The 56,718-nt window shown below is 47.3% G+C and carries 58 protein-coding genes and 1 tRNA gene (3 of these 59 only partly in view); 37 read left to right on the forward strand and 22 right to left on the reverse strand.

The window, feature by feature from the left end:
- Positions 1 to 3 carry the final stretch of an ABC transporter permease gene (locus tag FC34_RS00570; protein WP_057893438.1) on the forward strand. Its footprint begins 822 nt before the window's first position, so the window shows 3 of its 825 coding nt (coding positions 823-825); its start codon lies beyond the left edge, outside the window; its stop codon occupies positions 1 to 3.
- Positions 1 to 832: the 3' portion of an ABC transporter permease gene (locus FC34_RS00575; protein ID WP_057893439.1), read on the forward strand. Its footprint begins 8 nt before the window's first position; only the last 832 of its 840 coding nucleotides appear in the window; its start codon lies beyond the left edge, outside the window; it ends in the stop codon at positions 830 to 832. Before FC34_RS00570 ends, FC34_RS00575 begins: the two co-directional genes overlap by 11 nt.
- Positions 816 to 1,889 carry an ABC transporter substrate-binding protein gene (locus FC34_RS00580; RefSeq protein WP_057893440.1) on the forward strand — a complete coding sequence of 358 codons (1,074 nt, stop codon included), beginning with the start codon at positions 816 to 818 and terminating at the stop codon, positions 1,887 to 1,889. Before FC34_RS00575 ends, FC34_RS00580 begins: the two co-directional genes overlap by 17 nt.
- Positions 1,890 to 1,941: 52 nt before the next feature.
- Here the strand turns inward: FC34_RS00580 and FC34_RS00585 are convergent, their stop codons facing one another.
- The gene (locus FC34_RS00585; RefSeq protein ID WP_057893441.1) at positions 1,942 to 2,583 is read right to left on the reverse strand and encodes a DUF1361 domain-containing protein; all 642 of its coding nucleotides are present in this window, start codon (positions 2,581 to 2,583) and stop codon (positions 1,942 to 1,944) included.
- Positions 2,584 to 2,673: 90 nt separating this feature from the next.
- On the opposite strand from FC34_RS00585, the gene cdaA reads away from it, so the two are divergent.
- From cdaA to FC34_RS00610, 5 genes are all read left to right on the forward strand, one after another.
- Positions 2,674 to 3,519 carry a diadenylate cyclase CdaA gene (cdaA, locus tag FC34_RS00590; protein WP_057893442.1) on the forward strand — a complete coding sequence of 282 codons (846 nt, stop codon included), beginning with the start codon at positions 2,674 to 2,676 and terminating at the stop codon, positions 3,517 to 3,519.
- Positions 3,516 to 4,514, forward strand: a complete 999-nt coding sequence (locus tag FC34_RS00595; RefSeq protein WP_057893443.1) for a CdaR family protein — start codon at positions 3,516 to 3,518, stop codon at positions 4,512 to 4,514. Before cdaA ends, FC34_RS00595 begins: the two co-directional genes overlap by 4 nt.
- A 38-nt stretch (positions 4,515 to 4,552) precedes the next feature.
- The gene (gene glmM / locus FC34_RS00600; RefSeq protein WP_057893444.1) at positions 4,553 to 5,908 is read left to right on the forward strand and encodes a phosphoglucosamine mutase; all 1,356 of its coding nucleotides are present in this window, start codon (positions 4,553 to 4,555) and stop codon (positions 5,906 to 5,908) included.
- A gap of 207 nt (positions 5,909 to 6,115) precedes the next feature.
- Positions 6,116 to 7,927: a glutamine--fructose-6-phosphate transaminase (isomerizing) gene (glmS, locus tag FC34_RS00605; protein ID WP_057893445.1), complete on the forward strand. Its 1,812-nt coding sequence runs from the start codon at positions 6,116 to 6,118 to the stop codon at positions 7,925 to 7,927.
- A 91-nt stretch (positions 7,928 to 8,018) separates the two neighbouring features.
- Positions 8,019 to 8,483, forward strand: coding sequence for a hypothetical protein (locus FC34_RS00610; protein WP_157052193.1), 465 nt, complete (start codon positions 8,019 to 8,021; stop codon positions 8,481 to 8,483).
- Positions 8,484 to 8,579: 96 nt separating this feature from the next.
- On the opposite strand, the gene FC34_RS00615 is transcribed toward FC34_RS00610, so the two are convergent.
- Positions 8,580 to 8,653, reverse strand: a tRNA-Arg gene (locus FC34_RS00615).
- Between the two features lie 65 nt (positions 8,654 to 8,718).
- Here FC34_RS00615 and FC34_RS00620 point away from each other — a divergent pair.
- Complete coding sequence (locus tag FC34_RS00620; RefSeq protein WP_057893447.1) at positions 8,719 to 9,147, forward strand: hypothetical protein; 429 nt, start codon at positions 8,719 to 8,721, stop codon at positions 9,145 to 9,147.
- 582 nt (positions 9,148 to 9,729) lie between these two features.
- Here the strand turns inward: FC34_RS00620 and FC34_RS00630 are convergent.
- Both FC34_RS00630 and FC34_RS00635 read right to left on the reverse strand, forming a co-directional pair.
- A complete protein-coding gene (locus FC34_RS00630) occupies positions 9,730 to 11,448 on the reverse strand; it encodes a DUF6792 domain-containing protein (RefSeq protein ID WP_057893449.1) in 1,719 nt (572 codons plus the stop codon).
- Between the two features lie 117 nt (positions 11,449 to 11,565).
- Positions 11,566 to 12,801 (reverse strand): aminopeptidase, encoded by a 1,236-nt coding sequence (locus FC34_RS00635; RefSeq protein ID WP_057893450.1) that lies wholly within the window; start codon positions 12,799 to 12,801, stop codon positions 11,566 to 11,568.
- 256 nt (positions 12,802 to 13,057) lie between these two features.
- On the opposite strand from FC34_RS00635, the gene FC34_RS00640 reads away from it, so the two are divergent.
- From FC34_RS00640 to FC34_RS00650, 3 genes are all read left to right on the forward strand, one after another.
- Positions 13,058 to 13,657, forward strand: coding sequence for a TetR/AcrR family transcriptional regulator (locus FC34_RS00640; protein WP_057893451.1), 600 nt, complete (start codon positions 13,058 to 13,060; stop codon positions 13,655 to 13,657).
- A 208-nt stretch (positions 13,658 to 13,865) separates the two neighbouring features.
- Positions 13,866 to 14,990, forward strand: a complete 1,125-nt coding sequence (wecB, locus tag FC34_RS00645; protein ID WP_057894121.1) for a non-hydrolyzing UDP-N-acetylglucosamine 2-epimerase — start codon at positions 13,866 to 13,868, stop codon at positions 14,988 to 14,990.
- 226 nt (positions 14,991 to 15,216) lie between these two features.
- A complete protein-coding gene (locus FC34_RS00650) occupies positions 15,217 to 16,119 on the forward strand; it encodes a YihY/virulence factor BrkB family protein (protein WP_420805036.1) in 903 nt (300 codons plus the stop codon).
- A gap of 47 nt (positions 16,120 to 16,166) precedes the next feature.
- Here FC34_RS00650 and FC34_RS00655 read toward each other — a convergent pair whose 3' ends face one another.
- A complete protein-coding gene (locus tag FC34_RS00655) occupies positions 16,167 to 16,625 on the reverse strand; it encodes a flavodoxin (protein WP_057893452.1) in 459 nt (152 codons plus the stop codon).
- A gap of 160 nt (positions 16,626 to 16,785) precedes the next feature.
- On the opposite strand from FC34_RS00655, the gene map reads away from it, so the two are divergent.
- A complete protein-coding gene (gene map, locus FC34_RS00660; RefSeq protein WP_057893453.1) occupies positions 16,786 to 17,577 on the forward strand; it encodes a type I methionyl aminopeptidase in 792 nt (263 codons plus the stop codon).
- An 80-nt stretch (positions 17,578 to 17,657) separates the two neighbouring features.
- Here the strand turns inward: map and FC34_RS00665 are convergent, their stop codons facing one another.
- On the reverse strand, positions 17,658 to 17,885 hold the full coding sequence (locus FC34_RS00665; RefSeq protein ID WP_057893454.1) for a DUF2922 domain-containing protein: 228 nt from the start codon (positions 17,883 to 17,885) through the stop codon (positions 17,658 to 17,660).
- An 11-nt stretch (positions 17,886 to 17,896) separates the two neighbouring features.
- Positions 17,897 to 18,106 (reverse strand): DUF1659 domain-containing protein, encoded by a 210-nt coding sequence (locus FC34_RS00670; RefSeq protein ID WP_057893455.1) that lies wholly within the window; start codon positions 18,104 to 18,106, stop codon positions 17,897 to 17,899.
- 199 nt (positions 18,107 to 18,305) lie between these two features.
- Between FC34_RS00670 and FC34_RS00675 the strand changes: the two genes are divergently transcribed.
- A complete protein-coding gene (locus FC34_RS00675; protein ID WP_057893456.1) occupies positions 18,306 to 19,379 on the forward strand; it encodes a phosphomevalonate kinase in 1,074 nt (357 codons plus the stop codon).
- Positions 19,380 to 19,549: 170 nt separating this feature from the next.
- On the opposite strand, the gene FC34_RS00680 is transcribed toward FC34_RS00675, so the two are convergent.
- Positions 19,550 to 20,254 carry an SGNH/GDSL hydrolase family protein gene (locus FC34_RS00680; protein ID WP_057893457.1) on the reverse strand — a complete coding sequence of 235 codons (705 nt, stop codon included), beginning with the start codon at positions 20,252 to 20,254 and terminating at the stop codon, positions 19,550 to 19,552.
- A 161-nt stretch (positions 20,255 to 20,415) separates the two neighbouring features.
- Here FC34_RS00680 and galU point away from each other — a divergent pair, with 161 nt between their 5' ends.
- Positions 20,416 to 21,318, forward strand: coding sequence for a UTP--glucose-1-phosphate uridylyltransferase GalU (gene galU / locus FC34_RS00685; RefSeq protein WP_057893458.1), 903 nt, complete (start codon positions 20,416 to 20,418; stop codon positions 21,316 to 21,318).
- Positions 21,319 to 21,384: 66 nt separating this feature from the next.
- Here the strand turns inward: galU and FC34_RS09585 are convergent, their stop codons facing one another.
- Positions 21,385 to 21,525 carry a hypothetical protein gene (locus tag FC34_RS09585; protein WP_157052195.1) on the reverse strand — a complete coding sequence of 47 codons (141 nt, stop codon included), beginning with the start codon at positions 21,523 to 21,525 and terminating at the stop codon, positions 21,385 to 21,387.
- A gap of 102 nt (positions 21,526 to 21,627) precedes the next feature.
- Here FC34_RS09585 and FC34_RS00690 point away from each other — a divergent pair, with 102 nt between their 5' ends.
- Positions 21,628 to 22,191, forward strand: coding sequence for a restriction endonuclease (locus FC34_RS00690; RefSeq protein WP_057893459.1), 564 nt, complete (start codon positions 21,628 to 21,630; stop codon positions 22,189 to 22,191).
- On the opposite strand, the gene FC34_RS00695 is transcribed toward FC34_RS00690, so the two are convergent.
- Positions 22,188 to 22,487: a hypothetical protein gene (locus tag FC34_RS00695; protein ID WP_057893460.1), complete on the reverse strand. Its 300-nt coding sequence runs from the start codon at positions 22,485 to 22,487 to the stop codon at positions 22,188 to 22,190. The genes FC34_RS00690 and FC34_RS00695 overlap by 4 nt on opposite strands.
- 247 nt (positions 22,488 to 22,734) lie before the next feature.
- Between FC34_RS00695 and FC34_RS00700 the strand changes: the two genes are divergently transcribed.
- From FC34_RS00700 to FC34_RS00720, 5 genes are all read left to right on the forward strand, one after another.
- The gene (locus tag FC34_RS00700; RefSeq protein ID WP_057893461.1) at positions 22,735 to 23,916 is read left to right on the forward strand and encodes a thiolase family protein; all 1,182 of its coding nucleotides are present in this window, start codon (positions 22,735 to 22,737) and stop codon (positions 23,914 to 23,916) included.
- The gene (locus FC34_RS00705; RefSeq protein WP_057893462.1) at positions 23,909 to 25,159 is read left to right on the forward strand and encodes a hydroxymethylglutaryl-CoA reductase, degradative; all 1,251 of its coding nucleotides are present in this window, start codon (positions 23,909 to 23,911) and stop codon (positions 25,157 to 25,159) included. Before FC34_RS00700 ends, FC34_RS00705 begins: the two co-directional genes overlap by 8 nt.
- 5 nt (positions 25,160 to 25,164) lie before the next feature.
- Positions 25,165 to 26,334, forward strand: coding sequence for a hydroxymethylglutaryl-CoA synthase (locus FC34_RS00710; RefSeq protein ID WP_057893463.1), 1,170 nt, complete (start codon positions 25,165 to 25,167; stop codon positions 26,332 to 26,334).
- A gap of 254 nt (positions 26,335 to 26,588) precedes the next feature.
- Positions 26,589 to 28,331 carry a pyruvate oxidase gene (gene spxB, locus FC34_RS00715; RefSeq protein WP_057893464.1) on the forward strand — a complete coding sequence of 581 codons (1,743 nt, stop codon included), beginning with the start codon at positions 26,589 to 26,591 and terminating at the stop codon, positions 28,329 to 28,331.
- Positions 28,332 to 28,489: 158 nt separating this feature from the next.
- Positions 28,490 to 29,344: an SLAP domain-containing protein gene (locus tag FC34_RS00720; RefSeq protein WP_057893465.1), complete on the forward strand. Its 855-nt coding sequence runs from the start codon at positions 28,490 to 28,492 to the stop codon at positions 29,342 to 29,344.
- 73 nt (positions 29,345 to 29,417) lie between these two features.
- Here FC34_RS00720 and FC34_RS00725 read toward each other — a convergent pair whose 3' ends face one another.
- Both FC34_RS00725 and FC34_RS00730 read right to left on the reverse strand, forming a co-directional pair.
- A complete protein-coding gene (locus FC34_RS00725; protein WP_057893466.1) occupies positions 29,418 to 30,215 on the reverse strand; it encodes a 3D domain-containing protein in 798 nt (265 codons plus the stop codon).
- 142 nt (positions 30,216 to 30,357) lie between these two features.
- Entirely contained in the window at positions 30,358 to 30,837 is a 480-nt protein-coding gene (locus FC34_RS00730) for a nucleoside 2-deoxyribosyltransferase (RefSeq protein ID WP_057893467.1), read from the reverse strand.
- 122 nt (positions 30,838 to 30,959) lie between these two features.
- Between FC34_RS00730 and FC34_RS00735 the strand changes: the two genes are divergently transcribed.
- Positions 30,960 to 31,856 carry an ABC transporter ATP-binding protein gene (locus tag FC34_RS00735; protein WP_057893468.1) on the forward strand — a complete coding sequence of 299 codons (897 nt, stop codon included), beginning with the start codon at positions 30,960 to 30,962 and terminating at the stop codon, positions 31,854 to 31,856.
- Positions 31,849 to 33,090, forward strand: coding sequence for an ABC transporter permease (locus FC34_RS00740; RefSeq protein ID WP_057893469.1), 1,242 nt, complete (start codon positions 31,849 to 31,851; stop codon positions 33,088 to 33,090). Before FC34_RS00735 ends, FC34_RS00740 begins: the two co-directional genes overlap by 8 nt.
- A 44-nt stretch (positions 33,091 to 33,134) precedes the next feature.
- Here the strand turns inward: FC34_RS00740 and rlmD are convergent, their stop codons facing one another.
- Positions 33,135 to 34,502, reverse strand: coding sequence for a 23S rRNA (uracil(1939)-C(5))-methyltransferase RlmD (gene rlmD / locus FC34_RS00745; protein ID WP_057893470.1), 1,368 nt, complete (start codon positions 34,500 to 34,502; stop codon positions 33,135 to 33,137).
- Between the two features lie 65 nt (positions 34,503 to 34,567).
- Between rlmD and FC34_RS00750 the strand changes: the two genes are divergently transcribed.
- Together FC34_RS00750 and FC34_RS09590 are read left to right on the forward strand one after the other, a co-directional pair.
- Positions 34,568 to 34,942, forward strand: a complete 375-nt coding sequence (locus tag FC34_RS00750; RefSeq protein ID WP_057893471.1) for a hypothetical protein — start codon at positions 34,568 to 34,570, stop codon at positions 34,940 to 34,942.
- Between the two features lie 9 nt (positions 34,943 to 34,951).
- Entirely contained in the window at positions 34,952 to 35,128 is a 177-nt protein-coding gene (locus FC34_RS09590; RefSeq protein WP_157052196.1) for a hypothetical protein, read from the forward strand.
- A gap of 70 nt (positions 35,129 to 35,198) precedes the next feature.
- Here FC34_RS09590 and FC34_RS00755 read toward each other — a convergent pair whose 3' ends face one another.
- Positions 35,199 to 36,725, reverse strand: coding sequence for a helix-turn-helix domain-containing protein (locus FC34_RS00755; RefSeq protein ID WP_057893472.1), 1,527 nt, complete (start codon positions 36,723 to 36,725; stop codon positions 35,199 to 35,201).
- 70 nt (positions 36,726 to 36,795) lie between these two features.
- Here FC34_RS00755 and recX point away from each other — a divergent pair, with 70 nt between their 5' ends.
- The 3 genes from recX to FC34_RS00770 are packed head-to-tail and all read left to right on the forward strand — an operon-like array spanning position 36,796 to position 38,726.
- On the forward strand, positions 36,796 to 37,593 hold the full coding sequence (recX, locus tag FC34_RS00760; RefSeq protein WP_057893473.1) for a recombination regulator RecX: 798 nt from the start codon (positions 36,796 to 36,798) through the stop codon (positions 37,591 to 37,593).
- A 58-nt stretch (positions 37,594 to 37,651) separates the two neighbouring features.
- Positions 37,652 to 38,191, forward strand: a complete 540-nt coding sequence (gene ntdP / locus FC34_RS00765) for a nucleoside tri-diphosphate phosphatase (protein WP_057893474.1) — start codon at positions 37,652 to 37,654, stop codon at positions 38,189 to 38,191.
- Between the two features lie 19 nt (positions 38,192 to 38,210).
- Entirely contained in the window at positions 38,211 to 38,726 is a 516-nt protein-coding gene (locus FC34_RS00770; RefSeq protein ID WP_057893475.1) for a hypothetical protein, read from the forward strand.
- Positions 38,727 to 38,760: 34 nt separating this feature from the next.
- On the opposite strand, the gene FC34_RS00775 is transcribed toward FC34_RS00770, so the two are convergent.
- Together FC34_RS00775 and FC34_RS00780 are read right to left on the reverse strand one after the other, a co-directional pair.
- Positions 38,761 to 39,255 carry a hypothetical protein gene (locus tag FC34_RS00775; RefSeq protein ID WP_157052197.1) on the reverse strand — a complete coding sequence of 165 codons (495 nt, stop codon included), beginning with the start codon at positions 39,253 to 39,255 and terminating at the stop codon, positions 38,761 to 38,763.
- A gap of 54 nt (positions 39,256 to 39,309) precedes the next feature.
- A complete protein-coding gene (locus FC34_RS00780; protein ID WP_057893477.1) occupies positions 39,310 to 39,741 on the reverse strand; it encodes a GNAT family N-acetyltransferase in 432 nt (143 codons plus the stop codon).
- A 61-nt stretch (positions 39,742 to 39,802) separates the two neighbouring features.
- Between FC34_RS00780 and FC34_RS00785 the strand changes: the two genes are divergently transcribed.
- The 3 genes from FC34_RS00785 (at position 39,803) to FC34_RS00795 (ending at position 44,097) form a co-directional block, all read left to right on the forward strand.
- The gene (locus FC34_RS00785; RefSeq protein WP_083479189.1) at positions 39,803 to 40,969 is read left to right on the forward strand and encodes an AI-2E family transporter; all 1,167 of its coding nucleotides are present in this window, start codon (positions 39,803 to 39,805) and stop codon (positions 40,967 to 40,969) included.
- Between the two features lie 92 nt (positions 40,970 to 41,061).
- Positions 41,062 to 42,396 carry a hemolysin family protein gene (locus tag FC34_RS00790; protein ID WP_057893478.1) on the forward strand — a complete coding sequence of 445 codons (1,335 nt, stop codon included), beginning with the start codon at positions 41,062 to 41,064 and terminating at the stop codon, positions 42,394 to 42,396.
- A 123-nt stretch (positions 42,397 to 42,519) separates the two neighbouring features.
- The gene (locus tag FC34_RS00795; RefSeq protein WP_057893479.1) at positions 42,520 to 44,097 is read left to right on the forward strand and encodes a peptide chain release factor 3; all 1,578 of its coding nucleotides are present in this window, start codon (positions 42,520 to 42,522) and stop codon (positions 44,095 to 44,097) included.
- A gap of 52 nt (positions 44,098 to 44,149) precedes the next feature.
- Here the strand turns inward: FC34_RS00795 and FC34_RS00800 are convergent, their stop codons facing one another.
- From FC34_RS00800 to FC34_RS00810, 3 genes are all read right to left on the reverse strand, one after another.
- Complete coding sequence (locus FC34_RS00800) at positions 44,150 to 45,199, reverse strand: MucBP domain-containing protein (protein ID WP_057893480.1); 1,050 nt, start codon at positions 45,197 to 45,199, stop codon at positions 44,150 to 44,152.
- 24 nt (positions 45,200 to 45,223) lie between these two features.
- Positions 45,224 to 45,511 (reverse strand): DUF1827 family protein, encoded by a 288-nt coding sequence (locus FC34_RS00805; protein WP_057893481.1) that lies wholly within the window; start codon positions 45,509 to 45,511, stop codon positions 45,224 to 45,226.
- A gap of 135 nt (positions 45,512 to 45,646) precedes the next feature.
- Complete coding sequence (locus FC34_RS00810; RefSeq protein ID WP_338034506.1) at positions 45,647 to 47,887, reverse strand: ATP-dependent Clp protease ATP-binding subunit; 2,241 nt, start codon at positions 47,885 to 47,887, stop codon at positions 45,647 to 45,649.
- A gap of 231 nt (positions 47,888 to 48,118) precedes the next feature.
- Between FC34_RS00810 and FC34_RS00815 the strand changes: the two genes are divergently transcribed.
- The 5 genes from FC34_RS00815 to FC34_RS00835 all read left to right on the forward strand — a co-directional run bounded on the left by FC34_RS00815 (position 48,119) and on the right by FC34_RS00835 (position 53,083).
- Complete coding sequence (locus FC34_RS00815; protein WP_057893483.1) at positions 48,119 to 48,310, forward strand: hypothetical protein; 192 nt, start codon at positions 48,119 to 48,121, stop codon at positions 48,308 to 48,310.
- Between the two features lie 106 nt (positions 48,311 to 48,416).
- Entirely contained in the window at positions 48,417 to 48,683 is a 267-nt protein-coding gene (locus FC34_RS00820) for a phosphocarrier protein HPr (RefSeq protein ID WP_057893484.1), read from the forward strand.
- The gene (gene ptsP / locus FC34_RS00825) at positions 48,683 to 50,407 is read left to right on the forward strand and encodes a phosphoenolpyruvate--protein phosphotransferase (RefSeq protein ID WP_057893485.1); all 1,725 of its coding nucleotides are present in this window, start codon (positions 48,683 to 48,685) and stop codon (positions 50,405 to 50,407) included. Before FC34_RS00820 ends, ptsP begins: the two co-directional genes overlap by 1 nt.
- Before the next feature lie 116 nt (positions 50,408 to 50,523).
- Complete coding sequence (locus FC34_RS00830) at positions 50,524 to 50,976, forward strand: CopY/TcrY family copper transport repressor (RefSeq protein ID WP_057893486.1); 453 nt, start codon at positions 50,524 to 50,526, stop codon at positions 50,974 to 50,976.
- Entirely contained in the window at positions 50,966 to 53,083 is a 2,118-nt protein-coding gene (locus tag FC34_RS00835) for a heavy metal translocating P-type ATPase (RefSeq protein ID WP_169790017.1), read from the forward strand. The genes FC34_RS00830 and FC34_RS00835 overlap by 11 nt, the downstream gene beginning before the upstream one ends.
- A gap of 80 nt (positions 53,084 to 53,163) precedes the next feature.
- Here the strand turns inward: FC34_RS00835 and FC34_RS00840 are convergent, their stop codons facing one another.
- The 3 genes from FC34_RS00840 to FC34_RS00850 all read right to left on the reverse strand — a co-directional run bounded on the left by FC34_RS00840 (position 53,164) and on the right by FC34_RS00850 (position 56,438).
- The gene (locus tag FC34_RS00840; protein WP_057893487.1) at positions 53,164 to 54,516 is read right to left on the reverse strand and encodes an FAD-dependent oxidoreductase; all 1,353 of its coding nucleotides are present in this window, start codon (positions 54,514 to 54,516) and stop codon (positions 53,164 to 53,166) included.
- 174 nt (positions 54,517 to 54,690) lie between these two features.
- On the reverse strand, positions 54,691 to 55,752 hold the full coding sequence (locus FC34_RS00845; protein ID WP_057893488.1) for a sensor histidine kinase: 1,062 nt from the start codon (positions 55,750 to 55,752) through the stop codon (positions 54,691 to 54,693).
- 11 nt (positions 55,753 to 55,763) lie between these two features.
- Positions 55,764 to 56,438: a response regulator transcription factor gene (locus tag FC34_RS00850; protein WP_057893489.1), complete on the reverse strand. Its 675-nt coding sequence runs from the start codon at positions 56,436 to 56,438 to the stop codon at positions 55,764 to 55,766.
- Between the two features lie 78 nt (positions 56,439 to 56,516).
- Here FC34_RS00850 and FC34_RS00855 point away from each other — a divergent pair, with 78 nt between their 5' ends.
- Positions 56,517 to 56,718, forward strand: partial view of an ABC transporter ATP-binding protein gene (locus FC34_RS00855; protein ID WP_057893490.1) — the 5' portion only. It continues 572 nt past the right edge of the window; 202 of the gene's 774 nt are visible here — the first part of the coding sequence; it begins with the start codon at positions 56,517 to 56,519; its stop codon lies beyond the right edge, outside the window.

Here is a 56,718-nt window from a genome sequence, read left to right on the forward strand (position 1 = left end):
TAAATTTAAATGGTCTCATCTCTATTTAGTGATTGTTTTTATCCTTTTGTATCTGCCGATCATGTACCTCATCACCTATTCGTTCTCTGATGGCAGTCGGATGACTAATTTTACCGGCTTTACTTTTAAGCATTATGCCGCCTTATTCGCGGACACTCGGATGATTCAAATCGTGATTGATACGTTATTGGTCGCGCTCTTGTCTTCGTTGGTGGCGACTATTATCGGCACATTGGGGGCCATGGCCATTAACACGACATCTCGCAGTGTCGTGCGGAATAGTGTGCTTTCATTGAATAATATTTTGATGGTTAGTCCCGACGTCATCATTGGGGCGAGCTTCTTAATCTTCTATACTGCCCTAAAAATTCCACTTGGATTTGGTTCGGTCCTGATGAGCCATATTGCTTTCTCTATTCCAATTGTGGTCTTAATGGTCTTGCCGAAATTGCAGGAAATGAGCCAGTCAATGTTGGACGCAGCCCGAGACTTGGGCTCAACAAATGGCCAAATTATTTCGCGGGTCATTTTTCCGTTCATCACCCCCGGCATTTTCTCCGGTTTCTTCATGGCTTTCACTTATTCCTTGGATGACTTTGCGGTGACGTTCTTCGTCACCGGGAACGGCTTCCAAACCTTGTCTGTTGAAATCTATGCGCGGGCACGGCAAGGGATTGATCTTGAAATTAACGCGTTGTCAGGAGTGATGTTTATCTTTGCCCTCTTGTTGGTGGTCGGGTATTACTTCATTCAAACCAACAACCAGTCGCGTAAAGCCAAACACCAAGCACTCGAAGAAAGTGAGGCGTTAGCACATGAAACGACTCATTAGTTTGGCTGTCTTGATTCTGGCCATTTCATTAGGACTAGGCTTGTGGAGTCAGAATTTACAGAAGTCTCAAGGCGCCACCGGGGACAACACGTTAAACTTTGCTAACTGGGGCGATTATATTGACCCAGCGTTGATCACCAAGTTTGAGAAGGAGACTGGGTATCATATTAATCTGGAAACCTTTGATTCGAACGAAGCCATGTTTACCAAAATTCAGCAGGGCGGTACCAGTTATGACTTAACGGTGCCTTCTGAATATATGATTGAAAAGATGAAAAAGGCGAACCTCTTGGTGCCGTTGGACCATAAGCGCCTAACCGGGTTGAAAAACTATGGCTCGCAATTTATGAATAAGAGTTTTGATCCCGGGAACAAATACAGTGTGCCTTATTTTTGGGGGACGCTCGGGATTATTTATAATGACAAATTCGTCAAAGCGGGCGAAATCCAACACTGGGATGACTTATGGAATCCACGCTACAAAAACAGCATCATGCTGATTGACTCCGCCCGCGATATTCTCGGTTTTTCACTGGTGTCACTTGGTAAGTCGATGAATACGACTGACGCGCCAACACTTCAGGCAGCCAAAGGCAAACTCGATGAATTGGCGCCGAATGTGAAGGCGGTGGTTGCGGATGAAATCAAAATGTACATGGCTGAAAATGAAGCACCTTTAGCTGTGGATTGGTCGGGTGAAGCCGCCGATATGTTGGCCAACAATAAGCATTTGCATTACGTGGTGCCAAGCGAGGGCAGTAATTTGTGGTTTGATAACCTGGTGATTCCAAAGACGGCGAAGCATTATAAAGCCATCTATGCGTTCTTAAACTTTATGTCGCAACCAAAGAATGCGGCTCAGAATGCTGAATACGTGGGTTATGCGACACCAAATGCCAAAGCTAAGGCCCTTTTGCCAAAGGCTGTGCGTGATGATCGTCAGTTCTATCCCGACAATCAAACCATGGCACATTTGCAAACTTATGCAGATCTCAGTCCCAAGACTGTTGGCTTGTACAATGACCTTTTCCTTGAATTTAAGATGTACAGAAAGTAGCAATGACTACAAAAAAGCCCTGCTGGAATCGCCAGCAGGGCTTTTTTTGTCGTCATTCTTCTGATTGAGCGTGTTGGCTCAAGACGATTAGGCCATAGCCGGCCATTTGGACGGCAAAAATGATGAGAGTGAAAATCCACATTCGCGGTGACCACATCGTTAAAATCCGATTCATAATCCAGTCAGGCATGAGCAGATAAACCGTGTGGATGCGCAGGAATCGCCCGATGTATATCCCCAGACTGCTTAAGAAGAAGACCGTTGGAACCAACCAAAATACCATTCGTGGCCGCTTAAAGCGCCGACTAATGGCGGCCACCACGCTTTGAACGCTGAGAAAGCCGCCAACTGTGCCGAGACCAACGGCAAGGACTAACTCGGCAAACTTGAACCAGACACGTGGGGAATTAACTAGTAGCATGGTGGTCGGCGAGTAGGCGTCAAGCAACGTCAGATGCACCAGATCAGTCAATAAGTATGGGGCATTAGGTAGAAACAGCATCCAGATGACTAACAAAGGATAGAAGAGCCAAGGCGAACGCTTCTCAGTCAGCCAGAAGCCGATTTCCACCGGAATATAGGCCAACAAGAGATTGAGACTTAAGAAGTCATAATGCCCATGTTCGAATAGAACTAAGTAGACAATGCTAATCCAAAAGAGGCCGCGGAACAGCCATTTTGTCCGTGTATTCACAATTTCACCCCACTAATTTCCGCCCTCAATTATACGTTTGTTCGTGGTATAATGTAATTACGTTTTACATAAAAAATTGGAGGACGACGTATGCAGACCTTTTTGACAAACTTTCTAACATGGTCGACGGTGGCAAATGTTGTCGACATTCTGTTGGTCTGGTACGTGGTATACCGGCTCATCATGCTGGTTCGCGGCACCAAGGCAGTCCAGCTGCTCAAAGGGGTATTCGTCATTGTCGCAATTAAGATTGTGGCTTGGTACTTCCAACTGCGGACCATTTCATATATTGTCGATCAAGTCATTACCTGGATTGTACCAGTCCTAGTCATCATCTTCCAACCTGAGATTCGGCGCGGCTTGGAACATATCGGCCGGGGATCAGTCTTTTTGCGGCCGAAGAATAATGTTCATGAAGCTGAGACTAAGATGATTAACGAACTCGATAAAGCCATTCAGTATATGAGTAAACGCCGCATCGGGGCGTTGATTACGATTCAGAAGAACACAGGCCTGGAAGACTATATTGAAACCGGGATTCCCTTGGACGCTGATATCACCGGGGAATTGCTGATTAATATCTTCATCCCGAATACACCATTACATGATGGTGCCGTCATTATTCGGGACAACCAGATTGCCGTCGCAGCGGCCTATTTACCACTTTCAGAAAGCAGCATGATTCCTAAGTCCTTAGGGACGCGGCATCGGGCCGCAGTCGGGATTAGTGAAGTTACTGATGCCGTGACCATTGTCGTTTCTGAAGAAACTGGTGGCGTGACGCTGACGAATAATAACAATTTGATGATTGATATGAGCCGAGAAGACTATTTGAAGTTTCTGACCGCTCAATTGGTTCATGAAGAAACACCAAGCGGGAGCGTTTGGCATGAATTTGTCGCCGGCTTTCGGAGTAGTAAGGGGGCCAAGAAATGAGTAAATTCTGGAACAGCTCGTGGTTTTACCGCTTATTGGCCTTCATTTTGACGATTGCGTTGTTCGCTTATGTCAATGTCGAAAAAATTGATAACACGCGCCAGACAGGCACCAAAAATCTGACCATTCTGGCGACAAAGAAGCAAACCGTCAGTGTCCCATTACAAATTAATGCGAATACTGATAAATACTTTATTACCGGCTATCCCCAAAAGGTTAAAGTCACCCTCGAAGGGAACGCGTCATTGGTCACTGTTTCTGCGAACACCCAGTCTTTTCGGGTGATTGCTGATCTGACCAATCTCGGTATTGGGAAGCACACCGTTCAACTGCGTGAAGAAGGTCTCAATAAGGATTTGGCCTACAGTATTGAGCCTAAATCCATTGAAGTGAATATTCAGACTAGGGATACCAAGACCATGCCAGTCCAAGTGAAATACAACAAGGACGCGTTAGCTGAAGATTATGTGGCCGGCCGAGCAAAAGTGAGCTCTGACACGGTTGAGGTCACTGGTGCCCGCAGTGAAATTGATCGCATTTATCAAGTTGTGGCAAACGTGGCGCTTAACCGCAATACCAAGAACGATGTGGAACAAGAAGCCTTGTTGCAAGCTTTAGACAGTAATGGCAATACCGTCAACGTGGTCATTGCCCCACAAACGGTTCATGTAACCTTACCTGTCAGCTTACCAAGTAAGAAAGTTGATCTGAAACTAAAGCAAAGTGGGACTGGTGAAAGTAATCGGGTCTACGTGCTGGATAGCGATACCAAGACGGTCACAATCCACGGCCCGCAAGCCGCGCTTGATAAGATTTCGAGCGTTGAAGCGGCCGTCGATTTAACTGGCGTTCAGCGCTCGACGACTAAAACGGTTGATTTGAAGTCGCCAGCAGATGGTGTCACTGTGACCCCAGAGTCTGTCTCGGTCAATATTAGCGCCACGGCATCTGATAACACGAGTGCTTCAAATGCCAGCAGTAGCTCCAGCAAATAGGCATTTAACTAATCGGTAAAAGAAATGAGGAAAATTTCATGACAAAGTATTTTGGAACAGACGGTGTCCGCGGTATTGCCAATCAAGAATTAAGTCCAGAATTGGCGTTTCGACTTGGCCGCGCAGGTGGCTATGTTTTAACCCAGCATAAGGCTGATACCGATCACCGGCCACTAGTGCTTGTAGCGCGTGATACACGTAAATCAGGCCAGATGCTTGAAGATGCATTAATCTCAGGATTGCTATCCGTGGGGATTGAAGTCCTCTCCCTGGGTGTGATCACCACGCCGGCTGTTGCTTACCTGATTAAGGTGCAAAGTGCTGATGCTGGCATTCAAATCTCGGCCTCACATAACCCCGCCGAAGATAATGGCATCAAGTTCTTTGGCTCTGATGGTTACAAGCTGTCTGATGATACTGAAGACGAAATCGAACGTTTGCTGGATGCACCCGAAGACACTTTGCCACGGCCTTCTGCTGAAGGTCTCGGGACAGTTGACGTCTATCCAGAAGGCGCCCTCAAATATACACAATTTCTTGAACAGACCCTCTCCGATGAACTGTCAGGTATTCGCGTGGCCATTGATGGAGCGAACGGTGCCACCAGTGGCTTAGTGAGCCGCTTGTTTGCTGATCTTGATACTGATTTTGTGACCATGGCTACCAGCCCCGATGGCATCAACATCAATAAGGGTGTCGGGTCAACCCATCCAGAAGCGTTAGCCAAATTTGTGGTTGATGAAGAAGCGCAAGTCGGGCTCGCTTTTGATGGCGATGGTGACCGCTGTATCGCTGTCGACGAACAAGGCAATATTGTCGACGGGGATAAAATTATGTACATCCTGGGCAACTTCATGAAAGACCAAGGCCGATTGATGCAAGATACCGTGGTCACCACGGTAATGAGTAATATCGGTTTATACAAGGCGCTTGAAGCAGCTGGCATGAAGTCTGTGCAAACAGCTGTTGGGGATCGCCATGTGGTCGAAGAAATGCGTGAAAATGGTTATAACATTGGCGGGGAACAATCGGGACACGTGGTCTTGTTTGACTACCATAACACTGGGGATGGTATGTTGACGGGGATTCAATTATTGAATGTCATGAAACAGACCGGTAAGAAACTGTCCGAATTGGCAGCGCCCGTGCAGAGCTATCCACAGAAGCTGGTTAATGTGCCCGTCAGTGACAAGAATCGTTGGGAACAATACCCGGCTATCTTGCAAGCTATTGATACCGTCGAAAAGGAAATGAATGGCGACGGCCGGGTGCTGGTTCGCCCTAGTGGGACAGAGGCATTACTCCGAGTGATGGCTGAAGCCAAAACTGAGGAACTTGTGAACCAATATGTTGATCAAATCGTTGCCGTTGTTGAAAAAGAAATGGGCAACTAATCAAAAACATAACTCCGACAAAAAACGATTGATCTGCGTAAAAGCAGGTCAATCGTTTTTTTAGTCTATACCATTTAATTAAATCGACCTATACCACTTTATAACAAATGCTTGACAGTCTTTAAAATACTCGATATATTTGTCCTTGTCATCGCGTACCAATTAAAAAAGTGATAAGAACCAATATGAAGAAAAGAGGCTGTTAGTATGTGTGGAATTGTTGGCGTTATCGGTAAAAAGAACACCACTGAAATTTTGATGCAAGGTTTAGAGAAGCTCGAGTATCGTGGTTATGATTCGGCGGGCATTTATGTCAACGACCAGGCTGGCCACGATTACTTGGTGAAGCGTGTTGGCCGGATTAAAAATCTTGAAGCAGCAGTGGATGATTCCATTCAAGGGACGCTTGGTATCGGGCACACGCGTTGGGCAACCAATGGGAAGCCATCAGTGGCCAACTCACATCCACACATTTCTAACGATGAACGATTCTACCTCGTGCATAACGGGGTCATCACCAATGCGAATGAATTGAAGCGCCAATACCTTTTGGATATCGAATTTGCCAGTGAAACTGATACCGAAGTGGTTGTGCAATTAATCGCCTTGTTCGCTCGGGAAGGCTTAAGCGCCAAAGAAGCCTTCCGGAAAGCCTTAACAATGGTTGACGGCTCCTACGCTTTCTCCTTGGTGGATCGCCTGACCCCAGACACGTTGTTTGTGGCCAAGAACAAGAGCCCACTGTTGATTGGTAAAGGTGACGGCTTCAATGTCGTGGCGTCTGATGCTTTGGCCATGTTATCAGAAACGGATCAATTCGTTGAAATGAAAGACGAAGAAATTGTTGCCTTAACTCAGGACGGCATTGCGATTGAAACGCTCGACGGGACCCCAGTTCACCGCGAGGCCTTTACTGTGAAAATGGAAGAGGGCGATGCCTCCAAGGGCACGTACCCATTCTATATGCTCAAAGAAATCGACGAACAACCGATTGTGATGCGGCGTTTGGTGAAAAAGTATACCAACGACCGTGGCGAAGTTGAGTTGCCAAAGCCATTGCTTGCAGCCCTCAAGGCAGCTGACCGTTTATATATTGTTGCCGCTGGGACCAGTTATCATGCTGGGCTTGTTGGTAAAGGGCTTTTTGAGAAGTTGGCTGGCGTGCCAACGGAAGTACATTTGGCGTCTGAATTTGGTTACAACCAACCACTCTTATCGGAGAAACCATTGTTTATTTTCTTGACTCAAAGTGGGGAAACGGCTGATATTCGCCAGGTCTTGGTCAAGGTGAAGGCCCAAGGCTATCCAACCTTGACGATTACTAATGTCCTGAGTTCCACCCTGGCTCGGGAAGCTGATTATCAACTCGGGTTGTATGCTGGCCCTGAAATCGCAGTGGCCTCAACCAAGGCTTATACCGCCCAAGTCGCCGTTGAAGCACTCATCGCGCAAGGCTTAGGCGAAGCCAAGAATCATCGCGAAGCTGAAGCCTTTGACGTCGTGCACCAATTAGGGTTAGCTGCAGCTGGTCAACAAGCGCTCATCGACCAAAAAGACGCCATTCACGACTGGGCGACTGATTTATTTAGTCAATCCCGTAATGCCTTCTTTATCGGGCGGGGCACAGACTATGACGTGAGTCTTGAAGCGGCCCTCAAGCTGAAGGAAATCTCTTATGTGCAGGCAGAGGGGTTTGCCGCAGGGGAATTGAAGCACGGCACCATTGCCTTGATTGAGCAAGACACCCCAGTTGTGGCCTTCATCTCTGATCCAAAGACCGCCGCTCACACCCGCAGTAACGCTGATGAAATTGCAGCCCGTGGCGCCAAAGTCTTACGCATCGCGACTGAGAGCCAATCCAGTGAAGAAGATCAATTAGTGGTGGACGATATCGATCCAATGTTAGCGCCTCTACTGATGATTATTCCTGGCCAATTGTTGGCTTACTTCACAAGTTTTGATCGTGGTTACGATGTCGACCGCCCACGGAATCTGGCTAAGTCAGTGACAGTGGAATAGAATTGAAAAAGCGCAGTCTCGGCTGCGCTTTTTGTGTGGCCATTGACAGTCAGCGAACGGCCGCCTAAGCTGGGGAAAACGGAGGGCGATTATGAACAGAGCCATAATGTTAGCGACGATGCTCCAGTATTGTTGGCAGGGATTTTTTGTCCTAATTATCGGGGCTACTGGTCTTGAAATATATGCCTTAGGTTTGGTGAGCGGTCGGTTAGGCAATATGCCGCGGCACAAGGTTTCTAAGGTGAATTACGCGGTGATTATCCTGATTGTGGCAGGCTATCTAATCGATATTGTGGCCGAACACCAGTGGCCGCCATCATTGCGCTGGGAACTTGTCGGTCTCGTCACGCTGGCCGTTGGTTTTGTCGGTATGGGGATTCTTCTTGGGATTGCCTTAGCCAAAAGAAAGTCGATTCGCGGCGTATCGCTGAACAACCGGGAAATACGGTTGATCACCATCTGCCGCTGGTTGTGGATTGCGGCTTTGATTTTGGGATTGGCGGCCTTATCAATTCAGGTTATTTTCATTGTTCAGTTTCTGCTGAGCCGCGGTTAAACGCCAAAACACCGCAACGGCTGATTGCCATTGCGGTGTTTTTATGTGACGAGTATTGTTTTCTGGCGACAAGCGGTACAATTTATGAATGCACAATGCACCCTATCGGAATCGAACCGATGACCTACCGCTTAGGAGGCGGTCGCTCTATCCAGCTGAGCTAAGGATGCAAACTAGTATATATTTTGACTGAAGAGACTGGGCATGTCAAACGGATTACGAAAGGAACACACTTATGTGGGATTTATTATGGCGGACGCTTGGCCAAACATTGGTTATCTTTATTGTCGGTGTTGCCACTTTGAAATGGCTAAACGACGCAACGGTGCAATTGGCGGTCAATCGCACGGGGCGGAGTAATCACCAAATTTGGTGGATGCAGCCGGGAATTTTTATCCATGAACTCTGGCACGCCAGCGTGGCGATGATTTTTGGCATTCGCGTTAAAGGTTTGTCAATGCGTGCAGATGAAGCTGCCGGTAGCGCCGCGCATGTGACCTTGAACTTCAAACCTCACAGCATTTGGCAACAGACAGGGATGTTTCTATCTGCCACGGCACCAGTGTGGGGGAACGCGCTGGTAATGAGCCGGTTGACGCAGCGGGCTTTTTTGCCAACGGGCTTCAGATTGTTTTTGATTGGCCATGGGTGGCGGCCGCGCTGATTGTGGGAATGGTGATTGTGTTTGGGATTAGCCCCTCGCGGCAAGACCTGACCAATGCACTCCATGGTTTTCCTTTTTTTCTGGGCCTGTTAATCATCGTTTGGCTTGTGGCTTGGCTGGTGACCCCAGATTTACTATGGTGGCTCAATTTCAATCGCAGTCTTGCAATGACATTTGGTCTGTTATTGGGGTATAGCATCATTATTCAAGGCGGCTTGCGACTGGTTTTAAGAAGATGAGAAATTGGAAGATAGAAAAAATCTCTGAGAGAAATTACGTCTCAGAGATTTTTTGATTTTTGAAGTCTTGGGGAATTGCTAGGCGGTTTCTAGTGGATGCTTGTCCAAGTATCGCAGGAGTTTTTTACTTTTGTGGGTCGGCGTTTTGTAATTTGATGTAGGAGTTGCAATTCTTTTTCTTGAGGTAAGGAACTTGTTTCTTTTGCTTTAACTAACAAAGCCGCTACGGGAGCCTCATCTTTAATGGACCAAATAAATCGCCTTGAGTTTGCAAAATATATCGAGTTGGGCGCTTCGATGTTTTTAACCGCTGGTTCGAGGTGGCGAGGTCCGTGAAAACCTGTTAGTCGGCAACCTCAATCAGTGGATCATCGGGTAACACCTCATCCAGTACGGCGGCCACTGGCGCGTCTTGTCGGCCGACTTCAACAATCGGGACACCGGCACGCTCATCGGTAATCATAAATTTCACGCCGTTAACGATGTGGAAATTGATCACGGCAGCAAACATGCCTTTGTTAAGGTGTTTCAAGTAGTGACGCTGGAGCATCACATTGGTTAATAACTGCCGCAGCGCCCGATGTTTGCGGCTGCTATAGTGCATGGATTCCGGCTTCTCGGTTAGAAATCCACAATGATAAAGATAACGGTTCAAGTGATTAAAAAGGGTGATGGTCGCTTTGGTGCTCGCGGTTCGATAGAAAGTAATTAACGTATCGATAACGAGAGCAACCACTTGATTAATGAGCTGTGTTTGAGTGGACGCACGATCAAAACGCACCATCCCATACCGCAAAATATCTAATAAGGATTGTAGTTCAGTTTCAGTAAAAAAGGCTTTTAAATTAGCGGTGAAGGGGTAATGCCAGTCCGGAATCGAATAACTAATGGTGCGACCAACGCAGATGGTGCCGGGGACTTGATAGAAAAGATCCGTGAAGTCTCGGTTGAATCGCAGATTGGTAATGTGCATTTCTGGCATGGTGGTTTCCGACTGCAAGGCATTGGTTTGCGCAAGTGCGTGCCATTCCTGTGTTGAGAAACGTTTAGGAGCAGCGTGCCGCAACTGCCGTAACTGTACAGGTACGGTGTTAATGGTCAACCCAGCCGTGAAAGGGTGATCCAATAGCTGGACGGCTTGAACTAACTGGCCGCCAAGTGAATGCCCAACACCGTAGAGTGCGGCCGGCACATTGTCTTGTTTCAGTTGGGCCAGCGTATATTGTGCGAAACGGCGGGCATAGGGCAACTGGTCTTCGCGATTATCCTGAGCCAACAGAATACTTTTGAGCATATACTGCCAATCCAAGGCCGTTTCAGCCCATTCTCCAGCCTGGCCAGTCCGTTCGGCGCCGCGATAAACGAGATAGCCTTCGACTTGTTCGCCTACTTTGAGACAGTATGCCCCACCGGATAGACCGGTTGGTGCAGCTTCTGAAATCTCGGTTCGGAGATTATAGACAACAGCGGAATCAATCAATACGCCTGTTCGCCGGTAAGCCAGCCAAGTCAGGAAAGTGGGCGCGTCCACCTGCGGATAATCATGCGGGTAGGCATCATATTGCATAAGGTTGACCAAGAATTGTCGGTCGTGATATAAGGAGCCGGCCGTGTATGGCTTGGTCTCGGGTGGTTGGCCGGCTAATAAGGCCATTTCCAGCCGAATAACCAGAGACCGGAGGCCAGCCAAGTGTTGAGCGGTAATATTGGTTTCAAGTTGGGTGAGGACGTCATCGATTGGGACGTCCAAGTCAAAACTCTGAATGGCCGGTCGATTGGCCAAGGCGGTTTTGATTTCTTGAAGAAACGGATGAGTAAGAGAGTCAGGAATCTTGGTTCCAAGTGTGTGAGAGGTCAATAAGAACCGCAAATGAGTTAGCGTTGCACGAATCCGCTTAGCCAATGACTGTTGTTGATCATTAATAACCATCAATTCGCGGTTTGTCTCGCTGGCCTGCGCATTAGGTATCAGTGTCCCTAATTTAAAGACCAGGCCTTCAAAGTTTTCGCACAGCGCCCAAAGCGTGGTTGTCTGTTGACGCAATTGGTCCCCAAGATTCATTTTTAACCCCTCCCTTCGCAATTTCCAATTATACCAGTCTCTGTGATGATGTGTACAAATAGCACGCCCGGTTGCCCCACAAAAAAAGCCTGTCATTAAACAGGCTTTTTAGTGTGGTTAGGCCCAGTCACCATTGCGGAAAATAGGTTTGACCGTGCCATCTGCTTTAATACCATCAATATTCATGTTGGCAGAACCCATCATAAAGTCGACGTGGGTCTCACTACGATTGAGGCCTGCTTGAATCAGTTCCTCTTCGGTCATGTCAACGCCGCCTTCAATGGAGAATGGATAGGCTTGACCCAAAGCCATATGGTCAGAGGCATTTTCATCAAAGAGGGTGTTAAAGAAGGTAATCCCGGATTGTGAAATTGGGGATGGATCAGGAACTAAGGAGACTTCACCAAGTGAGCGCGCACCTTGAATCTTCAATAGATTCTGTAAAACCGCGTCGCCTTCGTCAGCATGGGCTTCAACCACTTGGCCGTCCTTAAAGGTGAAGTGCATCCCTTCAAGAATATTACCAGCATAGGCTAATGGCTTGGTTGATCTGACGGTACCATCAATGCGGCGAGCATCAGGCGCCGTAAACACTTCTTCAGTTGGCATGTTGGCCATGAACTCTTGGCCCTTAGGATTGAAGGAGCCAGCGCCTTCCCAGATGTGATGCTTTGGCAAACCGACGACCAAATCAGTGCCGGGTGCCATGTAGTGCAGGTGGTCAAACTGTTCTTCATTCAACCAAGCAGCCTTTTCGCGTAAGGTCTCGTCATGCTTCTTCCATGCCGCAGCAGGGTCGACTTGGTCAATACGTGTAGTCTTAAAGATTTCTGTCCATAATAAGTCGACTGCTTCGTCAGCGTCTTTAGCCTCCGGGAACACTTTTTGCGCCCATTTGGGACTGGCGGCAGCAATAATGGTCCAGCTAATTTTGTTGGATGAAATCGCGTTAATTAACTTGCTGTAAGCTTTGCCAAAAGCATCGTTATATTTCGCGACACGATCAGCATCGATGCCTTTTAGGTTGTCAGGGTCAGCGGAAATGACGGTGATGCGCTTGGCATCATGGGACAACCAGTAGTCAAATTCTGCCGGGATATAATCTGGAATATTAAATAAACGATCGTCAGCCTTATTCTGCATGTCCAAGCGCTTAATGGTGTCGTCATTCCATTGAACTAAGACTTCGGCGGCACCGCGTTTGTAGGCAGCAGCTGTCAATAACCGTGCTAGTGGGGCTTGGTCAACGGCAATTTGAATGTAGACTGTATCGCCAGGAATGACATCGATCCCTGTCCCGACAGCTAAGTCAGCATATTTTTGTAAGTTCTCAACAAAGTTTGATTGCGTCATTTCGTAACCTCATTTCCTTTATAGTGCGTTTATCATATCATACCGCCAATCATCTGGGGAATAATGTCAAATTTTGCCAATGTGACTTTATGAACAAAATATGAAAAGTTTGTGAAAAGATGAATTTTTGTTTTTTAAAGCCTTTTCTTGAATATTGATATCTGTTAAGATAACACCATGCACTAATTCAGTCGGGTGCAATGCCGGCTTGATTGGTTTTAGTGTGGATTACATAACTGATAATGAGGAGATTTACATGGCACGTAAGAAAACCATTACCCGCGAGCAAATCTTAAACGCCGCATATCAGCTGGTAGTTGAAGAAGGCTTCAAGAGCTTCACTGCGCGGAATATCGCAAAGCGCATGGACTGCTCAACCCAACCGATTTACCTTGAATTTACTTGTATGGATGATTTGAAGACGGCTGTCATTGAGAAGATTAAAGGCTTCTTAGCTAGCGAAATGCAGCGGTCTTATACCAACAATCCGGTGATTGATTTGGCCTTAGCGTATATCCACTTTGCTTTGGATAACCGGGCGTTATATAACGCCGTCTTTGTTGAAGATCATTTTGGTGTTGACACCATGCGGGAATATGCTCTGGATACCGGGTTGCGTATCCTGGATCAATATCCACCGGCTAAGAATTTGCCCGAAAGTCAACGTCTCAACACAGTCACTGGGATTTGGATTGTGGCGACGGGGATTGCTAATCTGTCCGCTTCAGGATTTATCAGCATTAATGACAAACAAATGGTCGAGATTCTTGAAGCAGTGACCGACGATTTCATTAAGAACGGTCGGTTCAGCCAGACGGATGGCGCAGCGTTCATTCATAACATTGTGGCAAGCTAATACATAAAATATTCGAGTAGGCCAAAGTATTGGCCTACTTTTTTATTGCCGTTTTTCATTGGTCCGCAATCATGGTGGGTCGCTGTTCTGGGTGATTTTATTAAACTAAGCGAGAAATTGGCGGTCAGCTCCCCAGTCGTGAGTTGCTTCTGATATACTGAGAGAAGTAAATTGAGGGGGCCAGATTGTGAATAAAAAAATTAAAGTGATGACAGTGTTTGGCACACGGCCAGAGGCCATTAAGATGGCGCCCGTCGTATTGGCTTTAAAAGAACGGTCCGATGAGTTTACGGCCGTCACTGTCGTCAGTGCCCAACATCGACAAATGTTGGACCAAGTCTTGGAAATCTTCAAGATTCAACCTGATTATGATTTAGACATCATGAAACCACGCCAAACCCTGGATGAGATTACCAGCAACGTCCTGATTCATTTGGCAGCTGTGATTGATCAAGAAAAACCTGATATTATCCTCGTTCATGGGGACACGACCACAACTTTTGCGGCCAGCGTGTCGGCGTTCTACCATCAAACGGCCATTGGACACGTTGAAGCCGGCCTGCGGACCTGGGACAAGTACAGTCCATATCCAGAAGAAATGAATCGGCAGTTGACTGATGTCTTAAGTGATTTGTACTTTGCACCAACAACACAAAGTGAAGCCAATTTGTTACAAGAAAATCATCCGGCCGACAACATCTTTGTCACTGGGAATACGGCCATTGATGCACTCAAGCAAACCGTCCAAAATGATTATCATCATTCCGTTTTGGATTTGATTGACCCAGATAAACGGGTGATTCTGGTGACCATGCATCGGCGTGAGAACCAGGGTGAACCAATGCGCCGGGTGTTCACTGTGATGCGGCAGGTGGTTGAACAACATCCCGATGTTGAAATCATCTATCCGGTCCACTTGAATCCGGTCGTCCAAGAAGCGGCTAATGAGATTCTGGGACAACATCCGCGAATTCATCTGATTGAACCCCTGGATGTCGTTGATTTCCACAACTTAGCGGCACGCAGCTATTTCATCATGACTGATTCTGGTGGGGTCCAGGAAGAAGCCCCATCTTTAGGAAAACCTGTTTTGGTGTTGCGTGATACCACCGAACGGCCGGAAGGGGTCGAAGCTGGTACGCTGCGACTGGTTGGTACACAACCCGAAGCTGTGCAGTCTGCAATGGTTGAATTACTCGAAGATGACGCCGCATATGCAAAAATGGCAAACGCTAAGAATCCGTATGGCGACGGTCAAGCCGCTCGACGGATTCTGGATGCCATCAGTTATTACTTCAAACAACGGTCTGATAAACCGGATTCTTTTGTTTAAAGCTATGGTCGAGGCCGTGACCACCGGCAGGGTGGCACCACAGCTTCGGCTTTTTGTTTGGCGGGAGTGAGTGCCGCAGTTTGTTTTGCTATAATTGAGAAAAGAAGACATGAGAGGAGGCCAAGGTGTGGCCAAGCGTACGAAACCGGTATTAAACCGGCATGCGAAAAAAGCAGTCCCCTTGACTGAGGAACAACAACAGGCCATTCGCGCGGGTCATATCCCGCTGGCGACCATGGATATGCCTGGCAAATATAAACGCCGCGAATTGTTGAAATTATCAATTAAGCGGCTCAACGATGCTGATCTAGGCACATCGGCCGCTTCATTGGCGTATTATGCGTTGTTGTCCTTATTTCCGATGTTTCTGGTCGTGGGCAACCTACTGCCACTGCTACAAATCAATTATCAGACTGTCTCGGATTACGTCGGACAAATTGTCCCCAGTAACATCATGGATTGGCTCGAACCAGTGATTCAGAATCTTCTGCAGAATGGGAGTGGGGGCGTTTTATCCATTGGGGCGATTACCACTCTCTGGGCTGCCAGTTTAGGAATCAATGGCTTGAAAATTAGTTTTAACAAGGCGTACGGCGTGCCTCCAGCACAAAATTTTCTTGTTCAACGCTTATTGTCGATGCTTCTGACCTTCTTATTAATCTTAGTCGTTGGCGCTGTCTTGGTGGCGTTTGCTTTTGGCCAGCAATTTCTTGAATGGTTGAATGCAACCTTCAAAATCTCTGACGCTTGGTTACACACGTTCTTAGCGTGGCGGTGGCCAGTCACACTCTTGGTGCTTTTTGCGGCGATAATGTTCTTGCTGTATTTCTTGCCGAACGTGCGTATTCGTCTGTGGACCGTGATTCCGGGGACGGTGTTGACGACCGTGGGTTGGATCGTACTGGCTCAGTCGTTTTCATGGTATATGCGGAATTTCGGGACGCGATACAGTTCTTATGGCACGATGGGGACGTTCATTATCTTGCTCCTGTGGTTGAACTTCTCGGCTTGGATCCTAATTGTGGGGGCTGTCATTAACTCGCTTGTGGCTGAATATTATACCGGTCGATTGCATCGGAGTCCCGGTAAAGTCGCGGATCTCATTCGTAATTCACGCGCTAAAAATTAAAAAAGACGCTGTTTGCCCTTTTGGGAAACAGCGTCTTTTAGTTTGGCTTACATGGTGGCTTGCTTATCAACGATGGCTTTAGCAAAGGCCTCAAGGGTTTCAATGTCATCTTCATCGGCATCGAGATCGATTTTGACATTTTCCGCGCCTTTAGTTGCGCCGGTCTTGGCAAATGCGACATCGAACTTATCAACGGTTGTCGCAAAGTCATCGTAGAAACGATCACCGCTGCCACAACAACCGTAAACTTTACCCGTTAAGTCCAGTTGTTGTAAGTCTTCATAGAAATCAAGGGCTTCATCGGGAAGTTCACCTTCGCCGACATCGGAATATGTATACATGGCAATCACGCAGATATCCACATCTTCAAAGTCAGCCGCATCTGATTGGGAAACTTCAGTCGTGGTGACATCAATATTTAAATCTTCGAACGCTTCTTCAACAATACCGGCAATTTCTTCATTGTTTCCGGTCATGCTGGCATAGACAATTCTGGCAGTAGCCATGAATCACGTCATCCTTCCTGCATTGTGTGCAAATCTGAAACTGATTATAGCAGAGCCAACCGCAAGTGACCAGAGGCAGTCAGTTGATTTCACATTAGGACTCGGGTAACCTTAAGGCAATAATTTGGGCGGTTCGTCACCGCTCGAGGAGGTCAAAGTCATGATTACAATTAAGTCAGCACGCGAGATTGAAGGGATGCGCCAATCAGGTGCGGTTTTAGCTGGGGTGCATCTGGGCTTACGGGATTTGATTAAGCCAGGATTATCGACCTGGGAAATTGAAACCTTCTCACGCAACTATATTGAGTCACATGGTGGCATTGCGTCCCAAATTGGGTTTGACGGGTATAAGTATGCCACCTGTGTCAGTGTTAATTATGAAGTGGCACACGGCATTCCGCGCCAGAACCTCAGCCTGAAGCAAGGTGACATTGTCAAAGTCGATATGTGCGTCGAGCTGAACGGCTATCAGAGTGATTCTTGTTGGACATACGCGGTGGGTGAAATTTCCCCAGCGCGTCAACAATTGATGGATGTCACTCGCCAAGCCTTATATCGCGGCATTGATCAAGCCGTGGTTGGCAATCGGATTGGCGACATCGGTGCGGCCATTCAGGATTTCACTGAAGGCGAATATGGTTACGGTGATGTCCGGGAACTAATTGGACATGGGATTCAACCAACGATTCACGAAAGCCCGGCTGTTCCAAACTATGGCCAAGCAGGGCAAGGCTTGCGGCTGCGTGAAGGCATGACGATTACAATTGAACCGATGATCACGACGGGCACTTGGAAAATTGCTTCGGAACGGGTGCCAGACGATAGTTGGGAATATTACGTGACTGAAGACGGGTCAGATTGTGCGCAATATGAACATACGATTGCCATTACTGCTGACGGGCCTAAAATTTTGACCAGTCAAGATCCGCTTCTGGATGCCAAATACTTATAATTGCGCTGCACAGCAAAAGACCGCTGACAACTTTATGTTGTCAGCGGCTTTTTTGATTGTCTTAGTTTGGAGCGGGTAGGCTAAGCTTTCTTGTTGTTAAATAGTGGCGTTTCGTTCGTTGTGACCGCTTTGGCACTGACAATTGTCACGTACTGGGGGACGCCATTGCGGACCACGATAGGATTATCGGCCACGGCTTGCATAAAGGCTAAGGCCTGATTAGCATCGATGTCGCCGGCAAAGGCATTCACGCGCAAAGTTTTAGTTTTATGATCGGCTGCTTGGAAGGTAAAAATTAGTGATTTCATGTGTCATCCTCCTAGGCTTGGACTGCGTTCTGCTCTGTGATAATGACTTGGGTAAGTTGGTCGCCTGGCAATAACTTTGCGTAGGCTTGGCCAATGGCCAGAATTTGTTGATCAGTTGCGTCAGACCGGACATCATTTACTCGACGGACCAACTTATAGCTGGCATTGTTGGCATTCGAATACGTGTACGTGACTGACAAAGCTTTAAACAATCGACTCATGGAAAATCGCCTCCTAATTTGTATGGTAAGTCGCGACTTACACCTATATAAATAGGTCAGGAGCGTGAAATGCACCCCCTGTTAAACTCTAAGAAACAGTAAAACCCATTTGTTAGCTTGTCAGTGAGGTGTTCTCAGCGATATACTGTCTTGTGTGACAATTTTGTAAGGTAAATAATTGGTGAAGGGTTCTGATTGAGTGGTAACAGCGCAAGCGCCTGGCAAACTGTATATTGCTGGGGAATACGCGGTAGTAGAAACTGGCTACCCGGCGATTATTGTCGCCTTAAACCAGTTTGTCACTGTCACTGTCGAAGCAATGGAGCAGTATGGCAGTATTGTTTCAAACCAATATCAAGAGAATTCACTATTATGGTCACGAGTGGGCGACGAGATGGTTTTTGATAATCGGGATAATCCCTTTCATTACATCCTCTCAGCCATTCGATTGACTGAAAAATACGCGCGCGAACTTAATCGACCACTAAGTCTTTATAAACTCTATGTTGATTCTGAATTAGATTCTATTGACGGCAAAAAGTACGGACTAGGCAGTTCTGCGGCTGTGACAGTCGCAACTGTCAAGGCACTCGATGCCTTCTATGAGCTCCACATGAGTGCTGATCAAATCTACAAGCTTTCGGCGATTGCTCATCTCGATGTCCAGGGGAACGGTTCCTTGGGCGACATAGCGGCTTCAGTGTATGGTGGGTGGATCGCTTATCGTTCCTTTGATAAAAGTTGGCTGGCAGCCAAACGCTATACAGCGAGCCTGACAGATTTATTACAAATGGATTGGCCCGAGTTGTCGATTGAATTGTTAACGCCACCGGCCGATTTACGGCTGTTAATTGGGTGGACGGGGTCACCAGCTTCAACTTCGCAACTTGTCGACAAGATTACCATTGCCAAGGCAACTCATCGTGACGCTTACCAACAGTTCTTAGCTGCCAGTCGCGATATTCTTGAGGCTTTGATTGAGAGCTTTCACCGTCAAGATTTGGCCGGAATTCAACAGGGGATTCGGGATAACCGAGCCTTATTGACGAATTTGGCTGCACTATCCGGTGTTGCCATTGAAACACCGAAGTTGGCAGCCATGCGTGAGTCCGCTGAAGCAATTGGGGGAGCGGCGAAGACCTCTGGTGCTGGCGGCGGTGATTGTGGGATCGTGATCTTGGACCGAAATCAACCAATAGAGGCAATGATTGCCCGCTGGACTGAGGCAGATATCGAACCTTTGGCCTTTAAGGTTCATGATCTCGACCATTAAGCTGACGGAACTAATTAGCAACTTGACCAAGAGAAAATAAAAGAAACTGTGACATAAGAAGCTTTGAGAATGAGGATTCTCAGTCTTGTGGCACGCGATTAGTCTAGTTTATTCGGAAATCAAAAAGGGGTTGTGACAACACGAAATGTTGTCACAACTCCTTTTTGATTTCATTTAAGTAAGTGATTGAGTTGGGCCATGATTGCTTTTGCGATGGCGCGATTACCGGCATCATTTGGATGATAATTGTCGCCCTGACCCTGAAAAGACCTGGTGGCAGGCGTGCTAATATTATCAGTTTCTTGCCAGATTGGCGTGAGGTTCACTACCGTCACGTGCTGCTGTTTTGCGACCTGCTTGACCACGGCCGTGTAATCGGCAGCCGTTTCGGCCAACCAAGATGTGAGCACGAGAATCTTGGCTTTAGGCAATTTGGCCTGCAGGGTCGCAATGACGCTGGTCAACTGGTGTTGATATTGCTTTGGGGAAGCGTAGTTTGGATTGGTGCGGTCTTGTTCGTTGGTGCCGTATTCGAGGGTGATAATATCAGGGACCATGGCGATTACTCGATTGATTTTGGGCGAAGCAAAGCCTTGCAGCGTCGCACCAGCTTGCCAGAAACCATCAAGACTGACTTGATAACCCTGGTTTTTGAGTTGATTAGCAACCAAATATTGATAGCTGTTTTTCTCAGTGGTGGTATAGTAACCGGCAGCCAGACTATCGCCCAATGCCACATACTTTATCGTGCTGTGACTAGTAATTCTGCTGATAACCGGCTGATTTGTCTGCTGACGCCGACTTGCGGCCCACCAGATGGCCAAAGACACGCAGACCATCCCGATGACTAACCCAATCCATTGCTTTGAACGCATAGGCTTCCTCCATTTCAGCTGATCAATCCGACCCTGATAGCTCGTACTGGCCTAGTCAAAATTATAGCATATTTAATGATTATCCGGCCGTAAGCGCTACACATCAATGCCCAAATCCTGTATGATTAAAGTATTACAGCAAGATGAAGGGATGCGTTATTGTGAAAGTTCGTAAAGCTGTCATTCCAGCGGCGGGGTTGGGCACACGGTTCTTGCCCGCTACCAAAGCTTTAGCCAAAGAAATGTTACCAATCGTTGATAAACCAACGATTCAATTTATTGTCGAAGAAGCGAAGGCTTCAGGGATTGAAGACATTTTAATTGTTGAAGGGAAACAGAAGCGGTCCATCGAAGATCATTTCGACTCCGCACCGGAACTGGAACAAAATCTCGAAGCAAAGCATAAAACTGATTTGTTAAAGTTAGTTCACGAGACCACAGATATCGGCGTTAATCTGTTCTTTGTCCGCCAGCCTTACCCTAATGGCCTTGGGGATGCTGTGCGATTGACGAAATCATTCATCGCTGGTGAACCATTTGTTGTGATGCTTGGTGACGATTTGATGTCGGATAAGATTCCTTTAACGCAACAACTGATTGAAGAATACAACCGCACGCATGCTTCCATCCTAGCGGTGAAGAAAGTTGCCCATGAAGATGTGTCAGCTTATGGTGTGATTGATCCTGAAAAAGAAGTCCGGCCGGGGCTCTTTAATGTGCGTAAGTTCGTCGAAAAGCCCGCTGTTAACGAAGCGCCAAGTGATTTGGCAATCATCGGCCGGTATTTACTGACACCAGAAATTTTTGATATCTTAGATCGCCAAAAGCCAGGGCTTGGTGGTGAGATTCAATTGACGGATGCCATTGATGAATTGAATCACACCCAGCGCGTTTTTGCCCATGAATTTAAGGGTGAGCGATACGATGTGGGGAACAAATTCGGTTATGTTCAAACCAATGTCGAATACGGTTTGACCCACCCAGAAGTTAAAGATGATTTGCGCGCTTATATCCTTGAATTGGCTGATCGCTTAAAGAAAGAAACGCCTAAAGCCTCGAAATAGTTAAAGGTTTTGGTGCCAATCATGCAAAAGGCAGTCCCAACGCTGAATGGTGGGGCTGCCTTTTTGTTAGCTGACAATGGCGGCAATCAAAAGAATTATCAGGATAATTGATAAACTGATGCTGCTGAGCTTGATCCAACGTGGCAAGGGATACCAGGTAATGATGGCGGTGATGATAATGAGTAAAATAATGGCAAGATAGGGCATGAGAGCCTCCTTTATATTTGATTAAAAATCAGCCGTTGACTCGTTTTTAGAACGCGCGTTTGGTATGCTAGGACTAATTCGAACGAGAAGGATGGGAATCAATTGCAGCAATTATTCAAACGCCTTTATCAACTACTCTTATTCGGGTTTGCGCTTGCACTCAGTTATAGTCTGTGGTGGCGAGCCTATGTGCCCAATCTTTGGCACCAACGCTTAGACCCAATTGGTTTTGGCATTATCGTGGTCACTGTCGGGCTGACCGCCGGTTACGCCTATTGGCACCATTTCCGGTACCGCGATTTAAAGCTGGAGCAAGTCGACTTAATGGATGGCGAACAATTTGAACACTTTTGTGCGTATTTATTGCGACGGAATGGGTATCGGCGCATCGAAGTGACCCAGTTCTCTGGCGATCAGGGTGTGGATATTAAAGCCCGTAAAAATGGCGAAAGTATTGGCTTTCAATGCAAGCGATACAGTGGCCTGGTTGGGAATAAGGCGGTCCAGGAGGTTTGGGCTGGGCGTGAGTTCTATCACCTCGATCGGGCGGTCGTGCTCACAAACAGTCAATTCTCTGACTCAGCGCAGGAGTTGGCCGAACAACTCGGGGTGACGTTGATGGATCGCATTACGCTCCGCCGTTTAATGCGTAAGTTACCGAGTTAACCAAGCACCAACTTTTGTCCTTGTTGCACGAACCCAAAAATCGCTTGGGCTTCGTCCGGGGTTTGAACGTAGACGTACATTGTGCGTAACTGGGGTTGATTGAGTAGCAGCCGCAACTCCCACAGTCGCAATGTGCGCCTTTTTTCGGGGAGTGTGGTGAGAATGAGCCGTGGCTGTTCCTGCACCTCTGCGGTCACAAAGGCATCAATATTCACGATACTGCCAGCGCTTCGGATCATGACCGGAGCGTTTTTATTTTGGTCGCTTAAAAGCGCTAGTAAGTCGATGACGCGCATGACCGGCCCTCTTTTCACTAAGATAAGTCCAGCATAGGGGAAGCACCAGCGAGAAACAAGTCCTGGGTTGACTTAAGATTTGGTTAAACGCTCTTCTGTTGGTCAGCCAAATCCTATACAATAGATAAGAATATTGTTCTTCCAATGGACCTTAGTTTTTTAATGTGGCAAGCAGAGCTTGTCTGAAGTTGTTTGCCAGAATTTTGTATGTTATTTTAAACCATAATCATTATTTGGAGGAAAACACATGACTGAAGTTGTTGTGGTCAGCGCCAAGCGTACACCTATCGGGAAGTTCGGCGGTGCACTCGCGAGTGTGAACGCCGTCGACCTGGGAATTATTGCCAGCCAAGCGGCGATTAGCGCTGCCGGGATTGCCCCAAATCGCATTGATCAAGCTATTTTTGGTAATGTGTTGCAAGCCAACTCGGGCCAAAATATTGCCCGCCAAATAGGCTTGGGTAGCGGGTTGAGCCAGTCAAGTACGGCAATGACGATCAATGAAGTCTGCGGTTCCGGCTTGAAGGCAATTCGTTTAGGCGAAGCAGCGATTCGGCTTGGAGATGCTGACGTTGTTCTGGTTGGCGGCACTGAAAGCATGAGTCAGGTGCCATTTTATGCGCCAAGTATGCGTCAAGGTCAGTTGTATGGCCATACAACTTTTATTGATGGTGTGGTGCGCGATGGCTTGACGGATGCATTTTCAGGCGAAGCCATGGGCATGACAGCAGAAAATGTTGCCAGTCAATATCATGTTTCTCGTCAAGAGCAAGACGAGTTTGCGCTGGCTTCGCATCAGAAGGCGATCGCCGCCCAGACGAACGATTGGTTTGCGCAAGAAATGGTCCCAGTGACAATCAAGACACGCAAGGGCGAAACAGTGGTTGATCGTGACGAAGCGGTGCGGGCAGATACCAGTCTTGAGAAGTTGGCCCGTCTGAAGCCAGCCTTTACGCCGGATGGCACAGTTACCGCGGGGAATGCCAGTGGGATTAATGATGGGGCCAGTGCACTGGTCCTCATGAACAAGGCTGTCGCAGACCGCGAAGGCATTCCTTATTTGGCCCGACTGACTGGGTACAAGGAAGTTGGGATTGACCCGGAAATCATGGGTTATGCCCCAAAACTCGCGATTGAAGCCTTGCTAGCGCAACAAGAAATCGATGTAGCTGCAATTGATCGTTTCGAGATTAATGAAGCTTTTGCGGCGCAGAGCGTCGCAGTGGCCCGAGATTTAGGCATTGATGCCAATCGATTGAATGTGGCCGGTGGGGCGATTGCCTTAGGTCACCCATTGGGGGACTCAGGTGCGCGCATCATGACGACCTTGATTCATGGCTTGATTCGTGACCACCAAGAAACTGGAATTGCGAGCTTGTGTATTGGTGGTGGGCTGGGCATTGCCATGCAGGTACAAGCGCATGGCTAAGTTCTATGAATTGACTCCTTCTGAGCGGCTTCAAGCTTTGCAAGCAAAAGGCGGCATCTCAGCCGAACAAGCTCGCTTGTATGCGCAAGATTGGTCTTTATCGCCGAGCGTGGCCGGCCATCTGATTGAAAACCAAGTGAGCCAATGGGCGTTACCGCTTGGTGTGCTAACAGCCCTACCTGTTAACGGCCGGTCGCACTTAGTGCCGATGGTCACAGAGGAACCATCTGTGATTGCTGCGGCCAATAATGGTGCACGCATCGCTCGGGATAATGGTGGCATTACGGTCACGGTCGCCCCGCGATTGATGATTGGGGAGATTGTCTTTGACCATTTAGATCAGCTGGCTGAGGCCCAAGCCCTGGTGACTGCGCGGCAAACTGAAATTTTTGCGCAGGCGCAGGCGGCCAAACCTTCCATTGTTGAACGAGGTGGGGGGTTGCAGCAGATTGATGCTAGTGTACTTGCCGACCGATTTCTCAAGTTAAGCCTATTCATCGATACTCGGGATGCCATGGGGGCCAATATCATTAACACCATCGCTGAAGCAGTTGGCCAACTTGTCGGAACGTGGCTTAACCAAGAGCCTCTGGTGAGTGTTTTAAGTAATGCGACGCCAAATGTCGTTAAGGCAACTGTCAATCTTGATCCCAAGACCTTGGCAACCAAAGACCATTCAGGACTAGTCATTGCCGACAAAATTGTCGCGGCGAGTGATTTGGCACTGGTGGATCCAGACCGGGCGGCCACTCATAATAAGGGGATTATGAACGGTATTACTGCTGTGGCCTTGGCGACCGGGAATGATACCCGGGCACTTGAAACTGGGGTACATACCTACGCCAGTCACTCCGGCCACTACTTACCCGTGTCGACATGGCAGTGGCAAGGTGACCGGCTAGTGGGCACATTCAGTGCACCGCTTATTGTTGGCAGTGTGGGTGGAGCCATCGGCGCGTTGCCGATGGCCCAACAGAATCTAGCGGTGATGGGAGTTCAGTCTGCTCAGGACTTACAGCAGGTTATGGCTGCAGTTGGTCTGGTGCAGAATCTGGCTGCATTACGTGCACTCGTCGGCCCAGGTATCCAAGCCGGACATATGGCCTTACAAGCCAATGCGTTAGCAATTGCGGCGGGTGCTGTTGGTCCTGAGATTGAGGCAGTGGTTCAACAGCTCCATCACCAATCAAAAGATTTGGCCACGGCCAAAGCAATACTCCAACAAATCAAACAAAGGGATTGAGAATTGTGACAATTGGAATTGATCAAATCGGCTTGTACACGCCGAATTATTTTGTCGATATGGTAAAACTGGCCCAAGCTCGAGGGGTGGATCCTGATAAATTTACTATCGGCATTGGCCAAGATCAGCAGGCGGTTGTACCATCAAGCCAGGACGTGGTGACCATGGGTGCCAATGCAGCCCAACGCTTTATGACGCCAGAAATTGCTTCGACGATTGGCTTAATTGTTTTGGGCACTGAGACTGGCGTTGATGCCAGTAAGGCTGGCAGTCTCTATATCCAACAGCTCTTAAACTTAAACGCTGCCAGCCGCGCTATAGAAATCAAAGAAGCTTGCTACGGGGCGACGGCTGGGTTGATGCTGGCTCGGGACTTTATTGCTAGCCATACCGGCCAAACAGCCCTCGTGGTTGGTGCCGACATTGCCCGCTATGGTTTGGCGTCTAGCGGCGAGGTCACACAGGGTGCAGGAGCTGTGGCGATGTTGGTTAGCGAGAACCCACGGATTCTCACGATTGACGCCGAATCGAGTTACTTCTCGGAACAAGTGATGGACTTCTGGCGGCCCGTGTATACTGACGAGGCCATTGCTTTAGGCAAGTATTCTACAGAGCAATATATTCGCTTCTTTGAGACGACTTGGGCAGCTTATCAGGAAAAGACTGGCCGCAGCTTAATGGATTTCAAGGCGCTGACTTTCCATCTGCCATATACGAAAATGGGCTTAAAGGCTTTGAGAACAGCGCTGCCCGCAGTCGATGAAGCAAAACAGGCAGAATTGCTGGCGTTCTACCAAGACAGTACCCAGTTTAGCCGACGAATTGGCAATATTTACACAGGTTCTTTATATTTGGGGCTGCTTTCATTATTAGACTTGAATCAGCAGTTAGCCGCGGGTGATCGGATTGGGTTATTCTCATATGGTTCTGGGGCGGTGGCGGAATTTTTCGCTGGCAATCTTGTGCCAGGCTTTCGGGATCAGTTACATGTGGACGCCGATTTAGCGATGCTCGATCAGCGCCAAGAAGTGACTATTCCTGAATATGAAGCGATTTTTAACGATAAGGTGCCTTATGACGCCAGCGACTATCGTAGTAATCCGGCGTATTTCAGTGGTGATTACGTGTTAACTGGGGTCACTGGGCAGCAGCGACGATACCAATCTCAGCGTTGAATCAAGCACGTCAAAATCGGGTCAGCTTTAAAAGCTGGCCCGATTTTTGTTTTCAAGCGGGGAAATGAGGGCTTTTATTGGTCATTTTCGGTGCACAATCGTATGCTTAATGTAAGCAGTCTCACAAGAAGATTGCCAAAACAGGTTTTTTGAGTTTTTCATTGAAGTTAACGCTTGCATCTGTGTTGGCATTAGCGTTATACTTTGTTCGTATTCAAAAGACTTATAAAAAGTAAGTAACGGAGGCTTTACACATGGTTGAAAAGATTAACGCATCTGATGCAATGATCAAGGTTCTTGAAGACTGGGGAATTCGTAGCATTTACGGGTTACCTGGTGGTTCATTTGATTCCACAATGAATGCTTTGTACAATCGTCGCGACACGATTAAGTATGTCCAGGTTCGCCACGAAGAAGTCGGTGCCTTAGCTGCCTCTGGTGAAGCTAAGATTACGGGCCGCATTGCCGCTGTCTTTGGCTCAGCCGGCCCTGGTGCCGTTCACTTACTCAACGGTTTGTACGATGCCCAATACGACCATGTTCCTGTTTTAGCCTTGGTTGGCCAAGTGCCAACGGCTGCCATGAACACTAATTATTTCCAAGAAATGAATGAAAATCCAATGTTTGCTGATGTGTCTGTCTATAACCGGACAGTCATGACGGCTGAACAAATGCCACACGTGGTTGATGAAGCCATCCGTGAAGCTTACAAGTATAATGGCGTTGCGGTTGTCACCATTCCTAAGGATTTGGGCTGGACCCCAATTGATGATGTCTACGTTTCATCCGCTAACCTGTACCAAAAGCCAATTATGCCCGAACCTGATTTAGATCGGGTTGACGAAGCGATTGATATCTTAACCACTGCTAAGCACCCATTAATCTATGTTGGGCAAGGCGCTTTAGGCGCTGGGGAAGACATCATTGCTTTCTCTGAAAAGTTGCACATTCCAATTGTGACGACTGCTTTAGCAAAGGGCATTATTCCTGATAGCTACAAGGCTAACATGGGTTCTGCCGGCCGGGTGGCCTCAAAACCTGGGGTTGAAACTGCACGTGCGGCTGACGCCGTCTTGTATTTAGGCTCTGACTTCCCATTCCAAGCCTACTTCATCAATCCTGATGCCAAGTACATCCAAGTTGATATTGATTCTTCAAAACTTGGGCGTCGTCACTATGTCGATGTTGCCATCCTGGCTGACGCGAAGAAGACCATCAAGGCCATGCTTGACCGCTCTGACGCTGTACCGACTACACCTTGGTATGAAGCCGCTCTGGCCAACAAGAAGAATTGGTCTGACTGGGTAACCAGTTTTGAAGACGATGCTGAAACCCCATTACGGGTTGAACCTGTCTTCAAGCAAATCAATGACATGGCCACTGACGATGCGATTTTCCAAGTTGACGTTGGTAATGTCACGATTAATGGGATGCGTTACTTGAATACGGATAAGGGGCAACGCTTCACGACTTCTGGTTGGTATGCAACCATGGGTTATGCGCTGCCAGCTGCTATTGGGGCTCAAAGTGAATATCCTGATCGCCAAGTTTGGTCCATTTCTGGTGATGGTGGTTTCACCATGGTCATGCAAGATGTGATTACACAAGTGAAGTACCACATGCCAATCATCAACGTCGTGTTGACCAACAAGAGTTTGGGCTTCATTGAAGCGGAACAAGACGACACCAAGCAACCACATTCAGGGGTTGATTTGGCAGATGCTGACTTTGGTGCAGCAGCCACTGCCATGGGTGCGAAGGGCTATACCGTTCGGACACTGGATGAATTAAAGGCTGCTTTTGCTGATATCAAGAACCAACATGGCCCAGTGGTCATTGACGTGAAGATTTCCGACTTACGGCCAATCCCAGTTGAACAATTGGTCTTGGATGATAAGACTCAAGATCCTCAAGCTGTCGCTGACTTCAAGAAGTTATACCATGCTGAATCATTAGTGCCACTGCGTCAATTACTTGAAGACGCTGGCGAAAAATAAACATTAAAAAAGACGCATTGCGATAAATTTGTCGCGGTGGGTCTTTTTTTGTCGTGATAGTCTTGATTGGATGTGACAAAAATGTAAGTCAGTTTTGACTTGAAAATTTTAGCTTTAACGAGCAGACTTAAGGCAATCTTTGATGTGGAGGCGTCAGAATGAAAAAATCAACCTTGTTGTTGAGTACAGCATTATTGGGCATTAGTTTGGGAACGTTGAGTCCAGTTGTCAGTGCGGCCAGTGTTAAGCCAGTTGTGACGAGTGCCTCAGTTGCGGCAAAGGGCGTTGTCACCATTAATTATGTTAAGGGTTATGGTGTAGCCTTGTGGAACAGCCCCGATGCTAATCGGAAGCCAGTCGCTAATCGTACTTTGGCTACCGGATCCGCTTGGAAGTATTTTGCCACTAAGACTGTCAACGGCCAGCTGTGGTATCAATTAGGTAACAATCAATGGGTTTCTGGAAAGTATGCAATTGAAAAGACTGTATCGACACCAGCGCCAGAGACGCCTAGTTACCAACCCGTAACCGGGACAGCTACCATTCGCTACGTGAAGGGTTATGGCGTTGCATTGTGGACCAATTATACCGCCGCTAAGAAAGTCATTACAGGCCGCAAGTTGCTCGATGGAACCAAATGGCATGTGACCCAAGTGGCAGGGATTGGCAGTCAAGTCTGGTACAACTTAGGTGGTAATCAGTGGGTTGATGGGCGCTACGTCACCTTTGTTGCTGATAAGCCGGCAACAAGCCTTTCTGACAGCCAATTTGCAGTTTTGGCCATGCAACAAGCTCAGAAGTTAAGTGGCATCAAGCTTAGTAATATCAAAGCGTGGCCAGTAACCAAGAATGCCGATGGTTCTCGTGAAGTGAAGGTGGCTGAAGATCAGCCTAATGCTGTGCAAACAGCAACAATCGCGGTTTATCGTTTGACTACTGCTAATGCTTTACAAAAACTTGACGTCGCCCACAACACTTGGCAGACTGTTTTAACCAACGCTTTAACAGCATAATCGTGTGGCTTTAGACCAAATAAAAAGAGATTGAGACAAACATAAGTTTTGTCTCAATCTCTTTTTATTTGTTTTAGTGGATAACCCGAACTTTGATGTTTTGGCGGCCAAACTGTAAAGCTTGAGCGTTAGGCATCGCAATATCCAACTGGTTAGGGTTGGCATAAGCAAAACCACCAGTATCACGAACCACATAATTCTTAGTCGTGCCATTAGCGAAGGTGATGGCCAACTTGGTTCCCCGAGGGAAAACGGACAAGTTAGCAGCAACGGTATCATAACCAAACGTGTAATTACCTAAGACCCGAGGGTCATAAGCAGTTGCTGTCATCGTTAAGGTTGGCGCTTGAGCCACCGGCGCACTGTCAGATAAATATTGTGCTTGCACCCATTGATTACCACCAACGTTTGCCCATTGCTTGCCACCGGCATTCACATAGCCGAAGACTTTCCAGCTGGTGCCATGTTTCAAGGTTGTGCCTGTGAGGGCGCCGTTGTAAGGCGAGTTTAAAACCGCGATGCCGTAACCAGGCTTGTAATTGACATATTTGATTTCAGGTTGCGTGCTATTGCTAGCTGCATCAGCCAAATATTGTGCTTGCACCCATTGGTCCCCGCCAACGTTTGCCCACAACGTGTTGTCAACTGTTGTGTAACTGAATACTTTCCAGCTCGTGCCGTGTTGTAAATACTTACCAGTTAGTTGGTGATCAGCATTTGGTGAAGTCCAAACTGCGATGCCGTAACCTGGAACGTAGTTAACTGTCTTGTTCTCAGTGGCAGCATTCACTGTATTGGGCTTAGCAGAGATGGCAGCGACGCTCAGTCCCGCGGTTGCGGTCAAAGTCATCAGTAACGTTTTGATTTTCATTTTAGGTCTTACACTCCTCTTATTGTGTTACTTGATGTTTCCAGTGTACCGGAGTGAGCGTGAAAAACCCGCAAAACAGCCAAAGTGTTAAGCCGCTGTAATCAAAACGTCATGCTGTAATCAGACTGTAATTTACACGCGTTTATGACAAACCGAAGTCTTTGACAGCCCGAATTAACTGCGCTTCATCCGTGACAATCTGCCCGCGCAACTTAATCAGACCGGTGGTGTAGAGATTGAGATAGTGAAATTGATTCTCAGCGACATCAGCCAGAGCAGCGATTTTCTGAGGATTGGTAGCCCCAAGCTGGCGGCTGTCGGTGTATAGGCCAATAATCGGAATTTGGCTTGCGTAGGCGACACCAATCTCACTGGCCACGCCATTATCAATGACCGGACCATCTAAGACCGCAATCATCAAGTCAGCGCTGAGTAATTCAGCGGTATCAGCCTGGGCAATCATGCGCGAATCGGCATAGCTGGACTTATCATTAATCGCGGCATTTTCTTGGGGGAGATAAATGTCGACGTGAGGGATTTCTTGGCGTAAGTGAGCCACCAGTTGTTGGTTATAAAGAAAGTCAGCTCGACTAAATAAACCATTAGCAAAATAAATTTTCATGAAGACGCCTCCTTGGAAAAAAATCAGCAAACTGCGAAATCTAACTCTGGGTCTAGTATACTAAAATTAGTAAGTCGAAAGCGGATTGTTCCTTCAAAAGTTTCCTAGGAAGCAGGTGCATCATGTTACAAGTTCAGGATTTGGTCAAACGGTTCGGTGAAATGACCGCCGTTGATCACGAAAGTTTCACGATTAAGCCCGGCGAGATTATGGGCTTGATCGGCCAAAATGGCGCAGGGAAAACCACTACATTCCGAATGATTTTGAATTTCATTCGCCCGGATGCCGGCCAGATTCTCTGGAATGGGCAGCCACTAACAAAAGCCGATTATAATCAGGTCGGTTATTTGCCGGAAGAACGGGGTCTTTATCCCAAAATGCAAGTTGAGGATCAAATTATTTATTTCGCCCGCTTGCGGGGCATGAAGACTGCCGATGTGAAAGCCCAAATCGATACGTGGTTCGATCGTTTTCAGGTTAAGGGCAAACGGACTGATAAAGTGAAGGATTTAAGTAAAGGTAATCAGCAAAAGGTTCAATTGATTGCGACACTGATTCATATGCCTAAACTCGTGATTCTGGACGAACCCTTTTCAGGGTTAGATCCGGTCAATGCGAGTTTACTGCAAGATGGGATTCAAATGTTACGAGACAATGGGTCTGCCATCATTTATTCGAGCCATGATATGGGTAATGTCGAAGCCATTTCGGATCATCTCCTGATGTTGCGGGCCGGTGAGGTGGTGCTCAATGGTCAAGTCGACACGATTCGTGAATCGTTTGGTCGGACCAAACTATTTATTGAATCAGGTCTTACTCAGGCACAATTGGCTGGTTTTCCTGGGGTGTTGTCAATCAAACCACACGGACATAGTTTTGAGCTCACATTGCAAGATGAAGCCGCCGGACAAGCTATTTTCCAAGCTGCAACCGCTAATGGCTATATTCCAGAGTTCAATCAGCAGCCCCCGACGTTGGATGAAATTTTCCGGATGAAAGTGGGTGAACAACGTGGATAAATTCTGGGTGGTTTTTAGCCAAGTGTTCAAGAAAAATGTCCGAAGTGGCTCGTGGCTGTTCTTGGTTGCTGCCCCGATTATTTTTGCCTTGATTGGTGGCGGGTTAGTGTATTACATCAGTCAAACCAACGCGTCTCCTCGGGTGGCGGTTGTCAGTCAGAATCCGGCCGTCACCAATGGGTTGAAAGCGCAGAAGACGGGGATAGATTTTGTCGCTCGGGATGCGCAAACTGCAGAAAGGCAACTGACTGCGGAGAAAGTTGATGGGGTGTTGACCGTTTCTGCCACCGACCTGACGGCCCGCTATACTGGGCGAGAGAACGCCAAGTCAGTGTCAGTTGATCAATTGAAACAAGCCCTCACGAACGTCAAGACGCAACAATCAGTCCAGCAATTGAAGCTTACACCCGCCCAGGTTTCGGCATTACTGGCGCCGGCTAAACTGACTACGCGTACTGTGACGATTCAAGATGGGCGCCAGGTGGCCAAACAGAATTCGGCTAATGCTGTCAATCGGACGTTTGCAATTGTGGTCGTTGTTTTAATCATCATGGTGACCATGACGTACGGCAGTATGCTAGCGCAGGAAATTGCGACTGAAAAAGGGTCACGCATTATGGAAATTCTGTTGTCATCTGTGAGCGCAACCACGCAATTTTTTGGCAAAATTGCTGGAATCTTTGCGCTTTTGCTCACCCAAATTGCAGTTTACGTGGTGGCCTTTGCGATTGCCTGGCCATTTCTTAGCCATTGGGCGGTTATTCGACAACTGACGGCTGGCATTGACTGGTCATTCTTATGGAATGCGCCAGGTTTAGTCACGCTCGGGTTCTTTGTGATTGGCACGCTCAGCTATGCGGTTTTGGCGGCTTTAACTGGCTCTTTGGTTTCAAATCAAGAACAAGTGTCGCAAGCTGTGATGCCATTATCAATGCTTGGGATGCTTGGGTATTTTGGGGCTCTGATTGCCCAGGCCAGTGACTCTATGCTGGTGCAAGTGGGAAGCTATATTCCATTCATCAATGTTTCGCTGATGCCTGTACAATTAACGATGGGCCATGCAAGCACGCTTCAGGCTGTAATTAGCCTGATTTGGTCCACGGCTTTCTTGGGACTGTTCACTTGGTTTACCGCGACAGTCTATAAGCATAATGTCCTGGTGTATTCTGGTTCCGGGTTCCTTCAATCAATGCGCACATCTTGGCAAATTTGGCGTTCTGAACGCAGCCACTAAAAAAACTGCTGACAAAATGAATTTAATTTTGTCAGCAGTTTTTTTTATTTGCGTGTGAATTTAACGACCGCTTCACAGCGAGCTGTTTGGGGGAACATATCGATTGATTGAATGTACTCCACATTATAGGTCTGAGCCAAAGCCACTAAGTCGCGGGCTAAAGTCGATGGATTACAGGAAATATACACAAATTTAGCTGGTTTCACCGATAAGAGAGCTTTAATAAAGTCTGAGTCCAGGCCGGAGCGTGGCGGATCGACAATGACGGCATCGGGTCGGAAGCCTTGTTTCAACCACTGTGGAAACACCCGTTCCGCTGTGCCGACTTCATAGTGGGCGTTGGTAATCCCGTTGAGCTTCGCGTTTGCTTGGGCGTCGGCCACGGCTTCGGGGATGATTTCCATGCCGCGCACTTCTTTAGCCACATGGGCCAAGCTCAGCCCGAGGGTTCCAACGCCAGAATAGGCATCGATGAGTGTCTCGTTTGGCGCCAAATCTAAGGCGTCGATGGCCAGCTGATAGAGTGTTTGGGTCTGGTCAGGATTTAATTGTAAGAACGCTTGAGGCGAGATTAAGAAGTCGCGACCTAACAGGCGCTCCGTGATGTAAGGTTGGCCAGCCAGTAACTGACTTTCTTTGCCCCACACAATAGAAGTTCGGCCGGGATTATTATTTTGCATAACCGTGACGACCATGGGGAGGTCTTTGGCAATTGCGGCCAGCAGTTCTGCTTTTTTAGGCAGGTCAAAGCCGTTAGTCACCAGGGTCAGCTGGACTTCACCAGTTGCAACTGACTCGCGGACGACAAGAGTTTTGATGGCGCCGCGATTGCGCTTTTCAGAATAAACAGGAATCTGCAAGGTCTCAATAATATGACACAATTGATTAACAACCTTCATGGTCAGGGGGCGTTGGGTAATAAAGTCTGTTAACGGAATTAACTCGTGACTGTTTGGCGCGTATAGACCTGCTTTGACGTGGCCATCTAGCAGCCGCACTGGAAATTGGGCCTTATTCCGGTAATGAATCGGTTGGTCCATGCCAATGGTTGGCCGGAGTTCATAGTGCTGCCAGCCTGCTGGTTTAAACTTAGCCAGGCTTTGCGAGACGACATCGCGCTTAAAGGCGAGTTGGGCACTGTACTTGAGTGCTCCCAACTCGACGCCTCCGACTTTTCCGTATTCGGGGTCAATGGGCTTAATGCGGTCGGGCGAAGCTGTTTTGACCCGGTGGACTTTAGCTTCCAAATAACGGTCGTGAACGGCAGTGACTTGGGCGATGACAACTTCTTGGGGAAAGGCGCCAGTCACAAAAGTGATTTTGCGTTTGTAATAGCCAATGCCGGCACCATTGATGTCCATGCGCTTAATTGTGAGCGGAAAGCGCGTGCCGATTGTAACGTTAGAATCCATTATTTCCTCCTGAGTCCTCCCATAAATCGTTTACATCCTGTATAATGATTCGGGGAGGTATTATCTTGAAAATTTTTTACGAGAATCCAACAAGTATGCGATTGAAGGCCAATGTTTGGCTCAATGATGAGATGCATGAACTCGCTGCCGGACAATCACTTGATTTACCCGTTAACCGCGGTGATCAAGTCTCATTTAAGGTCGGCCGATTTAGTGCTAAGCATACGTTATCTTATCAATCGCCGCAAGCAAGCTTCGCGATCCAACCGAACAAAACCTTACAAACCGCATTCTTTGCGGTGGTGTTTGTTTTGGTGATGGCCTTATTCTTCGTCAAAAATCCACCCACAACCTTGGTCACGATTGGTGTCGTCATCGGGTTGATTCTCTATGAGGCAATGATGTACTTCATCGGCTATCGCGCCCGGCCCAAACACTAGGTGATTATCATGAACTTATTACGGACAAACGCATTTATGTACATACTGCTGGGGTTATTGGTGCTTGGTATTGTTGCTTATGTGATGAACAATGCGGCATTACTGATGATTCTGTTAGCACTTGTCCTGATTCTGATTGTGTTAAAAATTATTGCGAATTTCCAACAGCGTGCATCACGCAAGTAGCGCTCAAAAAGGCGTGACAAAACATCGTTTTGTCGCGCCTTTTTGTTGTACTCGGTTTCAATGTTTGCTTTTACGCTTGCTGTTCTTGGCGTTCTTGATGAACATGTAGGCTTTTAAGCTGACTATAGAGTTCAAAGAACTGCTGATCTGTGCCTTCTGCCGACCAATACAGCACCGTCGTATTGGTTGATAACGGGAAGTGAATCAATTGATTCAGGCGCTGGACATCGCCAAAGCTGGTAATAATCACGTCAGGCTTGGGTTCACGATCATCGACAATGGTGATAAAGGTAATGTCCCGCAAGAATAACATTAAGTCGCGGGCTAAGAATGTCGCTGATTCAATGGCAACATACACTTTTAAGGTGACTGGATAACTAATTTCGGCAAAGTTCGCGGAAGCTAAGTAGTAGGTTTCCACATTGAGTTTCGGTGCATAGCTTTGGAAGATTGCTTCTGGTTCTGCTTCAGTCAGTGAGGCCAAGTAGCCATCAATTAACTGCCCCAAAGAGCTATCAGCCACTTTTAATGGCGATTGGGTGACAAAATCTAAGAGTAAACTCGATGGGCCGTTATGAAGAAAGAAGATGAACCCCAAGCGAAGAAAATTAGCATGCAAGACGCGGGCCTCTTGAACTTCAGCATGCCGCAGATGATTGCCGCTTTGGTATAACGTCGCCATTAAGCCGTCAGCGAAACGCTTGATGGGGTTATCATGCTGATTGAGAAATTTCCGAATTAATTCATCACTGTGATTCAGCTGGTCGGCGACGGAGAATTTCTCAAGTTGGCAGAAATAGAAATAATTACGTTCGGCACTCAAAGTGGTTGAGGTCTGCTGAGGGAAGTTTGTGCGCGTAAAGATTAAAGGGTGGACATCTTCTGGTGCATATCGCATCAGACCTTGCATCCGAATTTGTGGCGACAGGACCGCTCCCTGATTAATGCGCAACAATTGCACGGCCAATTGAATGAGATCCGGTTTCTGGACGACTGCTTGGGGAATAAAGACAAATTGCTCACCAAAGGCGTTAATGGTTTCAAGCTGGTGGTGCACGTACTCACGGGGCATGTCGGCAAAAGGCCAACCATTACCCCGGTAGCTGACCTGATAGAAGGCCACCATGGCTGAACGAATGTCGATTTCGGTGCCTTCTAGTTCCCATGAGCTCGTGTTAAGATTAACCTGGACGGACGATAGATATTGGCGAAACGGTTCAATTCGTCGTCGAAGCGTCGACAAGGAAATGTCATAATCCGTGCAGAATTGCTTGGCATCGGGCTGTGACGTGATAAATAAGGTATCAAAGAAGCGAAACGACACTGACTGCTGGAGCAGATAGAATCGGTACCGATCAATGCTCACGGTTTTTGCCATCCGCGCGAAATCATTCTCATCAGGATTCGCTTTCTGATTGCTGATGTGCTCGAGATCTTGCATCACGTCTTGGAAGGCATTGTAGGTTTGTTGGTAGGACATCCCAACCCGCTTACTGAGTTTATTAATCGAAAGGTCATCTTGGCCCCCATTTTTAAGGGCTTTGAATAACCGATTACTTGTCAGGGCGCGCTTATCAAAAAAGTAAGATTCAAACATATTTTAGCCTCAGCTTTCGCTATTATTATAGCAAAAAGCACACCGGCTTGCTGTGGGAAAGGAAATTAAAATGGCTCAAGTGATTACAAAAATTACCACTCAAAAACGTAAAGGCCGCTACAACATTTTTATCAATGATAAATATGCCTTTCCAGTCAGCGAAAATACGTTAATTCAATTTCAGTTGGCCAAAGGTTTAGAGTTATCAGACGCCGACATTGAACAGATTCAAGCAGGGGAAGTGGTTGCCCAGGCTAATAGCCTGGCCCTTAACTATCTGAGCTTTCAGCCGCGGACTGTCGCCGAATTACGCAAACACCTGTTAGAAGGCGAAATTCCAGAATCAGTCATTCCTCAAGTCATCCAGCGCCTGACGGAGTTGAATTACCTCGATGACGCCCAATATGCCCGTCAGTATATTGAAGAGCGCCTGCGGCTTGGGGACAAGGGCCCGACCGTTTTGCGCCAGAAGTTACGACAAAAGGGGATTCGCGATGACTTAGTCCAAGCAGCTTTTGACGAAATCGACCCAAAAGCTTGGATTGAGCTAGGGCAAACCGTAGCTGAGAAATTGCAGACCAAGCAGCATCATCGGGCACATCATGACGCCGTCCGCCGAGTCCAGCAGGGATTGATGCAAAAAGGATTTAGCAGTGATGACATTGCCAAAATCATGGCTGATTTACCTTGGGAAGATACGGCCGATGAAGAACAGGCAGAGCTGGAGCGCCAAGCGGAGAAACAATGGCGCCAAAAAAGGCAGTACCAGGGTTATGAGCGGCGTTCGAAAGTGAAGCAAGCTTTATATCGTAAGGGGTTTGACCTAGACGCCATTGACCAAGTCCTGACGCGATTAGAGCAAGAATAATTCTTGTAAGTTTGATATAATCGACGAGACAAGAGATTTTCTGAAAGCTGGTTCATATATGCAAATTCCAAAAGAAGGCGACTACATCGCCATCCAAAGTTACAAGCACGATGGGAGTCTTCACCGGACCTGGCGGGACACTATGGTGTTAAAAACCAGTGATGACGCGTTGATTGGTGTCAATGACCACACTTTGGTCACTGAATCTGACGGGCGACGCTGGCTGACGCGCGAACCAGCCATCGTCTATTTTCACCGGCATTACTGGTTCAACGTTATCGCCATGATTCGCGAAGGTGGCGTTTCCTACTACTGCAATCTAGCGACCCCTTTTACTCTGGATCAAGAGGCGCTGAAGTACATTGATTACGATCTTGACGTGAAGGTGTTCCCAGACGGCGAGAAACGGCTGCTCGATGTTGACGAATACGAACAGCATCGCCGCAAATGGGCTTATCCTGCAACCACTGACAAAATTCTCAAAGCTAATGTCCGGGTATTGGTTGATTGGATTAATCACGGGAAAGGGCCTTTTTCACAGGCCTATATTGATTTGTGGTACAACCGCTATTTGCAGTTATCTCACAAAGAAAACTAGAAACGAAAGGAGCACTATAATGGCTGTTGAACAATTACCAGCGCAGCAATTCTTTGGGCGGGTCTTTATGCCTGAGAGCAGTGACGAGCTCGGCACGTATGAACAAGCCTGGCAAGATTTCACCGCGGCCGGCTATTTTGACCAATTGGATGAACTAGCAGAAACTCCGAATCGAACAACGCTGCTGGTTTTCTCACCATTTGGAACTTTCCAATATTGGGTGGGAAGTGTTGTCCCCATGGATGTCACCGTACCTGAAGGCTTGCAAGTGTTGCCGTTGCCAGCCGCGACTGGTGGCCAAGCAGAGAAGCCAGCTTCACGATTAACTAGTGCTTTTCCAGTGGAAATGAACTTTAATAAAGGACTTGAAGTCATTGAAAAGGCGGGGTACCCATTACCCAGCCATATCGGCCAAACCGATCATCCTTACTTCCTCGAACAGTATCCGTTAAATGACAATGGTGAGGTCGAGAAGGTGATCTATACTTTGTACATTAATGAGGATCAGTTGGAAGGCTACGATGAAGTTGAATAACACAAAAACGGCATCCCTTGGGGATGCCGTTTTTTTAATCGTTTTCGATGTCAGTGGTATTTGGGATGACTGATAACGCGTCAAAATCAATGTAAGCCCCAATGCACAGCGAGATAAAGAGCAACGCAATCGTCCATCCCATGGGCGTGCCCATGAGAATACTCTTACCGGCTGCACCCGGGAAAATTTCCCGCAGTAAGTATGTGGAGGCAATCGCGATTGCAAAATCGATCACAAAATTAAGGGCTTGTTTCCACCATTTGGCACTTTGTAACATGAAGAAGCGCACTGAATAATGAATGAATTGCACTGTCGTATATTTACCCAGAATCCTCAGCGGATGTTCTAAGGGAATTTTGGCGAAATAGAGGATAACCGCGCCCACAAAAGATCCGACTAACGTGCGCCATAAGCTATCGCTATGCCACACCAGGGCGTTGTACGCAATCCCAATCATGAGTTGGGCTGCAATGTAAGGAATTATGAATAAGAAAATGAAAATTAAAGTTGCTCGCCGATTTGTCATCATTCGACCTCCGTTGGCCATATTATAGCATAATCAGGTAGGAACTTTAGCGCTAATTCACAGGTCCCGGCGCATTTGGCGGTGCTTGATGCCGGCATCAAGAAATTCAGGCTTGGCCGTCAGCGTGTAGCCCAGCCGCTGATAGAAACCAACTGCTGATACTTGCGCGTTTAGGCTGAGATGATGAGCCTGTTGTTGGCGGGCATAGTCTGTCATCGCCGCCAACAGGGCCTGGCCAAGATGTTGCTTCCGAAAAGCCTTAGCAACGGCGACTCGCTGCACATGAAACCCGTCGGCATCAGGTAGCAGACGCGCGGTTGCGACCGCTTGATGATCGAGGTAGCCGACAAAGTAGATTGCGTGAGCTTCATCTTCATCAACTTCAAGATTCTCTGGGACGCCTTGTTCTTGAACAAAGACAGCACGCCGAATAGCGAGACTATCCTGATAGATCGGACTCGTTAAATCAGTGGTAATTTCGATTTGCATATGCAACACTTCTTCCTGAAATTTGGTATGATGACACTAGATTATCCCAATGGAGGCAACTATGTTCGATAAATTACGGCACTCCAGGCTGATGTATTGGTCTCTTGAAGCACTTATCATTGTGTTCCTAATCATTGGTCTTTCAAACGTCTCGTTTCTTTTTACACCAGTTGGTACCTTCTTTTCAACCTTACTAATCCCAATTATTGCCGCTGGGTTCTTGTATTACTTGCTGAATCCGTTGGTAAAATTGCTGGGCAAGTTGCATATTAGTCGCGGCTTTGCGATTTTGATTATCTTTGCGGTCTTCATTGCGGCAATTGCTCTGATTATTGCCGCGGTGATTCCAAACCTGATTAATCAGGTTAGTCAATTAGTCACCAGTTTACCGGATGCCTATCGGCAACTGCGGACTTTCGTTTCACAGGCCAGCAAGTATAGTTGGTATCAACAATTAAACGTTGGCAAGTATATTAATAGCATTAATATACAACCCGCCAAGATTCTCTCTCAGGTTCTCGGTAGCTTCTCCGAAGGTCTTCCTGGCGTCATTGGTTCTGTTGCTGGCGCAATGATTGGCGCGATTACTATTCCTGTCCTACTGTTTTACATGCTCAAGGATGGCGAGAAACTAGTGCCTAGCATTCAGCGAATTGTTCCTGATAAGTATCGCGAAGAAATTGCAACAATCTTTGATCGGATGAATGACACCCTGTCCCACTATATTGCCGGGCAAGCGATTGAATGTTTATTCGTTGGGACGTTCACGTTCATTGGTTACTTAATCATCGGCATGCCGTACGCATTCCTGCTTGGTTTCATTGCTGGGGTCTTCACGATTATCCCTTACCTTGGCCCTTATCTGGGCATCATCCCAGCTCTCGGGGTTGCCTTGACCCAGGGTTGGACTAAAGTCGCGCTGGTCATCGTGGTCGTAATCATTGTCCAAATGACTGATGGGAACCTGATTTACCCCAACGTGATTGGGCGCTCTCTCGACATCCACCCATTGACCATTATCATTTTATTGTTGGTCGCGGGGAATTTGTATGGGTTATTAGGCACGATTCTGGCGGTCCCGGTTTATGCAATTGTTAAAACGATCGTCAGCTATCTCTATGAACTCTATCGGTTTCATCAGCAAACCAAAAACCAGATTTTACCGGGTGGTGGTGGCGATGATAACTTGAAGAAGTCAGATGATTCTGATATGCTAATACATAAATAAAACAGACGAGTCAGTAAAAAATGTCGGATAAGCATTGGTTTATCCGGCATTTTGTGTCACTAGACGCGTAACGAAAGGATTGTGTTGAGATTATGGGTGCCGACCCGGATAGTGCGTTATGGGGCCAGTTGATTCTGATTGTAGTATTAACGCTTATTAATGCGTTTTTTGCTGCCACGGAAATTGCACTGGTATCATTGAGTCAATCACGGATGCAATTGCAAGCTAAACAGGGGGATAAGCGCGCTGCGGCGGTGGCTAAGGTCATGGCCAATTCCGCTAACTTCTTGGCCACGATTCAAGTGGGGATTACATTTGCGGGGTTCTTTGCCTCAGCATCGGCAGCCACGACCCTAGCTGGTCGGGTCCAAACAATTTTTGGTAATGCAAGTTGGGCTCATGAAGGTGCCATCGTGCTGGTTACGATTGGGTTATCCTACATTTCTCTGGTCTTTGGGGAGCTGTATCCCAAACAATTGGCTTTACAAATGAAGGAACAAGTGGCGAAATTCGCCGTTGGGCCGATTGGGGTGCTCGGGTGGCTCTTGCGCCCATTCGTGTGGTTACTGTCTGCCTCAACTCGTTTATTAATGAAGCTGACGCCAATCGAGTTTAATCAGGATCAAGACAATATGACTCGTGACGAGATGGTTTCGGTCATTGAAACAGGGCGGCAAACTGGGGCAATTGAACCGGATGAATACGAGATGTTCGAGGGAATTATTTCATTAAACCAGACGATGGCGCGTGAGGTGATGGTACCCCGGACCGATGCTTTCATGATTGATATTAACGATCCAGACCAACAAAACATTGACGCCATCTTAGGCGAAATTTACTCCCGAATTCCTGTGTTTGATGACGACAAAGATAAGATCGTCGGCTTGATTCATATCAAGGATTTGCTGAAAGATGCTCGTAAGCAGGGCTTTGGTCAATTGCATATCCGCGACATTATGGTTGAGCCATGGTTTGTCCCTGAAACAATCACTGTCGATGATTTATTGACTGAAATGCGCGCCAAGCAACGCCAAATGGCGATTTTGCTGGACGAATATGGTGGCGTGGTCGGCTTAGTCACAATTGAAGATTTAATTGAAGAGATTGTTGGGGAAATCGATGACGAATCCGACCAAACTGAAGTTTTGTACACAAAGGTGGCCGATGATGACTACATCATCTCCGGACGGATGCCCATCAATGATTTCAATGAACTTTTTGAAACAGATTTGAACGCGGCCGATGTTGATACGATTGCAGGATATGTGATTGCCCAAATTGGGATGATCCCGGGTAATCATCAACAACAATCAGTGGCGATTAATGATCACCTGACGTTAATTACTGGTGAAGTCCAGGGCTCGCGGCTCGTTAACTTACATTTAAAAATAACGCCTAAGACCGAAGCAGTCGCGTCGGACGACTAGGCAGCGTTTGGGTTTTCTATTATACTGTTAGAGACGCGTCGCTAACGATTAGCTGGTGGCCATGATGAGGCACCAGCTTTTTGTATGCGAGAAGATTGCGATTGTAGAGAGGATTACTAATCAATGACACCAAATGAATTAAAACAAGAAGTCAGCAAGCGGCGCACGTTTGCGATTATTTCTCACCCGGATGCTGGGAAAACCACGATTACTGAACAACTGCTGCTTTTTGGTGGGGTGATTCGTGAAGCCGGGACTGTTAAAGGGAAGAAGTCGGGGCATTTTGCCAAATCTGACTGGATGGAAATTGAAAAGCAGCGTGGGATTTCCGTCACCAGTTCAGTGATGCAGTTTGACTACCAAGGCAAACGAATTAACATCTTGGATACCCCGGGACACGAAGATTTCTCAGAAGATACCTATCGGACCTTGATGGCGGTGGATGCAGCCGTCATGGTGATTGACTCAGCCAAGGGGATTGAAGCTCAGACGAAGAAACTCTTTCAAGTTGTCAAGCAACGCGGTATTCCGATTTTCACCTTTATGAACAAACTCGACCGAGATGGGCGGGAACCGTTAGACTTAATTGCTGAGCTCGAAGAATTACTGGGTATTGAAGGATATGCCATGAACTGGCCCATTGGGATGGGTAAGGGGCTTGAAGGGTTGTATGATCGGGCCAACAACCGGGTTGAATTGTACCGACCTAATGAGGACGGCGAACGGTATTTACCGCTTGACGAGACAGGTAACATTGCTGAAGATCAGCCTTTACGTGTGGATTCGATTTACAGCCAAACTCTCGACGACATTGAATTACTCAGTGATGCCGGGAATCAATTTGATTTAAAGAAAATTATGCGTGGGGACCAAACACCGGTCTTCTTTGGGTCAGCACTGACTAACTTTGGGGTGGAAACATTCCTCAACAGTTTCGTTGAGTATGCGCCAGAACCCGGTCCGCATAAGACGGAAGCGGGCGATGAAATCATGCCGACCGCGCCAGAATTCTCTGGTTTTGTCTTCAAAATTCAGGCCAATATGAATCCTGCCCACCGCGATCGAATTGCGTTTGTGCGGATTGCCTCTGGCGAGTTTGAACGCGGGATGGATGTCACCCTCAATCGGACGCAGAAGCCCATGCGGCTAAATAATTCCACTGAATTCATGGCCGACAGCCGCGAACAAGTGACGACCGCGGTCGCAGGTGACATTGTCGGCTTATATGACACTGGGAACTTCCAAATCGGCGATACCATTTATCAAGGTAAACAAGCGATTCAGTTTGAGAAATTGCCACAATTCACGCCGGAGTTATTCATGCGGGTGACGGCCAAGAACGTGATGAAGCAAAAGTCCTTCCACAAAGGGATGCAACAACTGGTGCAAGAAGGGGCGATTCAGCTCTATCGGACGTATAGTACTGATGACTATATTCTCGGTGCGGTTGGTCAACTGCAGTTTGAAGTGTTCCAATACCGGATGGCGCATGAATATAATTCTGAAGTGGTGATGACGCCAATCGGCTCTCGGATTGCCCGGTGGATTAATCCAGAGCAGTTGGATGAAAAGATGAGCAGCTCGCGGAACTTGCTGGTGAAGGATTTAGCCGGTGCCCCGTTATTCCTCTTTGAGAATCAATATGCTGAACGATGGTTCGTGGACAAGTACCCTGATGTGACATTGACCGCTAAGCTCTAAGCCAAAAATAAAAGCACAAACAATTCCCGAATTGAGGAGTTGTTTGTGCTTTTTAGTATTTAATCTTGAGATATTCCGCCTGGACCCAATTGCCAGATTGCAGTTGATACCACAGACTGGTGGCAAACGCGCGCTCTTCAAGCAAGGCAACCTTCGTGCCATTAGCCAGCCGTGTCAGGCGTTGTCCGTAAGGAGCGTCCCACTGCATTGTCCCGGCACTCGGGCCATCAATCACTGCCGCATGCGCAAAGGGACTGGATTGTGATTCGAAATGCAGTTGTGGTTGATCTAAACTGGGAGTTGGCAAGATGTATGGGTTGTGGTCTTGCAAGGTTGTATCGCTTGCTGTGAGCCAGCTATTGCCGCCAACATTCAACCACATGGTGCCATTGGTTGTTTCTCGAGCAAGAATGAAGACTTGCCAGACGGATCCCGCGGGCAATAATGTGGCTAAAGGCTGCTCGGCTTGCGGTTGCTCAAACACGGCTTTTGCCTTATCTAGATGCACATAGGTCGAAGTCGGGGCTGGATTTGATTCCAGTTGATTGAGTTCGTAAGTGAAAGTAATGGTCTGACTGGTATCAGTGAAGATGCCGCGTTGTTCTGGCTTATCCTGGACGTGTTGGCGTTGGTCGGGTAATGCTTCAGCGGTAAAAGCTGCGTTGATGTTGCCCAGTAAATATTCTGGCGGGGCGATTAGCCGATGGTTGGTGTCGCGATGATAAACGATGACCGGCGCCGCAAGGCTTTCTTCATAATACAGAATGACTTTTTGCTTGCCATTGATGAAATGATCGGTGAAACCGACAACTTCAGAAAGCAATCGACCAGGAAGCTGGTGCCAAGTCAACTCAAAAGGCGCCCCAACTTCAGCGGTAAAAAGTTGCGGCGGCAAGAGGTTTGATTCAGTAAATCGATCTTGATAATAAACGCTGATACTAGCGCGAGCTTCAGCAATGCCAGTTTGCTCAGGCGCAACTGGAGCTGCCGGTTGCGGCTTTGGTTGGGCGTGTGGCACTGGTTCGGCCGCTGTGCTGTGGACGACGACCGGTTGGTCACGATTTGGGCGTAACCACCGGCGGAGACGTTGCAATAAACTCATAGGGGACAATTCCTTTGGCCGTGATTAGGCAGATTGGGTTTGCGGAATTGAAATCTCCGCGAGCTTTGGTCCATAAATGACGGAAACCTGATCACTATTTAAATCAGTGAGTTTCTCAATCGCAAAAGCGACTTCCGCTTTTTGAATGTTACGTTTTTCGTTAGTGAGTAACAGTTCTGAATGATTTTGTGCCTTTGTGAAAATGACTGTGGTCTGACCAAGAGAATAGACATGCACAGTTTGAGCATCGGTATGAGCGAGTTGTTGCGACACCAGATTTGCAAAGCTGTTCGTGACATCAATCAAACGCATAAAGGTCGCTCCTTTCTTCAATACAAGGCTATGGTTATATTATAAAGCAAACGGTGTCACTTGCCTAACGAAAACGGTCGCATTTGGCATTGACCACAAAAAAAGCACTGACATAATTGTCAGTGCTTTTTGAAATTAAGCTTTATCTTCTTTTGTTGATGGTGCTTCAACCTTAGCGGCTTCAGTAATGGCAATTTCGCCGTTATTGATGCGGGCTTCTAATTGCTTAGCGGTCGGGTGATCAAGATAGAAGTCTGCGACCCGATCTTCAATCTGCTCCTGGATGACCCGACGCAATGGCCGTGCCCCCATAGCAGGATTGAACCCAAGCTCCACAAGCTTCTCTTTGACAGGTTCGGTGACATGAATCTCCAATCCTTGGTCATGGATAGTGGCGTTAGTTTCTGCAACCATCAATGAAACAATCTTCAACAAGCTTTCCTTGCTGAGTGGTTGGAATTCGATAATGTCATCGAAACGGTTCAAGAATTCCGGCTTGAAGTAGTTACCCAACTGGTCCATCACACTGTGAGTCGTGCCAGAAGAAATGGCACCAAAGCCAACGTTGGCTTCAGCATCGGTTGCCCCAGCATTTGATGTCATGATAATGATCGTGTCCTTAAAGGAAACCGTCCGACCTTGACTATCCGTCAAACGACCATCGTCAAGGATTTGTAAGAACATGTTCATCACGTCAGGGTGAGCCTTTTCAATTTCATCCAACAGAATCAAGCTGTAAGGATTGCGCCGAACTTGTTCGGTTAATTGGCCAGCTTCTTCATAGCCAACATAACCAGGAGGCGAACCGATGAGCTTAGACACACTGAATTTTTCCATGTACTCAGACATGTCAAAGCGAATCATCGCTTCCTCAGAGCCAAAGAGTTCCTTGGCTAATTGCTTAGCTAATTCCGTCTTACCAACACCGGTAGGGCCAACAAACAGGAAGGAGCCAATCGGGCGCCCAGTCTTGTTAAAACCAATCCGATTACGGCGAATGGCCCGAGCAACCTTATCAACGGCCGGATCTTGACCAATCACGTGGGCTTCAAGGTCAGGACCCAAGTTCTTCAATTGGGCTTGTTCTTGAGCCTTTAACTCACCAACAGGAATATTTGTTCGTTGTTCAACGATCTTTTCCATGTCAGTTTCTGTGACAGTTGGCATGTCTTCCTTAGCCACAGTTTCTTCATGCTTTTGCATGTCCTGTAACTTGGTGACTTGGTCCCGATAGAAGGCAGCTTTCTCATAATCTTCAGCCTTTAAAGCGGCTTGTTTCTGAGATTCAGCGTTAGCAATCTTGTCTTGCAAGGTCTGTGGGTCAACAGCTGTAATCGTCAAGTTCTTGCGTGAACCAGCTTCATCGAGCAAGTCGATGGCCTTATCTGGCAGGAACCGATCTTGAATGTAACGATTAGAAAGCGTTGCTGCTGCCTTAATCGCTTGTGGGGTGTAACGCACGTGATGATAATCCTCATAACGCGGTTGCAGACCCTTCAAGATTTCAACGGTTTCATCAACAGTCGGTTCATCAACTTGGACGGGTTGAAGCCGACGCGCTAAAGCAGAGTCTTTCTCAATCGTCCGATATTCGTTGTTGGTTGTGGCCCCAACAAGTTGGAGTTCGCCACGAGCAAGGGCAGGCTTAAGCACATTTCCTGCATCCATACCGCCTTCAGCGTTACCAGCGCCAACGATTTCGTGAATTTCATCAATGAACAGAATGACATTCTTGTTCTTCTTCAATTCATCCATTAATTGTTGCATCCGTTGTTCAAACTGACCCCTGACACCAGTGCCTTGAACGAGAGAAACCACGTCCAAACGCACAACTTGACGATCTTGGAGTTTGGCTGGCACATCGCCATTAGCAATCTTTAAAGCCAAACCTTCAACAACCGCCGTCTTACCAACACCAGCTTCACCAATAAGAACAGGGTTGTTCTTGGTCCGCCGGTTGAGAATTTCAATGACACGCGCGATTTCTTCATCACGTCCGATGACGGGATCGATTTCGCCATGCCGAGCTTGTTCAGTTAAATCAACACCAAATTGGCCGAGTAAACCGTCGCCTTTTCGGCCATTGTTGTTACGCCGTCCGCCGCCACCGTTGCGACCACTTTGAGTAGCTGGCCGTTGGGGTTCGGAAGGTTGTCCTTGTTGATCCATACCTTGGTTCATCGCACGGAAGATATCATCCAAGCTATTGAAGCCAAAGGGATCGTTATTTGCATTTGTTGGATTCATAGTGCCTCCTGCTTGATTCTTGAGAAGTTGGTAGCAGCTTTGGCAAAGATCAATCGTTTGCCGTTCACCATTCACATTCATCATTAAGTGAATCGTGGCTGGATTTTGATGACAATTCTCACAAAGCAATGGTTGCTCACAACCTTTCTATGAAAAAATTAACGGGCAATAAGTCGTCTTTCATTTGACCTTTCTTGACCTTGAAAATAGTATACACCCACAAAAATAAAAATCAAGCACTCGACACCTAAGAGTGCTAATTTTTTAAGAATTTTTTTATCGGCGTGTCTTACAACGGATTAGCTTAGCTTTCCATCTATATAATATGGTAACCTTAACCACAGAAAGGTGGCAAAGAAGATGACTCAAGATTACGGGCAATTACTGGACCAACTCAGGTCTGGCGAAATTGATGAAATCACCGTTGCCCCAGAAGACTTTATGGCTTTCCGTGCGGTATGGACCAATTATCCAGCCCGCAAGGAGATTGTAGGGACTGCCAAACGGCATGGCGAAATTATTTACCACTACCAATCGAATGAAACCCGCTAAATTAACAAAAAGGGTTGTCCATATTCGCTAAAAATGGTAAGGTTTACAAGAAACCGGGGCCCATTCGGTCGCGGGTGAACACATCTATTTAAAGGAGCAGATACTCATGGAAAAACGCGATTTTAATATTGTTGCAGAAACAGGGATTCACGCACGTCCAGCTACATTGTTGGTTCAAACAGCTTCTAAGTTTAACTCAGATGTTAACCTTGAATACAAGGGTAAGTCAGTTAACTTGAAGTCTATCATGGGTGTTATGAGCTTAGGTGTTGGCCAAGGTGCTGATGTGACAATCACAGCCGAAGGCGCTGACGAAGCCGATGCTATTGCTGCAATCGAAGACACCATGAAAAAGGAAGGCTTAGCTAACTAATGACAACGACACTGAAAGGGATCGCTGCTAGCGATGGCATCGCAACCGCGAAAGCCTACATGTTAGTGCAACCCGATTTGTCATTTTCTAAGTCTTCTATTGATGATCCAGAAAAAGAAATCGACCGTTTGCACGCGGCATTGTCGCAAAGTAACGATGAATTAAAGATTATCCGTGAAAAAGCTGCTGAATCCCTTGGGGAAGAAGAAGCTCAAGTTTTTGATGCCCACATGATGATTCTGGCAGACCCAGAATTTACTGGCGCCATTGAAAGCAAAATCAAGGATGACAAAGAAAATGCTGAAGCTGCTTTAAAAGACGTTTCAGATATGTTTATTGCGACTTTCGAAGCCATGACAGATAATGCCTACATGCAAGAACGGGCAGCTGACGTCCGAGACGTTTCAACTCGGGTGTTAGCTCACCTTTTAGGTGTTACATTACCTAATCCAGCTTTGATTAATGAAGAAGTCATCGTTGTGGCGCACGATTTGACGCCTAGCGATACAGCGCAATTAAACAAGAAATTTGTCAAGGCGTTCGTCACCGACATCGGTGGTCGGACTGCGCACTCCGCTATTATGGCGCGGTCATTGGAAATTCCTGCTGTCGTTGGTACGCAATCCATCACCGAAAGTGTGAAGGAAGGCCAAATGCTTGGCGTTAACGGTTTAACCGGTGAAGTCATTGTTGATCCTAGTGATGCTGATATTGCTGAATTCAACAAAGAAGCGAAAGCTTACGCTGACCAGAAGGCTGAATGGGAGACCTTGAAGACAGCGACATCGATTACTGCTGATGGTAAGCATTATGATGTTGCCGCTAACATTGGGACACCAAAGGACCTTGATGGCGTTTTAGCCAATGGGGCTGAAGGTATCGGTTTGTACCGGACAGAATTTTTGTACATGGATTCTGCCGAATTACCAACTGAAGATGACCAATTCGAAGCGTACAAGAAGGTTCTTGAAACCATGAATCCAAAGCCTGTTGTTGTACGGACAATGGATATCGGCGGCGACAAGCACTTGCCATACTTGCCATTACCTGAAGAAGATAACCCATTCTTGGGCTACCGGGCTATCCGGATTAGTCTTGATCGTCAAGATATCTTCCGGACGCAACTGCGCGCACTCCTGCGCGCCAGTGCTTTCGGGAACTTGCGGATCATGTTCCCAATGATTGCGACGATTCAGGAATTTGAAGCAGCCAAGAAGATTTTCCTTGAAGAAAAAGCCAACTTACAAAAAGATGGCGTTAAAGTCAGTGATGACATCCAATTAGGGATTATGATTGAAATTCCTGCTGCGGCTGTTTTGGCTGATCAATTCGCTAAGCATGTTGACTTCTTCTCTATCGGGACCAATGACTTGATTCAGTACACTATGGCTGCTGATCGGGGCAATGAACATGTTTCTTACCTCTATCAACCATACAATCCTTCAATTTTGCGCTTAGTCAAGAATGTTATTGATGCAGCACACAAAGAAGGTAAGTGGGCAGGCATGTGTGGGGAAGCCGCTGGTGACCCAATCATGGTGCCAATCTTATTAGGCATGGGCTTAGATGAATACTCAATGTCGGCAACTTCTGTCTTGAAAATTCGCAGTCTGATGAAACGTTTATCAACTGCCGATATGGCTAAGATGGCTGACGTTGCTTTAAATGAAAATATCTCCAATGATGACAATGCTGCCTTAGTTAAGAAGACGACAGGCCAATAGTCTCAATTTACCGCTGAAATTTCGATTTCGGCGGTTTTTTTGTGCTTAAATGTTGACACCTGACGTTTACAATTGTAATATTTAAATGTAGTTTACAAGTGTAAATGGAGGCTGATATGGAAACTTTAACCGCAGAAATATCGCAATCAGAATGGGAAGTCATGCGTGTCATTTGGACACTCAAAGGGGTTTCAAGTCATTTACTGGTTGAAATTCTGAGTGAGAAAATGGGTTGGAAAGCCGCGACCACAAAGACTTTTCTGGGTCGGTTAGTGAAGAAGGGGGCGTTGGCGACTGAAAAGCAGGGCCGAGAATTCTTCTATACGGCAACAATTCCGGAACAGTCAGCGATGGATCAAACGGTCCAGGCGTTGTTTGATCATCTATGTGAGATGAAGGTGGGAACTACAATCGATCATCTCTTGCAGCATGTCACATTGTCCCAAAGTGATATTGCCCAGTTGCAGGCTCAATTGGCGATGCTGGCTGTTGACGCGCCACTCACCGTTCCATGTAATTGTTTACCAGAAGATTGTGATGCAGAGGAGATGACGAATCATGGCAACTAACAACGACGATCAGATGAAACCTATGGATAATCACCAACAAATGAATCACAGTATGGCTAATATGGACCATGCTATGGCAGGCATGGATCACGATATGTCTCAGATGGACCACGATATGTCTGGAATGGGACATGATATGATGCACATGGGCAATCTTAAGCAATTGTTCTGGGTTAGTTTTATCGCGATGATTCCGGTGCTGCTGCTGTCACCGTTTATGGGGATGGATCTCAGCATCGCTGGTGTCGCTTTGCCGCTGACATTTCCGGGTTCTGACTGGGTGGTGATGGTGCTCGCGACTTTCTTATACTTCTATGGCGGACGACCATTCTTAACTGGTGCGGTGAGCGAATTGAAGTCGCGCAAGCCGGCGATGATGACTTTAATCGCCATGGGGATCACGGTCGCTTATGGGTACTCCCTCTATGCGTTTATTGCCAATCATTTTATTAATCCTAATCGCCATGTCATGGACTTTTTCTGGGAATTAGCCACGTTAATTGTCATCATGCTTCTAGGTCACTGGATTGAGATGAATTCGGTGATGGCCGCTGGGTCGGCCGTTGAAAAGATGGCTGCTTTGCTACCTGGTCAAGCCCACGTGGTTCATGGAGATCATGTAATGGACATGCCGCTGGCGCAAGTTGAAGTCGGCCAAGTCGTGCGAGTTCTAGCGGGCGAGCAGGTTCCAGTTGACGGTGAGATTAGCAGTGGGCAAAGTGCCATTAACGAGTCATTAGTGACAGGGGAAGCCAAGGCTGTTGCCAAAGCGCCTGGCGACAAAGTAATTGGCGGCTCGGTCAACGGTGATGGGGTGATTGAAGTGAAAGTCACCGGCACCGGAGAAAGTGGCTATTTGGCGCAAGTGATGAAAATGGTCAGTGACGCCCAGCAGGCTAAATCGCACGCTGAAGGCTTAGCTGATCGCGTGGCCGGTTGGTTGTTCTACGCGGCTTTAATCATTGGGTTAATTGCCTTTATTGCGTGGTTACCAGAAGGGCTGAGCGTGGCGTTTGAGCGAATGGTCACGGTCTTCATCATTGCCTGTCCGCATGCGCTCGGGTTAGCCATTCCATTGGTGATTGCACGCAGTACGAGCATTGCCGCCCAAAACGGCTTGTTGGTCCGTAATCGGCAAGCGATTGAAGAAGTTAAACAGGTTAAATATGTTTTGATGGACAAGACGGGAACCTTAACCCAAGGCAATTTCGATGTCAATGCGGTTCAAAGTTATACCAATGACCAGTCCCAAGACCAAATTTTAGCCTTGTTTGCCGCGTTAGAAACTCACAGCGATCATCCGTTGGCTAAAGGCATTGTGAGTGCCGCAGTCGCCAAGCAGTTGACGCTACCAGCTGCTACCGACGTCTCGGTTCAAAAAGGTGTGGGCTTAACTGGCACAATTGCGCAACAATCCTATCAAATCGTCAATGCGCGGTATTTAGACAATAACCAGGTAGCTTATGCCGCCCAAGACAATCAAGCCTGGAGCGCAGCTGGCAATTCCGTGGCCTATCTACTCTTAAATCAACAGGTGATTGGCGCTATTGCTGAGGGCGATCAGTTGAAACCAAACAGTGTGGCGTTCATTCAAGAATTGAAACAACTGGGCTACATTCCAGTGATGTTGACGGGTGATAATCAGGCCTCGGCAGCTCAAGCAGCCAAGAATTTGGGGATTGACGAGTTCCAGGCTGAATTGCTTCCTGAGGACAAAGTGAAGTGGCTGGATCATTACCAAGCCCAAGGCAAAGCCATCATGGTCGGTGATGGCGTGAACGATGCGCCAAGTCTTGCCAAGGCGGATGTTGGGATTGCGATTGGTGCAGGTACTGATGTGGCAATCGATTCCGCTGACGTTGTGCTTGTGCACAGCGATCCTTATGACATCTTGAATTTCATCAAGTTGGCCCTGGCCACCAATCGGAAAATGGTTCAAAATCTCTGGTGGGGTGCAGGTTATAACATTGTAGCGATTCCACTGGCAGCAGGTATTTTGGCGCCAATCGGCTTCGTGCTCAGTCCAGCCGTCGGTGCTGTCTTGATGTCAATGTCAACCGTAGTGGTCGCCTTCAATGCATTGGCCTTACGTTTGAAGCGTGCTTAACTGGACTACTATCAGGACTTTATTTACCGCCATAAAAAAGGCAGGGACAAAATTAATTTTGTCCCTGCCTTTTTTGGAGTTTATTGCTGTTGTAAGGCTTGTTGAGCGGCGATGTTCATGATGTTCCATGGGCGATCAAATCCTGGCTGGAAGAAGAAGTCAGCATAAGCAAGATCATCCAATGTCATTTTGCCTTGAATGGCCAAACTGATGGCATTAATATTGGCGGTCACATCACGTTTTGACATGATTTGGGCGCCGAGAATGCGGCCATCAGTAGGCGCATAGGTTAGTTTGAAATAAACCGGTACATTACCAGCAGCTGCGTCGACAAATGGGGGTTGGACGGTATCCGTGACGAAGACTGAAGCCGTCTCAAGACCCAGCGCTTTGGCAGTGCCTGTCTTGACGCCAACTGAAGCGAAGTGGTAGTCGTAAACAGAAAGGGCAGAAGCGCCTGATACTGCTGGCATCTTCACGGCATGATTGAGCACATTCTTGGCGGCGATCCGGCCTTGTCGCCGAGCCACTGTTGCCAAAGCAATCCGATTCTTGTCACCGGTTGGTGCATAAGGGACCAACGTAGCATCCCCAACGGCATAGATATCGGATTGGGACGTTTGTAAGTACTCGTCAACATTAATCAGACCGTGATCATCCAGAGACAATGTGTCTGCTAACCAGTCTGTGTTAGCCCTAATACCTGCTGCTGAGATGACCAAGTCAGCCGGATAGGTTGCTTGATCAGTCGTGACACTCACCACATGGCCATCTTGGCCATCAAAACTTTGAACACTTTGGCCAGTGGCAATATAAATGTCATTAGCTTTGAATGTATCTGCCAAAATATCGGTGAATTCTTCGTCTAAGTATAAACCCAGTGGTCGGGCAATCATGTCGACTAAGGTTACATGCTTACCAGCTTTAGCGAAAACTTCGGCCGCTTCGACGCCGATATAACCCGCTCCAATCACCACAACATTCTTGACGCTAGGGTCAACGGTTTTTGCCTTGAGCTTGATAGCCCAGTCGCGACCGCGCATGGCGTAGACGTTGTCTAATTCGGTCCCGGGGACGGGTAAGTTGGCTGGAACAGCCCCAACACTAAGGACTAATTTGTCATAAGTTTCCGTCCGAGTGGTGTCAGCGGCCAAATCATGGACGGTCACTGTATGGGCAGTTGCATCAACGGCGGTAATTTCTTGTTGCACGAAGACGTGCACGCCGTGAGCCTGAGCATTTTCAGGGGTCTCATAGCGAACGCTATTAACGTCCTTAACAAGACCTTCCAGGTAGAGTTGCATCCCGCAAGATAAGAAGGAGATAAAATCGCCTTTTTCATACCATTGAATCTCAGTATCTGGTTGATCAGCTAGGATACCTTGGACTGTTTCATAACCACCATGAGAAGAACCAACAACAATGACTTTCATGTAATAACCGCCTTTCATTCGTTCGAAATTTAATCGACCACAATCGACTACGTGAACATATTAACATGTTCGCCTGATTTATGCCATGAATGTGCCATCGATTCCAAGGTGAAAATTTAGACCACACAAAAACTTTGACCACTATTGCACAAAAAAACAACTCCGCAGAGTTGTCTAATGACGTTTCACTTGGTGGGTGAGGGTTGTCCCAGTATTTTCATAGTAGCTGAGATAAGGGAAATGCAAGGTGACCGCGGTGCCTTGACCAGGTGTTGAAGCCAAGGTCAAGGAATGCCCAAGTTTTTCGCTAAGTTGTTGCGCGAGAAATAGGCCGAGACCAGTGGCTTTTTGGTTGGCGTTCCGTCCGTTAGTGCCGGTGAAACCTTTCTCAAAAACACGGTGTTGCTCATCCAGGGGAATGCCAATCCCGGTATCTTTGATGGTCAGCTGGACTTCGCCATCGTCATCAGAAACAACGGCGGTAATCTTGCCCCCGGTTGGCGTGTATTTCAGGCTGTTTGAAATAATTTGGGTGAGGATAAAACTGAGCCATTTTTGATCCGTCAACACCTTTTGGTCAGTGCCCTCAAAGCTGTACTGAATATTTTGATCAATGAAACTGTTGCGATTTGCGACAATCACGTCAGCCAGGGTCTGTTTCAGGCTGTAATCTTGGAGTAGATAGTCGTGGCTGAAGCTATCTAGACGAGAATAGTACAAGACTTGGTCAATATAGAAATTGATGCGATCAAGCTGCAGGCTTAATTGATCGACTTTTTCTTCGGGCGCTTGGCCTTCTAGGCTCTCACTGAGTAAACCAGCGGCTGCTAAGGGGACTTTGATTTCGTGAACCCAGGAGTCAATAAAGGCTTGTTGATCGGTTTGACGGTCAATTAAAGTTTCCAGCGTGGAGTGATGGGCTTTAATCACCGCGTTGTAGGTTTGCTCAATCAGTTGTTGATCCCGCCGGTGCCCAAGTGGCATCGGCCAATCCAAGGCCTGATCGGGGTCTTGAAGTCGCTGTTGGAACTGATCGAGCCACTTGCGACTGCGGTAGAAGTTCCAAACCAAGATTCCCACGCCAATCAGGAGCATAATGAAGTTTAGATAAGCAACGGTATCCACTCGGACTAAGTGTCTTGGATCCAGCCAAAGAATCAAATCAATCAACCCCAAGCCGATGATAAATGTGAGACAATGGATAAAATGATCACGTAGGTACGCAGGGAAACGCATGGAATCTCCTCCTAGGGAATGATGTATCCTTGCCCAACTTTTGTTTCAATGTAATTAGGCAGTCCGGCTTCTTCAATTTTCTTGCGGAGACGGTTAATATTCACTGTGAGCGTGTTGTCGTCGACAAAGCGTTCATCGGTCCATAAGTCTTTAAGCAGCCGCGAGCGGGTGACGATTTGGCCATGGGCGCGCATGAGAATTTGCAGGAGCTTGTACTCGTTTTTGGAGAGATTAATCTGGGTATCACCGATCTGGGCCATCCCATTGTTCAAATTGAGTAATAGGCCATTGTGTTCAATAACATCGGTACTCTGGTCACTATAGTTATAAGCGCGGCGCAGCAAGGCATTTATTTTGGCAATCAATACTTCGATTGCAAAGGGCTTATTGATGAAATCATCAGCGCCTAAATTCATCGACATGACTTGGTCCATATTTGTGTTGCGACTAGAAATAAAGATGACCGGAACTTTGCTGACTTCCCGAATTTTTTGGACCCAATAGAAGCCGTCAAACACCGGCAAGTTAATATCAAGTAACACGAGGTTTGGTTTATCGGCCAGAAATTGGTCGAATACTTGATCAAAGTCAGTGACGACGCTGGGTTCAAATTGCCATTTGGCCAGATTGTCACTGATTAGTTGGGCGATGGTACTGTCGTCTTCAACAATCATTATTTTAAACATAGGCTCAACTCCATTCCTTGATATGGTAGCGGTTTTCTCGAGGAAGCACAAGGTGGGGCCACATTTGGAGGATAGAATATGCGTGTCGTGGAAGTGCAACATATTACCAAATATTATGGTTCGCGAAGCAACCGCTTTGCAGCCCTGAACAACTTGTCATTCAAAATTGATGCCGGCGAATTTGTTGGTATCATGGGCCCCAGTGGGGCGGGGAAGTCGACGCTGCTCAACATTATGGCAACGATTGATCAACCTAGTGCCGGCAAGGTGCTCATCGGCA

It is taken from the genome of Lacticaseibacillus brantae DSM 23927 (genome assembly GCF_001436115.1).
Lineage (GTDB): Bacteria > Bacillota > Bacilli > Lactobacillales > Lactobacillaceae > Lacticaseibacillus > Lacticaseibacillus brantae.

What these genes read in the sequence shown, in the direction of transcription:
- FC34_RS00640 (WP_057893451.1), top strand. Translation starts at nt 13,058, where the DNA reads ATGGCACGTAAGAAAACCATTACCCGCGAGCAAATCTTAAACGCCGCA.
- FC34_RS00580 (WP_057893440.1), top strand. Translation starts at nt 816, where the DNA reads ATGAAACGACTCATTAGTTTGGCTGTCTTGATTCTGGCCATTTCATTA.
- rlmD (WP_057893470.1), bottom strand. Translation starts at nt 34,502, where the DNA reads ATGGATTCTAACGTTACAATCGGCACGCGCTTTCCGCTCACAATTAAG.
- FC34_RS00735 (WP_057893468.1), top strand. Translation starts at nt 30,960, where the DNA reads ATGTTACAAGTTCAGGATTTGGTCAAACGGTTCGGTGAAATGACCGCC.
- FC34_RS00830 (WP_057893486.1), top strand. Translation starts at nt 50,524, where the DNA reads ATGGAAACTTTAACCGCAGAAATATCGCAATCAGAATGGGAAGTCATG.
- cdaA (WP_057893442.1), top strand. Translation starts at nt 2,674, where the DNA reads ATGCAGACCTTTTTGACAAACTTTCTAACATGGTCGACGGTGGCAAAT.
- FC34_RS00755 (WP_057893472.1), bottom strand. Translation starts at nt 36,725, where the DNA reads ATGTTTGAATCTTACTTTTTTGATAAGCGCGCCCTGACAAGTAATCGG.
- glmM (WP_057893444.1), top strand. Translation starts at nt 4,553, where the DNA reads ATGACAAAGTATTTTGGAACAGACGGTGTCCGCGGTATTGCCAATCAA.
- FC34_RS00815 (WP_057893483.1), top strand. Translation starts at nt 48,119, where the DNA reads ATGACTCAAGATTACGGGCAATTACTGGACCAACTCAGGTCTGGCGAA.
- FC34_RS00680 (WP_057893457.1), bottom strand. Translation starts at nt 20,254, where the DNA reads ATGCGTTCAAAGCAATGGATTGGGTTAGTCATCGGGATGGTCTGCGTG.
- FC34_RS00700 (WP_057893461.1), top strand. Translation starts at nt 22,735, where the DNA reads ATGACTGAAGTTGTTGTGGTCAGCGCCAAGCGTACACCTATCGGGAAG.
- FC34_RS00730 (WP_057893467.1), bottom strand. Translation starts at nt 30,837, where the DNA reads ATGAAAATTTATTTTGCTAATGGTTTATTTAGTCGAGCTGACTTTCTT.
- FC34_RS00775 (WP_157052197.1), bottom strand. Translation starts at nt 39,255, where the DNA reads ATGATGACAAATCGGCGAGCAACTTTAATTTTCATTTTCTTATTCATA.
- FC34_RS00655 (WP_057893452.1), bottom strand. Translation starts at nt 16,625, where the DNA reads ATGGCTACTGCCAGAATTGTCTATGCCAGCATGACCGGAAACAATGAA.
- FC34_RS00695 (WP_057893460.1), bottom strand. Translation starts at nt 22,487, where the DNA reads ATGCGCGTCATCGACTTACTAGCGCTTTTAAGCGACCAAAATAAAAAC.
- FC34_RS00635 (WP_057893450.1), bottom strand. Translation starts at nt 12,801, where the DNA reads ATGACGCAATCAAACTTTGTTGAGAACTTACAAAAATATGCTGACTTA.
- FC34_RS00795 (WP_057893479.1), top strand. Translation starts at nt 42,520, where the DNA reads ATGACACCAAATGAATTAAAACAAGAAGTCAGCAAGCGGCGCACGTTT.
- FC34_RS00630 (WP_057893449.1), bottom strand. Translation starts at nt 11,448, where the DNA reads ATGAATCTTGGGGACCAATTGCGTCAACAGACAACCACGCTTTGGGCG.
- recX (WP_057893473.1), top strand. Translation starts at nt 36,796, where the DNA reads ATGGCTCAAGTGATTACAAAAATTACCACTCAAAAACGTAAAGGCCGC.
- FC34_RS00835 (WP_169790017.1), top strand. Translation starts at nt 50,966, where the DNA reads ATGGCAACTAACAACGACGATCAGATGAAACCTATGGATAATCACCAA.
- FC34_RS00785 (WP_083479189.1), top strand. Translation starts at nt 39,803, where the DNA reads ATGTTCGATAAATTACGGCACTCCAGGCTGATGTATTGGTCTCTTGAA.
- glmS (WP_057893445.1), top strand. Translation starts at nt 6,116, where the DNA reads ATGTGTGGAATTGTTGGCGTTATCGGTAAAAAGAACACCACTGAAATT.
- FC34_RS00725 (WP_057893466.1), bottom strand. Translation starts at nt 30,215, where the DNA reads ATGAAAATCAAAACGTTACTGATGACTTTGACCGCAACCGCGGGACTG.
- map (WP_057893453.1), top strand. Translation starts at nt 16,786, where the DNA reads ATGATTACAATTAAGTCAGCACGCGAGATTGAAGGGATGCGCCAATCA.
- FC34_RS00720 (WP_057893465.1), top strand. Translation starts at nt 28,490, where the DNA reads ATGAAAAAATCAACCTTGTTGTTGAGTACAGCATTATTGGGCATTAGT.
- FC34_RS00610 (WP_157052193.1), top strand. Translation starts at nt 8,019, where the DNA reads ATGAACAGAGCCATAATGTTAGCGACGATGCTCCAGTATTGTTGGCAG.
- FC34_RS00850 (WP_057893489.1), bottom strand. Translation starts at nt 56,438, where the DNA reads ATGTTTAAAATAATGATTGTTGAAGACGACAGTACCATCGCCCAACTA.
- FC34_RS00780 (WP_057893477.1), bottom strand. Translation starts at nt 39,741, where the DNA reads ATGCAAATCGAAATTACCACTGATTTAACGAGTCCGATCTATCAGGAT.
- wecB (WP_057894121.1), top strand. Translation starts at nt 13,866, where the DNA reads ATGACAGTGTTTGGCACACGGCCAGAGGCCATTAAGATGGCGCCCGTC.
- ntdP (WP_057893474.1), top strand. Translation starts at nt 37,652, where the DNA reads ATGCAAATTCCAAAAGAAGGCGACTACATCGCCATCCAAAGTTACAAG.
- FC34_RS09585 (WP_157052195.1), bottom strand. Translation starts at nt 21,525, where the DNA reads ATGCCCTATCTTGCCATTATTTTACTCATTATCATCACCGCCATCATT.
- FC34_RS00620 (WP_057893447.1), top strand. Translation starts at nt 8,719, where the DNA reads ATGTGGGATTTATTATGGCGGACGCTTGGCCAAACATTGGTTATCTTT.
- FC34_RS00805 (WP_057893481.1), bottom strand. Translation starts at nt 45,511, where the DNA reads ATGCGTTTGATTGATGTCACGAACAGCTTTGCAAATCTGGTGTCGCAA.
- FC34_RS00665 (WP_057893454.1), bottom strand. Translation starts at nt 17,885, where the DNA reads ATGAAATCACTAATTTTTACCTTCCAAGCAGCCGATCATAAAACTAAA.
- FC34_RS00705 (WP_057893462.1), top strand. Translation starts at nt 23,909, where the DNA reads ATGGCTAAGTTCTATGAATTGACTCCTTCTGAGCGGCTTCAAGCTTTG.
- FC34_RS00770 (WP_057893475.1), top strand. Translation starts at nt 38,211, where the DNA reads ATGGCTGTTGAACAATTACCAGCGCAGCAATTCTTTGGGCGGGTCTTT.
- FC34_RS00670 (WP_057893455.1), bottom strand. Translation starts at nt 18,106, where the DNA reads ATGAGTCGATTGTTTAAAGCTTTGTCAGTCACGTACACGTATTCGAAT.
- FC34_RS00840 (WP_057893487.1), bottom strand. Translation starts at nt 54,516, where the DNA reads ATGAAAGTCATTGTTGTTGGTTCTTCTCATGGTGGTTATGAAACAGTC.
- spxB (WP_057893464.1), top strand. Translation starts at nt 26,589, where the DNA reads ATGGTTGAAAAGATTAACGCATCTGATGCAATGATCAAGGTTCTTGAA.
- FC34_RS00790 (WP_057893478.1), top strand. Translation starts at nt 41,062, where the DNA reads ATGGGTGCCGACCCGGATAGTGCGTTATGGGGCCAGTTGATTCTGATT.
- FC34_RS00800 (WP_057893480.1), bottom strand. Translation starts at nt 45,199, where the DNA reads ATGAGTTTATTGCAACGTCTCCGCCGGTGGTTACGCCCAAATCGTGAC.
- ptsP (WP_057893485.1), top strand. Translation starts at nt 48,683, where the DNA reads ATGACAACGACACTGAAAGGGATCGCTGCTAGCGATGGCATCGCAACC.
- FC34_RS09590 (WP_157052196.1), top strand. Translation starts at nt 34,952, where the DNA reads ATGAACTTATTACGGACAAACGCATTTATGTACATACTGCTGGGGTTA.
- FC34_RS00845 (WP_057893488.1), bottom strand. Translation starts at nt 55,752, where the DNA reads ATGCGTTTCCCTGCGTACCTACGTGATCATTTTATCCATTGTCTCACA.
- FC34_RS00595 (WP_057893443.1), top strand. Translation starts at nt 3,516, where the DNA reads ATGAGTAAATTCTGGAACAGCTCGTGGTTTTACCGCTTATTGGCCTTC.
- FC34_RS00820 (WP_057893484.1), top strand. Translation starts at nt 48,417, where the DNA reads ATGGAAAAACGCGATTTTAATATTGTTGCAGAAACAGGGATTCACGCA.